General features: G+C 48.1%; 61 protein-coding genes and 1 riboswitch. Of the genes, 10 read left to right on the top strand and 51 right to left on the bottom strand.

The genetic code is table 11. The annotated features are described in order from the left end of the window. A partial coding sequence (locus C7R94_RS25450) for an alpha-helical endospore appendage domain-containing protein (protein WP_106785466.1) occupies positions 1–1859 on the bottom strand: 1859 nt, incomplete at its 3' end. Between the two features lie 304 nt (positions 1860–2163). After that, positions 2164–3252 (bottom strand): glycosyltransferase family 2 protein, encoded by a 1089-nt coding sequence (locus tag C7R94_RS25445; RefSeq protein ID WP_106785465.1) that lies wholly within the window; start codon positions 3250–3252, stop codon positions 2164–2166. Between the two features lie 149 nt (positions 3253–3401). On the opposite strand from C7R94_RS25445, the gene C7R94_RS25440 reads away from it, so the two are divergent. From C7R94_RS25440 to C7R94_RS25430, 3 genes are all read left to right on the top strand, one after another. Beyond that, a complete protein-coding gene (locus C7R94_RS25440) occupies positions 3402–4505 on the top strand; it encodes a glycosyltransferase family 2 protein (RefSeq protein WP_106785464.1) in 1104 nt (367 codons plus the stop codon). Beyond that, positions 4502–5386, top strand: coding sequence for a glycosyltransferase family 2 protein (locus C7R94_RS25435; protein ID WP_106785463.1), 885 nt, complete (start codon positions 4502–4504; stop codon positions 5384–5386). Before C7R94_RS25440 ends, C7R94_RS25435 begins: the two co-directional genes overlap by 4 nt. Positions 5387–5698: 312 nt before the next feature. Beyond that, positions 5699–6202: a S4 domain-containing protein gene (locus C7R94_RS25430; protein WP_106785462.1), complete on the top strand. Its 504-nt coding sequence runs from the start codon at positions 5699–5701 to the stop codon at positions 6200–6202. Positions 6203–6247: 45 nt separating this feature from the next. Here the strand turns inward: C7R94_RS25430 and C7R94_RS25425 are convergent, their stop codons facing one another. The 36 genes from C7R94_RS25425 to C7R94_RS25255 all read right to left on the bottom strand — a co-directional run bounded on the left by C7R94_RS25425 (position 6248) and on the right by C7R94_RS25255 (position 35799). Further along, positions 6248–7084 carry an N-acetylmuramoyl-L-alanine amidase gene (locus C7R94_RS25425; protein WP_106785461.1) on the bottom strand — a complete coding sequence of 279 codons (837 nt, stop codon included), beginning with the start codon at positions 7082–7084 and terminating at the stop codon, positions 6248–6250. Between the two features lie 6 nt (positions 7085–7090). After that, positions 7091–7546: a phage holin family protein gene (locus C7R94_RS25420; RefSeq protein ID WP_106785460.1), complete on the bottom strand. Its 456-nt coding sequence runs from the start codon at positions 7544–7546 to the stop codon at positions 7091–7093. A gap of 97 nt (positions 7547–7643) precedes the next feature. Continuing rightward, on the bottom strand, positions 7644–7790 hold the full coding sequence (locus tag C7R94_RS30115) for a hypothetical protein (protein WP_158264709.1): 147 nt from the start codon (positions 7788–7790) through the stop codon (positions 7644–7646). A gap of 13 nt (positions 7791–7803) precedes the next feature. Beyond that, positions 7804–8151 carry a hypothetical protein gene (locus tag C7R94_RS25415; protein WP_106785459.1) on the bottom strand — a complete coding sequence of 116 codons (348 nt, stop codon included), beginning with the start codon at positions 8149–8151 and terminating at the stop codon, positions 7804–7806. A gap of 13 nt (positions 8152–8164) precedes the next feature. Further along, on the bottom strand, positions 8165–10303 hold the full coding sequence (locus C7R94_RS25410; protein ID WP_106785458.1) for a hypothetical protein: 2139 nt from the start codon (positions 10301–10303) through the stop codon (positions 8165–8167). A gap of 1 nt (position 10304) precedes the next feature. Further along, a complete protein-coding gene (locus C7R94_RS25405) occupies positions 10305–10610 on the bottom strand; it encodes a hypothetical protein (protein WP_106785457.1) in 306 nt (101 codons plus the stop codon). 3 nt (positions 10611–10613) lie between these two features. Continuing rightward, entirely contained in the window at positions 10614–11258 is a 645-nt protein-coding gene (locus tag C7R94_RS25400) for a DUF2313 domain-containing protein (RefSeq protein WP_106785456.1), read from the bottom strand. Continuing rightward, positions 11255–12070, bottom strand: coding sequence for a baseplate J/gp47 family protein (locus tag C7R94_RS25395; RefSeq protein WP_106785455.1), 816 nt, complete (start codon positions 12068–12070; stop codon positions 11255–11257). The genes C7R94_RS25400 and C7R94_RS25395 overlap by 4 nt, the downstream gene beginning before the upstream one ends. Continuing rightward, entirely contained in the window at positions 12058–12492 is a 435-nt protein-coding gene (locus C7R94_RS25390; RefSeq protein ID WP_106785454.1) for a DUF2634 domain-containing protein, read from the bottom strand. Before C7R94_RS25390 ends, C7R94_RS25395 begins: the two co-directional genes overlap by 13 nt. Beyond that, positions 12492–12740 (bottom strand): hypothetical protein, encoded by a 249-nt coding sequence (locus C7R94_RS25385; protein ID WP_106785453.1) that lies wholly within the window; start codon positions 12738–12740, stop codon positions 12492–12494. The genes C7R94_RS25390 and C7R94_RS25385 overlap by 1 nt, the downstream gene beginning before the upstream one ends. Positions 12741–12743: 3 nt before the next feature. After that, a complete protein-coding gene (locus C7R94_RS25380) occupies positions 12744–13697 on the bottom strand; it encodes an XkdQ/YqbQ family protein (RefSeq protein WP_106785452.1) in 954 nt (317 codons plus the stop codon). Positions 13698–13712: 15 nt separating this feature from the next. Further along, a complete protein-coding gene (locus tag C7R94_RS25375) occupies positions 13713–14303 on the bottom strand; it encodes a hypothetical protein (protein WP_047069576.1) in 591 nt (196 codons plus the stop codon). Next, the gene (locus tag C7R94_RS25370; protein ID WP_106785451.1) at positions 14300–16717 is read right to left on the bottom strand and encodes a phage tail tape measure protein; all 2418 of its coding nucleotides are present in this window, start codon (positions 16715–16717) and stop codon (positions 14300–14302) included. Before C7R94_RS25370 ends, C7R94_RS25375 begins: the two co-directional genes overlap by 4 nt. Positions 16718–16948: 231 nt before the next feature. After that, positions 16949–17335 carry a phage tail assembly chaperone gene (locus C7R94_RS25365; RefSeq protein ID WP_106785450.1) on the bottom strand — a complete coding sequence of 129 codons (387 nt, stop codon included), beginning with the start codon at positions 17333–17335 and terminating at the stop codon, positions 16949–16951. Positions 17336–17349: 14 nt separating this feature from the next. After that, complete coding sequence (locus tag C7R94_RS25360; protein ID WP_106785449.1) at positions 17350–17802, bottom strand: hypothetical protein; 453 nt, start codon at positions 17800–17802, stop codon at positions 17350–17352. Continuing rightward, positions 17803–19140 (bottom strand): phage tail sheath subtilisin-like domain-containing protein, encoded by a 1338-nt coding sequence (locus C7R94_RS25355; RefSeq protein WP_106785448.1) that lies wholly within the window; start codon positions 19138–19140, stop codon positions 17803–17805. A gap of 2 nt (positions 19141–19142) precedes the next feature. Continuing rightward, on the bottom strand, positions 19143–19334 hold the full coding sequence (locus C7R94_RS25350) for a hypothetical protein (RefSeq protein WP_106785447.1): 192 nt from the start codon (positions 19332–19334) through the stop codon (positions 19143–19145). After that, positions 19334–19831, bottom strand: a complete 498-nt coding sequence (locus tag C7R94_RS25345) for a hypothetical protein (RefSeq protein WP_233220664.1) — start codon at positions 19829–19831, stop codon at positions 19334–19336. The genes C7R94_RS25350 and C7R94_RS25345 overlap by 1 nt, the downstream gene beginning before the upstream one ends. A 16-nt stretch (positions 19832–19847) precedes the next feature. Next, complete coding sequence (locus tag C7R94_RS30110) at positions 19848–19991, bottom strand: hypothetical protein (RefSeq protein ID WP_158264708.1); 144 nt, start codon at positions 19989–19991, stop codon at positions 19848–19850. Between the two features lie 213 nt (positions 19992–20204). Beyond that, positions 20205–20858, bottom strand: coding sequence for a hypothetical protein (locus tag C7R94_RS25340; protein WP_106785446.1), 654 nt, complete (start codon positions 20856–20858; stop codon positions 20205–20207). Between the two features lie 250 nt (positions 20859–21108). Further along, complete coding sequence (locus C7R94_RS25335) at positions 21109–21306, bottom strand: hypothetical protein (protein WP_017251814.1); 198 nt, start codon at positions 21304–21306, stop codon at positions 21109–21111. Then, positions 21303–21530 (bottom strand): hypothetical protein, encoded by a 228-nt coding sequence (locus C7R94_RS25330; protein WP_017251813.1) that lies wholly within the window; start codon positions 21528–21530, stop codon positions 21303–21305. The genes C7R94_RS25335 and C7R94_RS25330 overlap by 4 nt, the downstream gene beginning before the upstream one ends. Next, positions 21476–21823 carry an RNA polymerase sigma factor gene (locus tag C7R94_RS25325; protein WP_233220663.1) on the bottom strand — a complete coding sequence of 116 codons (348 nt, stop codon included), beginning with the start codon at positions 21821–21823 and terminating at the stop codon, positions 21476–21478. The genes C7R94_RS25330 and C7R94_RS25325 overlap by 55 nt, the downstream gene beginning before the upstream one ends. Positions 21824–22201: 378 nt before the next feature. Continuing rightward, complete coding sequence (locus C7R94_RS25320) at positions 22202–22678, bottom strand: DinB family protein (RefSeq protein WP_106785444.1); 477 nt, start codon at positions 22676–22678, stop codon at positions 22202–22204. A 28-nt stretch (positions 22679–22706) separates the two neighbouring features. Beyond that, positions 22707–23264, bottom strand: coding sequence for a DNA-3-methyladenine glycosylase I (locus C7R94_RS25315; RefSeq protein WP_106785443.1), 558 nt, complete (start codon positions 23262–23264; stop codon positions 22707–22709). A 122-nt stretch (positions 23265–23386) separates the two neighbouring features. Beyond that, on the bottom strand, positions 23387–24130 hold the full coding sequence (gene map, locus C7R94_RS25310; protein WP_106785442.1) for a type I methionyl aminopeptidase: 744 nt from the start codon (positions 24128–24130) through the stop codon (positions 23387–23389). Between the two features lie 167 nt (positions 24131–24297). Further along, positions 24298–24627, bottom strand: a complete 330-nt coding sequence (locus tag C7R94_RS25305; RefSeq protein ID WP_106785441.1) for a DUF2085 domain-containing protein — start codon at positions 24625–24627, stop codon at positions 24298–24300. A 336-nt stretch (positions 24628–24963) separates the two neighbouring features. Continuing rightward, positions 24964–26487 carry a YcdB/YcdC domain-containing protein gene (locus tag C7R94_RS25295; RefSeq protein ID WP_106785439.1) on the bottom strand — a complete coding sequence of 508 codons (1524 nt, stop codon included), beginning with the start codon at positions 26485–26487 and terminating at the stop codon, positions 24964–24966. A gap of 69 nt (positions 26488–26556) precedes the next feature. Beyond that, the gene (locus tag C7R94_RS25290; RefSeq protein ID WP_233220662.1) at positions 26557–27303 is read right to left on the bottom strand and encodes a PepSY domain-containing protein; all 747 of its coding nucleotides are present in this window, start codon (positions 27301–27303) and stop codon (positions 26557–26559) included. A 12-nt stretch (positions 27304–27315) separates the two neighbouring features. Beyond that, positions 27316–28680, bottom strand: coding sequence for a HAMP domain-containing sensor histidine kinase (locus C7R94_RS25285; RefSeq protein WP_106785438.1), 1365 nt, complete (start codon positions 28678–28680; stop codon positions 27316–27318). Between the two features lie 3 nt (positions 28681–28683). Beyond that, entirely contained in the window at positions 28684–29370 is a 687-nt protein-coding gene (locus C7R94_RS25280; RefSeq protein WP_106785437.1) for a response regulator transcription factor, read from the bottom strand. Positions 29371–29466: 96 nt separating this feature from the next. Further along, positions 29467–30807, bottom strand: a complete 1341-nt coding sequence (locus C7R94_RS25275; protein ID WP_327935324.1) for an SLC13 family permease — start codon at positions 30805–30807, stop codon at positions 29467–29469. Positions 30808–30863: 56 nt separating this feature from the next. Next, complete coding sequence (locus C7R94_RS25270) at positions 30864–32048, bottom strand: glycerate kinase family protein (RefSeq protein ID WP_106785435.1); 1185 nt, start codon at positions 32046–32048, stop codon at positions 30864–30866. A gap of 144 nt (positions 32049–32192) precedes the next feature. Continuing rightward, the gene (locus tag C7R94_RS25265) at positions 32193–33191 is read right to left on the bottom strand and encodes an ABC transporter permease (protein WP_016741326.1); all 999 of its coding nucleotides are present in this window, start codon (positions 33189–33191) and stop codon (positions 32193–32195) included. Position 33192: 1 nt separating this feature from the next. Beyond that, a complete protein-coding gene (locus C7R94_RS25260; protein WP_106785434.1) occupies positions 33193–34683 on the bottom strand; it encodes a sugar ABC transporter ATP-binding protein in 1491 nt (496 codons plus the stop codon). A 93-nt stretch (positions 34684–34776) separates the two neighbouring features. Beyond that, positions 34777–35799 (bottom strand): sugar ABC transporter substrate-binding protein, encoded by a 1023-nt coding sequence (locus C7R94_RS25255; protein ID WP_106785433.1) that lies wholly within the window; start codon positions 35797–35799, stop codon positions 34777–34779. A 202-nt stretch (positions 35800–36001) separates the two neighbouring features. After that, a riboswitch (SAM riboswitch) is annotated at positions 36002–36121 on the bottom strand. Between the two features lie 202 nt (positions 36122–36323). Between C7R94_RS25255 and C7R94_RS25250 the strand changes: the two genes are divergently transcribed. Next, positions 36324–37577: an ATP-binding protein gene (locus C7R94_RS25250; RefSeq protein WP_197240147.1), complete on the top strand. Its 1254-nt coding sequence runs from the start codon at positions 36324–36326 to the stop codon at positions 37575–37577. 158 nt (positions 37578–37735) lie between these two features. Here C7R94_RS25250 and C7R94_RS25245 read toward each other — a convergent pair whose 3' ends face one another. From C7R94_RS25245 to C7R94_RS25230, 4 genes are all read right to left on the bottom strand, one after another. Further along, positions 37736–39445: a hypothetical protein gene (locus C7R94_RS25245; protein WP_106785431.1), complete on the bottom strand. Its 1710-nt coding sequence runs from the start codon at positions 39443–39445 to the stop codon at positions 37736–37738. Further along, complete coding sequence (locus C7R94_RS25240; RefSeq protein WP_047069596.1) at positions 39429–39974, bottom strand: RNA polymerase sigma factor; 546 nt, start codon at positions 39972–39974, stop codon at positions 39429–39431. The genes C7R94_RS25245 and C7R94_RS25240 overlap by 17 nt, the downstream gene beginning before the upstream one ends. Before the next feature lie 21 nt (positions 39975–39995). Further along, entirely contained in the window at positions 39996–41525 is a 1530-nt protein-coding gene (locus C7R94_RS25235) for a hypothetical protein (protein ID WP_106785430.1), read from the bottom strand. 102 nt (positions 41526–41627) lie between these two features. Continuing rightward, positions 41628–42371, bottom strand: coding sequence for an IclR family transcriptional regulator (locus C7R94_RS25230; RefSeq protein WP_106785429.1), 744 nt, complete (start codon positions 42369–42371; stop codon positions 41628–41630). Between the two features lie 190 nt (positions 42372–42561). Here C7R94_RS25230 and C7R94_RS25225 point away from each other — a divergent pair, with 190 nt between their 5' ends. The 4 genes from C7R94_RS25225 to C7R94_RS25210 all read left to right on the top strand — a co-directional run bounded on the left by C7R94_RS25225 (position 42562) and on the right by C7R94_RS25210 (position 46020). After that, positions 42562–43437 carry a dimethylarginine dimethylaminohydrolase family protein gene (locus C7R94_RS25225; RefSeq protein ID WP_106785428.1) on the top strand — a complete coding sequence of 292 codons (876 nt, stop codon included), beginning with the start codon at positions 42562–42564 and terminating at the stop codon, positions 43435–43437. 216 nt (positions 43438–43653) lie between these two features. Continuing rightward, positions 43654–43908, top strand: a complete 255-nt coding sequence (locus C7R94_RS25220) for a FeoA family protein (protein ID WP_106785427.1) — start codon at positions 43654–43656, stop codon at positions 43906–43908. Then, entirely contained in the window at positions 43905–44636 is a 732-nt protein-coding gene (locus C7R94_RS25215) for a FeoB small GTPase domain-containing protein (RefSeq protein ID WP_106785426.1), read from the top strand. The genes C7R94_RS25220 and C7R94_RS25215 overlap by 4 nt, the downstream gene beginning before the upstream one ends. Next, positions 44614–46020, top strand: coding sequence for a nucleoside recognition domain-containing protein (locus C7R94_RS25210; protein WP_106785425.1), 1407 nt, complete (start codon positions 44614–44616; stop codon positions 46018–46020). Before C7R94_RS25215 ends, C7R94_RS25210 begins: the two co-directional genes overlap by 23 nt. Positions 46021–46103: 83 nt before the next feature. Here C7R94_RS25210 and C7R94_RS25205 read toward each other — a convergent pair whose 3' ends face one another. From C7R94_RS25205 to C7R94_RS25195, 3 genes are all read right to left on the bottom strand, one after another. Further along, positions 46104–47507, bottom strand: coding sequence for a hypothetical protein (locus C7R94_RS25205; RefSeq protein WP_106785424.1), 1404 nt, complete (start codon positions 47505–47507; stop codon positions 46104–46106). Next, complete coding sequence (locus tag C7R94_RS25200; RefSeq protein ID WP_233220665.1) at positions 47504–48070, bottom strand: sigma-70 family RNA polymerase sigma factor; 567 nt, start codon at positions 48068–48070, stop codon at positions 47504–47506. Before C7R94_RS25200 ends, C7R94_RS25205 begins: the two co-directional genes overlap by 4 nt. Positions 48071–48170: 100 nt before the next feature. Next, positions 48171–48911 (bottom strand): GNAT family N-acetyltransferase, encoded by a 741-nt coding sequence (locus C7R94_RS25195; RefSeq protein WP_106785423.1) that lies wholly within the window; start codon positions 48909–48911, stop codon positions 48171–48173. 143 nt (positions 48912–49054) lie between these two features. Here C7R94_RS25195 and C7R94_RS25190 point away from each other — a divergent pair, with 143 nt between their 5' ends. Together C7R94_RS25190 and C7R94_RS25185 are read left to right on the top strand one after the other, a co-directional pair. Next, positions 49055–50227, top strand: coding sequence for an NAD(P)/FAD-dependent oxidoreductase (locus C7R94_RS25190; protein WP_106785422.1), 1173 nt, complete (start codon positions 49055–49057; stop codon positions 50225–50227). 43 nt (positions 50228–50270) lie between these two features. Then, positions 50271–51137, top strand: a complete 867-nt coding sequence (locus C7R94_RS25185; protein WP_106785421.1) for an RNA polymerase sigma-70 factor — start codon at positions 50271–50273, stop codon at positions 51135–51137. A 65-nt stretch (positions 51138–51202) separates the two neighbouring features. Here C7R94_RS25185 and C7R94_RS25180 read toward each other — a convergent pair whose 3' ends face one another. The 6 genes from C7R94_RS25180 to C7R94_RS25160 all read right to left on the bottom strand — a co-directional run bounded on the left by C7R94_RS25180 (position 51203) and on the right by C7R94_RS25160 (position 54981). Then, a complete protein-coding gene (locus C7R94_RS25180) occupies positions 51203–51769 on the bottom strand; it encodes an SMI1/KNR4 family protein (RefSeq protein ID WP_106785420.1) in 567 nt (188 codons plus the stop codon). Positions 51770–51805: 36 nt separating this feature from the next. Continuing rightward, positions 51806–52378: a histidine phosphatase family protein gene (locus C7R94_RS25175; protein WP_106785419.1), complete on the bottom strand. Its 573-nt coding sequence runs from the start codon at positions 52376–52378 to the stop codon at positions 51806–51808. A gap of 101 nt (positions 52379–52479) precedes the next feature. Next, positions 52480–53196, bottom strand: coding sequence for a methyl-accepting chemotaxis protein (locus tag C7R94_RS25170; RefSeq protein ID WP_233220660.1), 717 nt, complete (start codon positions 53194–53196; stop codon positions 52480–52482). Continuing rightward, positions 53120–53392, bottom strand: coding sequence for an SMODS domain-containing nucleotidyltransferase (locus C7R94_RS30410; RefSeq protein ID WP_197240180.1), 273 nt, complete (start codon positions 53390–53392; stop codon positions 53120–53122). Before C7R94_RS30410 ends, C7R94_RS25170 begins: the two co-directional genes overlap by 77 nt. A 201-nt stretch (positions 53393–53593) precedes the next feature. Continuing rightward, positions 53594–54787 (bottom strand): winged helix-turn-helix domain-containing protein, encoded by a 1194-nt coding sequence (locus tag C7R94_RS25165; protein ID WP_106785418.1) that lies wholly within the window; start codon positions 54785–54787, stop codon positions 53594–53596. Next, positions 54784–54981, bottom strand: coding sequence for a hypothetical protein (locus C7R94_RS25160; RefSeq protein WP_106785417.1), 198 nt, complete (start codon positions 54979–54981; stop codon positions 54784–54786). The genes C7R94_RS25165 and C7R94_RS25160 overlap by 4 nt, the downstream gene beginning before the upstream one ends. Between the last annotated feature and the right edge of the window lie 401 nt (positions 54982–55382).

Raw genomic sequence — 55382 nt, 5'->3', positions numbered from 1 at the left:
CCCGTTACTCCGGTATCTCCAGTTGTTCCTGTTACTCCAGTCGCTCCAGCCTCTCCCGTTACTCCGGTTGCTCCTGTTGCTCCGGCTGCCCCAGTAACTCCCGTTGTTCCGGTTACTCCCGCTGTTCCAGTCTCTCCCGTTGCTCCAGTTGTTCCGGCTGCCCCAGTTGCTCCCGTTGTTCCGGTTGCTCCAGTCCCTCCCGTTGCTCCAGCGGTTCCCGTTACTCCAGTTGATCCGGTCTCTCCCGTTGTTCCGGTTGCTCCAGTTTCTCCGGTGGCTCCAGTGGCTCCAGTGGCTCCAGTGGCTCCGTTTGTTCCAGTCGCTCCGGTTGCTCCAGTCGCTCCGGTTGTTCCGGTTGCTCCTGTTGCTCCGGCTGCCCCAGTCGCTCCCGTTGTTCCGGTTGCTCCTGTTGTTCCAGTCTCTCCTGTTGCTCCAGTTGTTCCGGTTGCTCCAGTTTCTCCAGTTGCCCCAGTCGCTCCGGTCTCTCCCGTTGCTCCTGTTGTTCCAGTTGCCCCAGCCGCTCCGGTCTCTCCCGTTGCTCCAGTGACTCCGGCTGCTCCGGCTGCCCCAGTCGCTCCTGTTGCTCCTGTTGCTCCGGTCTCCCCTGTTGCTCCGGTCTCTCCGGTTGTTCCGGTTGTTCCGGTTGTTCCAGTCGCTCCGGTCTCTCCCGTTGTTCCTGTTACTCCAGTGGCTCCGGTCGTTCCGGTTGCTCCGGTTGCTCCGGTCTCTCCCGTCGCTCCGGTTGCTCCAGCCGCTCCGGTTGTTCCTGTTACTCCGGTTGCTCCAGCCGCTCCGGTCTCTCCGGTTGCTCCGGTTGCCCCAGTCGCTCCGGTCGCTCCTGTTGTTCCGGTTGCTCCGGTCTCTCCCGTTACTCCAGTGACTCCGGTTTCTCCTATTGCCCCAGTCGCTCCCGTTACTCCAGTGACTCCGGTTTCTCCTATTGCCCCAGTCGCTCCCGTTACTCCTGTTGTTCCTGTTGCTCCTGTTGCTCCAGTCTCTCCGGTCTCTCCCGTTGTTCCGGTTGTTCCGGTTGCTCCCGTTACTCCGGTGGTTCCAGTCGCCCCGGTCTCTCCCGTTGTTCCTGTTACCCCGGTTGCTCCTGTTGTTCCAGTCACTCCGGTCTCTCCAGTGGCTCCCGTTGTTCCTGTTGCTCCTGTTGCTCCAGTGGCTCCTGTTGCTCCTGTTGCTCCTGTTGCTCCAGTCTCTCCTGTTACTCCCGTTGCTCCCGCGGTTCCCGTTGCTCCAGTTGCTCCGGTCTCTCCTGTTGCCCCAGTCGCTCCCGTTACTCCGGTCGTTCCAGTCGCTCCGGTCTCTCCTGTTGTTCCTGTTGTTCCTGTTGCTCCAACCTCTCCCGTTACTCCGGTTGCTCCAGTCTCACCAGTCGCTCCCGTTGCTCCTCTCGCCCCGGTCGCTCCGCGTGGTCCCCTCGGTCCAGTTACTCCAGTTGCTCCCGTAGCCCCCGTAACACCCCTTGGTCCTCTTACTCCAGTTGCTCCGGTCGATCCAGTTGCTCCTGTAGGTCCAGTCGCCCCTGTTGGCCCTGTAATCCTCCTTACCGGATGTTTAGAAGCATCCAGCACAGCCTCCAATTTCTTTTGCAAAAGCATGTCTTGCTTTGTCGTTGCTTCGAGCATGTCCCGCACACTCTTGTTTAACTCAAGCAAATCCGCAATGGTGGCTCCTGGTCCAGATAGCCCAGGAATTGTCCCGAGTGCATACTGAATTTTTTCAGCTTCCGCATTTAAAATATGACTAAGCCCCAACTCTTCCATTGCTAAAGCAGACAACATTAAATTGAGCGCTTCATCACGCCCTATATGAATGGTCGGGGTGATATTCGGTATATTTGGAAATGACATGATTCCCCTCCTCTTTGAAAAGGATGTTTCCCCTCCCTCATGAGTTGTTACACAAGTTATCCAAGTGCATTACCAAACCGTAAACGGGTCTTAGTTTTCATCCATCCTCTTCCTCCAAAAAAGAAGCCATCCCCCTTAATCTAAAAAGGGATTCCAACAATCTGTCGTGCAGTTCTCACCAGTAACGGATGGAAAATCTCCTTCTTTAATCAACGAGGATCGATTCTATTTTTGTAGAGAATACCCGTGCGAAAATAACAACTACCCCCATACAATAAAGACAACCAAGAAGGAGTATAGCCATCTAGTGTTCTACAGAATCCAATTGCTCCAGTCCTGCAAAATAGGCTTCGTTGTACGCTACACTTGGATGTGTCGGGTAAAACAGCTTTGCCATGTCATGATGAATTTTCGCCTTTCGTTGATCCCCGATCCGATCGTAGCAGTAGCACAGCTGTATATGAGGAAGCCACGTCCATGCCGCTTCATCTACCTTCCCCATGGAATCTTGCGGCCGCTCCAATAATGTCGCTTGCCGGTACCAGTAAATGGCCTTCGGGAAATCCTGCTTCTCCACAAAAAAAGCCCCCATCCTGCAGCAAATCTCCGCACGCGGAAGGTCGATCGCGAGTGTCCTGGTCAATGATTGAATCTGTTTTTCAGGTTGCTTCAAGTGAGCGTAACACTCTGACTGCTTCTGACACGCCCATATTTCATCCTCGATCCAGCCCAAGCCTCCGTCCAAAAACAGCTGATACTGCTCAGCCGCCTCTTCGTACCTCGCATGATCGAACAATTCATTTGCAAAATAAAATTGGTCACGCGGTTCAAAAACCTCGCCTTTTTCCTTGCGCTTTACATAAATTTGCAAATTACGGTCTGTGTACGGCTTATTTTTTTGATGAGTAATGGCAATTTCACTATGCAAAATTTCCCCCGCAACGGCCAAATACTCGTGAACTGCCCCATGCCAAACAAAGTTACACTTCCTTTTGACGAGGCGATTTCTCCGCAAATAGTGAACAGGCTTCCCTCGCTCATCTACCGTTAAGTGATACAGCATCGAGACACTGTCGTAATCAAAATTGTCCAAGGCCTTCAGTGCAGCAAATCGTTCTCGATCTACCTCCAAAAGCACATCGTCCGCATCCAGCCAAAAAATGTACGTCATCTTGGCTTGCGCAAAAGCAAAGTTACGAGCTGCTGAGAAATCGTCCACCCAGGTAAAATCAAATAACCGAGCACCATAGGTCAATGCAATTTCTTTGGTCCGATCAGTCGACCCTGTATCGACAATGATGATTTCATCCACCAAATCGCAGACCGTCGACAAGCATCGACCGAGTGATTCTTCCTCATCCCGAACGATCATGCACAAGCTAACCGTGAACATGCAGATCGCCCCCTCCCCAGAAAATCATTTTCTCAACATCCTATTTCCTTCCATCCCCCTTTATGTATCCGTACTTTCATAACCATCTGCTCGCACGAATATGGTGTAACAATATGTTCTGACAACACCGAAAAGAAGGTGATCATCGAATGAGCCCGCCTCTCCTTTCACTATGCATGATTGTCAAAGACGAAGCAGACCAGATAGAAGCATGTCTGTCCAGCGTGCATATGGTGGTAGACGAGATCATTGTTGTCGATACAGGATCAACCGATGGTACACAGGATATTTGTCGGAAATACGGAGCAAAAGTTCTGGAGATTCCTTGGGAAAACAGCTTTGCGAAAGCGAGAAACGCCGGATTGCAGGTTGCCAAGGGCGAGTGGATTTTATGGCTGGATGCAGATGAAATTGTACAGGAAGAAAAACCGGGGGTGCTTCGTCAGGCTATAAGTGCCAGCAAAGGCGACGCCTTTTTTATGAAAATGATTCATTACACTGGTTTGCAAAAGGAGCAAGCTTCGCGCCACTGCGCCTACCGATCCGGGCAAATCCGCTTATTTCGCAACAAAAAAGGGTTCCGATTTGCGAGAAACATACACGAAGTGCTTCAATGGCCGACCACCGTTTCCAGGGATATCGCGGTCCCTTTGCTCCCTGTACATATCCACCATCTCGGATTTATGGACGATGCCGTTCAACGAAAGCAAAAAGCTTTGCGCAACTTGAGATTATTACGTCACGAAAGAAAAAAATCCAAACAAGACCCGTGGTGCGATTACCATCTCGCAAACGAATTTTTTCGCGCCAAACAATTAGAGCATGCATTTACACTGGTGAATCAAGCAATGAGAGGCTTTTTGACCACTAAACAGCCTCCCCCGTCTATTTGCTACAAGCTGAAATTCGATATTCTTTTCCAGCATGGCAGCATGCGCGGAGCATGGCCGGGGATTGCACGAGCTATTCAAATCTACCCCAATTACGTAGACCTTCATTTTTACAAAGGCGTTTTCCTGATGGAGCATGGTCTGTATGCCGAGGCTGTAAAAGCTTTTGAGTATTGCTTGGAGATCGGGGACAATCAATGGGAGCATTTTAGTGAGCAAGGAATGGGGAGCTTTTACGCTTTACACTTTTTGGGACGATGCATGGAGCGCATGGGCAAGACACATGAATCCCTTGTCTACGATTACACAGCGAGCTCCATACATGCTTCGCACTTCGGAAAAAAGCGGGAGGTGGTGCTATGAGTGTGAAAACAAGGGTGCTAATCGGAAGTCCAGTTTGTCAGGAACCAGATGTTCTCCGGATGTTTTTGTTTTCGCTAGAGAGGCTGTCGAGCTCAAATTTGACGTTGCACTATTTGTTCGTTGATGACAACACCGATCCGCTTTCGAGCAATATCCTTCAAAACTTTGCAGACAAACAAACGGGACAGGTTGACATTATCCCCGCTGCTGGCAACCTCCATCCTTACACATGCGATGAGAGGACCCATTACTGGAGCGAAGCACTCGTATGGAAGGTCGCTGGATTCAAAGACGAAATGATCGCCCGCGCCAAACACCAAGATTACGATGCCCTCTTCCTCATCGATTCGGATTTGCTTCTCCAGCCAGCCACTTTGGAAGTTTTGCTCGCCTCTGACAAAGAGATCATATCTGAAATCTTCTGGACGAGCTGGACACCAGATACCGTCCCCGTCCCTCAGGTGTGGCTCAAAGACGAATACACCCAATTCGAATGCGCACGCCATGAACAAATTTCCTTGGAAGAACAGTACCTGCGGAAATACGCTTTCTACGGACAACTTCGTGTCCCCGGCGTATATGAGGTAGGTGGTCTGGGAGCCTGCACCCTCATCCGCAGAAAAGCGCTGCAAGCTGGCGTCAGCTTTAGGCAAATTTCAAACCTGAGCTTCTGGGGAGAGGACCGTCATTTCTGCGTCCGGGCGCAGGCTTTGGGTTTGTCCCTTTTTGTGGATACACACCATCCCGCTTTTCATCTCTATCGGGAGAGTGACTTTGCGGAAGCGCGAACCTGGATGAAGCAAATCTATGGCTCCGCTCCTTTACGCGTGAAAACCACTCGTCCTCCTGTCGCCAACAATACGATCCCCCTTGGAAATTAACCCATTATATGGTATGCTGGCGACACGTCTATTTGGATGGAAAGGTACGGTAACTACTTATGCCAACAACTACTTTGTAATGGCCTAAAAAACTGGATAGCTTGCCCTTCGGAAAACAAACGGTTTTTCGCACAGGTGCAGTCTGCCCTTTTTTCCCATTACAAAGGAACGTAACGAAATCTGTAGGTGTATATCCTAACGGAGGTTCGCTATGGGGAATCTCCGTTTTTTTGTGTTCAAAAACAGGCCTGCCCTACAGGACATCCAAATAGCAGATGCGTTCCTTTCACTTTTTAGACGAGGTGAAGGACCATGCATACCATCGAGCATACGTGGGTATTACGTGAAAATCATAAGGATCAGCCGGTACGGAGATACTGCAGCAATTGCGGGCGAACCGTTCTCTTTTTCGATACCAACGTCCGCCGCCACAACGCCAACGGCAAAAACATCTATCGCTTCGCTATCTATAAATGCGAAAAAAATCATACGTGGAACGAAAAGCTGGCCATCTACAAAGCCTTTACAGATCATCGGGAGGTGCCAGACACGGAGTTCAGTGAAGAAATTGCCCCGCTCCCTATTCTCCCCTTGCATGAATACCAGGAAAAGGGCGTTCAGGAAGTGACGATTCGTATAGAGAGTGCAGAGGCACGCTTCCGCCTCGACAAGCTGCTGTCTGAACAGATAGAAGGCTGGAGTCGCAGCCAAATTGTCCGCAAGATCAAGGACGGGCATATTCGACTTAATAAGCAGGAGACGAAGCCAAGCGCTGTCTTGAGTGCAGCGGATATCATTCAGATTTTGATTGGGTAAAAGTATGTATGGGAAAAGTCGCAGACGGAATCTGCGGCTTTTCTTTTATTTCTTCAATACGACCGCTTTTCTCGGCTCGTCCCACTCCACTTGCAAGCCAAGTAAATCAGCCAGCTCTCTTGTTTTCGCATAAGCAGTTCCCTTGTCGTTTACATAGGAGACTTCCTGTCCGTTTACGGTCACTTTTTGCGTGGAAGGCTCCCATTCCACTGCTCCGCCCACTGCCTCCGCAATTATCCGGATGGGTACATAGGAAACATCATCGATTAGTTTTCCTGTGGAAGTAAGTGTCAGTTCAACTGCGCACTTATCCACATCAGCCTGTGGTTTTTGTGGATAAGCTGTGAGGAACCTGTGGACATCCTGTTGAAACTTTGCCCATGCGTCCTTCGCTGGCATTCCCGTATAGGTTTGGGCCGTCGTATTGACAACAAAAAAGGCTGGGCAGTTTTTCCCTGTAATGTCGTAATGACGCCACAGGCGCTCGACTCCCCAGCCACGTCGTTTCAAGATATCTGCGGTCAGTGCCACTGTTTGCTCGTACATTTTCGCAAAGCTTCCGTCTGCATTGACGCACATTTCAATCCCAATCGTGCAGTTGTTCGGGTAGTTGCTCAATTTGGTCAAGGCGGCCTGTGAATAAGTTTTCGCCCCGACGTGGTAGCCCATCTCGTCCTCGGGCAGGCAGCGAATGATTTGTTTGTCGTCCACGATGTAGTGAGCGCTAGCTACTGTCGTTGGTCTGTTGAAGTAGTTTCGGTTTGCGGCGGCATTTGCACCGCTGCGTTCGTTGGCCGTCCAGTGGATGACGACTCCTTTAGGGACGATCTTCTTTTTAGGACGGGAGTTTACGTTGGTGAGAAGCATCTCGGTGATATTCATTGTTTACTAGGACTCCTTTCGTTTGGCTCGTTCAGCCTTTGCCTTGATTTCGGCGCTGACTAATCTCTCAATGGATTTGGGCATCGGCCAGCCTGCGCGGTGGGCATTGGCGGTCAGGCTTGTCCACGTGTGGTAGATGAGGCCGAAAGTGACGCCGTAGAATAAGAAGCCCGGGGTGCCCATGACGCGGTCCAGGAGATTGGCTACGGCTGGTAGGGCCATGAGGAATAAGGTGCGCGGGATTCGGGACAGGCCGTAGTCGGAGGAGTAGGATTGGTCTTTTTTGGCGGCGGAGATGCCTGTGATCCAGTCGAGCACGATCATGAAGAAGAGGACGATGAGGATGTCTTGGCGGTTTGTGCCGTATAGATAGTGAAAGGCGGGCGACACGATGGCACCTGCTGTGGTCGCCCAGGCGTTTGCTGGGGTTGGTATGTTTTCCAAGCTTTGAATAAACTTCATCTGGTCATCCTCCTCACCCCCCTGGGGGCAAAAAATAGAGGAGCCGCGTTAGCAGCTCCCCATGTAAAAACGCCCTCTCCATTTCGGAAAAGGCGCTCTATGCGCTTTGGTGTGGTTGTGTCATGATCTGTGTTTTTTCTGGTTCAGTGATGTGCTTCTTAGTGACGGCAATGGTCAATTCTACCTCTGTCCAAGCTCCATCTTCCCAGCGCATCAGACAATAGTTGTACAGTTTGCTTGTCATCAAAATATCCTCCTTATTTCAGTAATAGCGCGTCAAGTGCATCTTGAGTAATTTTCAATTGCTCTCGTAAAGAAGCTACCGTTGCAGCATTCGCTAAGTGTCCATCAATGTCACGCATCAGTTCCTCGTACTTCTCAGCATCCGTCTTTATCCGAGGTTTGATCTCGTAAGTAAAGATTGTCCCATCATAGTATGTGTAGACCATTTCACCTTCGGATACCTCCGGCTGCGGCACATCGTCTACAATATACAAACGGTTTCCTTCTGGCTTCAAATGTTCTTCAATTTTAGCTGTGTCTGCAACAGGCAACCATGCTATTACCATGTTTGTTTCTTCCATTACATAAAGTAATTGTTTCATATTCATCCTCCTTTTATTTGATGAAATACCCTACTTCACCTGTGTATTTGTATAACGTAGTTCCAGCTATACATACAGCAGCTTCGTTATAATGTGGTTCTCCATTCGGGCCACTCACTATTTCCACAACATTTTGTTTAAATGACCAATGCTCTACATTTTTAACACTGGCATTTACAACAAGCCCATTATTTTTCAAAATAGTGTTTGGTGTACTACTTACGCCGATAGTATCGCCAATGTAGCCGTCATACAAATCACGTAAATATAGAGCAGGCCTTCCCCTGTATGCTTCTGCTGTAGACCTGCTCAAATAACGATAATTGACTAAAGACCCGCCTGTTTGGTCTACGTAAGTTTGTAAACCGTAATCCTCAGTGACTCCTGGCTCTATGACAAGGACGGAGTTACTCGTAAGGCTTGAGTAATATCTAGAAGGTACACCATAATAGCCATCAAACGTAGTGACATCACTGGCACCTGAGGTAATTCCAAAGTGTGTGCGTCTTCCTCTATTGTACTTTGTACCTGCAACTACTCCCATTTCACATGGTGCATACCAAATCGTAGATCCATATGTTGAGTCTGGATAGTCAGGGTTACTAAATACTGTGTCGTTCTCTATTACTCTCTTCAGTGATACGGTTGGCGTTGCTCCTAATTTACCCTTATCAAACGTCAGTGAAATATGAGGAAACTTTTCCGTTGTACTTTTTGTAGACCAGGTAGTCAGCCATAAATAAATGGCACTATTGTACCCAGTCACTCCAATGTAATCCCATCCACCATTGTCAATGTTTGAGTTAGTGTAAATAAGATGGATTTTGCCATTAGTCATGTCAACAACGTAAAGACGTCCCGTTCTTGTTGCTCTTTCGAAAGTTGAAAAATACACCCAGTCTACTTCCATGCTTGCCGAATCAGTAGCCATTTTGCAAGCTGTATATGACCCGGTGTATTTACCTGCGATATTTACACTACGTACAATTGCTCCCGATTGGTTCACTTCAACGAGTGTGTCATTCGCCAAGAAAACCACGATACGAAGTGTTGGATCATGAGTTCGCTTGCCTTCATCAACGATCCACATTCCACGGGCCGGAGAACCTAATGATAATAAGGGAGCGACCTCAGTCACTTGATATGTCGACACCTTTGATTTTTGAATTAATCCCCCTTTTGAATACCCCGCTTTCACTACCCCTGATCCATTATGGTATCCAGCAGGTATCGCTTGATCGGTTTCACTTGGCGTAATGGTAATGGCACCTTTGTTTGGCATGGTCCCAGTCCTCAGAGTACCATCAGAGTTGGAAAAGGTGACTCCCTGGAGTACCTGACTTTCAACTGCATTTCCTTGCCCCTTGATAATACTTTTGACACCATCTGCAAGCTGTTGAAACGTATGAGGAGAAGTTCCTGGCACCGTTCCCCCCTTGGCGGTAATGGCGGATTTAATCTGGTTTTTCCCATTACCGACAGACGTGAAAAGCTCGGCAAGTGCTCCCTCCACATTGGTAGCTGTGAAGTTGTTGGCTGCGTCTGCTATTTCGATGTTGGCTGCTGCTTTATAAAAGCTGCTTTCTTTACCGCCCAGTGTTCCTGCATCACCCGTGATGCTAAAAGCTCCTTTACCTTGGGCATCCAACCGAGGTATTTTGTTTGCTCCACTTCTAGCAACTTCTGTCTGTTTGACAAACATATCCTTTGATACGATGTTTCTACCGTCAATCGAAGTAATGATAGAACTCGCATCGGTGACAAAATACCACAGTTTGCATTTAGAATCGGCAGTCTCCTGAGAAGTTGTGTTTTTCACCACTCCATCAGAATCTAGATAAATGTATTGACCTTGTGTAGGATTAAGCTTGGTGCTACCCGCGTTTACTTCAAAGCGCACACCATTTACATAAGCCACACCAGATGTCCAATAAGCTGTTAGACCTGATTCACTTACGGTAAATTTTAATCCCGATATTACCGGACTGCCAATTACTGTTTGGGCCAAGACTTCGGTAAGTACATGAGCGTCAGCAATACCCTGCTCCATTTTATTCATCCGTGACGCCGTTACCTTTGTTCCCTGTTGTACAACTTCGCCTGTAACAGGGTCAACAATATGGTCAACCCATCCCGTCTTCTGATATGCCACCCTATACCACCTTCACTTCCAGAGAAAATTCAAAAGCGATCAACAGCCCACTGTCACCCTTTATCACTTGCATGTTTTTAATAGCTAGCGCATTACCCCCATTGTCCACTAAAACCGCCGACTGAATCTGGCCCTGTGCCTCCACATCATCTAAGTAGATATATTTGGTTACTTTGAAGCCATTTTTAATTGTTTTGTAGATCGGATAGGATCGTAGCGTACCGTCTACGTTAATCAATGCCCCTTTAATCTGATTACTTAAATCATCTCGTAACAATTCTAGTAACCGATTTTGGATGATAGCCAAGCTTTACACCTCCCCTTCTGGATACATCATGTTTGTTATTGGAAAGTTCACCGCATGAAAGCGAGTAGCCTCAGCAACCTGCACCGTTTCTCGGAAAATGCGTCCTTCCATATCGTCTTCAGGATAGAACATTCCACAGATTTGATATTCAACCTCAATAAACCGAGTTGGAGCTGAAATAAGGATATCCTCACCTCTGCTGATAACTGCCACCCTGCTACTATTGACATGCAAAGGCCGTATCCACTCAAAATCCTTGGACAACCTAACAGCATTAACTGGTTGTTCCGCTGAGAATTCGAAAACGATCTCCTTATTCGGGAAGTCCTCTGTTACTCTCTCTAGCTCTCCAGCAGCTTGCCCCATTGCTTCTAGTACAGGTAAAGTAAATGGTGACCTAGCCCAATGCTTTCTTTGAATGTTTTTACGTCGCTCTTCAATGGACTGCAATTGCTTACTGCCAAAGTAGATCCAATCCCAGACATCCAGCCCCCAAGTAGCTGACCATGGGCTAAACTGCTGTAGGATGTCCTCACGCTGCAAATCGAAAGCATCTACAACTGTCTCTGCACCTTCAAAGTGATATTCCGCCACTTCATTCTCGTACCATTGCGGCGGCAGCATCCGCCGATAGCGTTCTGGAATCATGTTGTCACCGCCATGGTTAGAGTCGATACAGAGTCAGCAGGAACCGTTAAATTCAATTCCGCGCCGTTTAAGGTGTAGCCCGTGAAATCTATTACTCCATCCACGAAAAAGAGCGCTCCGATCTGCTGGTACACAATCTGAGAACGCCCTTTTAGGTAGGTTTTGATTTGTGTAGTAATTTGGTCTTTGACCTTCTCGAATTCCGCATCTGGTTGCAAAGCAAGTTTTACAGCGATAGTCACCGGATACACTTTCGCGGGTAATACCTGCAAGTCATGCAAGGCCCTTCGTTTGTCTTCCAGTTTCGTCCGTACACTCGTTGCCAGTTCCTGCCCCGCAGGGTTGCCTATCAGGTCTGTGATATACACGTCGATAGATAGGTCATGCCGCGCCTTCTCAATAGCAACTGCTCCTCCTACCCCATCTACATTTCGCGCCCACCGCTCGTAATCTTGGCGTCTGCCGTCTCCTTCTTCTGTGCGGGCTCGATCAATGAGGCGTTGTCGGTAAGCATCGTCTGTCTCTCCCTCATTGCGAGATAAGCCGAAGAATACGCCCGTAGCATCCAGAAATTCCCCGTCTGCCCAGGGTAGAAACCGTTGGAGAAAGCCGTACTCAAATAACTGCTGCTGATCGCTGATTTCCTCTGCGATCGGATAGCCGAGGTCATAAAAGATTTCTCCCTCTTCCGTCGCTGGTGGCGTCTCTCCACGCTTTTGCGCTATCAGGGCCATCCGATTTGCCATCCGCTGATAAATCTGATCCGGGGTTTCCCTGAGAATCGGCATTTCTGGTTTGTCTAACGTTGCCATGTATTCACCTCCGTCCTAGTTGTCCCTCTCATGCCCTCAATTTCGAGCGAAAAAATGACCCCATTGTTCTCAAACCGAATGTCTACCACTTCCGCACGTTCTATCTCACTGTGAGCCTCTAGCGCCTCTTGTGCTTGCGTCTTAATTGCTGGCAATGAAATGCCCGAGCGCATCCTTCCAGCATCGTATAGAAAGTCTACGCCGTATCGTTCCGAGTAAATCTCATACCGGAAACGACGCGTATTCAGGATTTTCTTTGCTGTCTCTTCCAGGTACTCCGCATAGGTAGTCGTCCGCAAATAACGACCATCCAGCCCTTGCATGAATTGTTTTGTAGTCCAGTCGAATTTGTATGTCCATGGAATGGGATTATCTTGAGATTGAACCAGTTGTGTTTCGTCTCCGTTCAGCTCTGGAAACATCATTCCACCACCCCAAGCAGGAGGTATTGTTCGTTGTTGCAACGCAACAGAGCTACTTTTTTACCCACATCTTCCGGCAACAATCGGGCAGAACGCAGTACAGACAGCTCATACGGCTCCAAGGGTGTTGGGTCCTCGTCGAGCTTTACAGACAAGGGCGACAGCGACAAAAGCTTGCCAAACTCCCCTTGCGTATTCTCAATGCCGTCCTGCGCATGCCCGCGCAGTTTTGCGATAACCGAATGCATCTCTTACGTCCTCCTTTCCAATTGAAGATCCATTGTGTATTGTCCGCCCTGCCAGCGTGCTTGGCAGTTGGTGACGATCCAATCTGTGATGGTTTTATTGTCTTTTTCCATGATCTTGATGAGCCAGCCCGCACGTAGCCTCGCCGCATTCTCATCTTCGTGCCTGACCGAAATGGAGCGTGTCTTGGGGATTTTGGACAACTCTGCAAGCTGCTTGGCTGCCATTCCTGCTACGTTTTTGTCCTCGCCTGCGTCGATGACTTTTTGCATGCGTCCGATTTGTTTGACCAGGCTATCATTTGATTTCGTTGCACTGCTCACGACCCGATCATCTCGGTAGCGCTCTACTGTCACAACGGTGTAAACATCCTCGATACTTTCTCCCGTCGAACTGCTTGCGAGTAAACTAGCCTTGAACATCGGGATAATACTGTTTTTCCCCTCGGGCAGTACCGTCAGCTTATCGCGCTGATACTGCACGAAATAGCGGATGCCTGTCTTTTCGTAAGCTTGCTCTGTCAGCGAAGTAAAGAGAGACGTATATGATTGGGACGAGATTCTCTCTTTGACCGTAAAGCCGAACGCCGAGCAGCTAAAGTTGATACCTGCCGACTTGATAATTCGTGCAAGCTCTGTCCCTGCATCCCCGTCCAGCTTGAGTCTGGAGATTTCATTTTTTTGCAAATACCAGCCCAACTCGTATGCTGTTGCGGATAGATCGCCTGTCCGATCATCCCGGTCAAAACGAACGAGCGGGCCATGGAAAAGCTGCTGAGACTCTTTTAGCTCTGTCCCCGAAAAGAGCATCAAAAAACCCGCCGATTGCAGCGGCGGGCCTTCCTTGATTCTCACATCACAGTTTTGAGCAATTTGTCCCCTGGCCGAGGACCAGGAAAGCTCGGTAACGGCTGGGGTCAGGTCATAGCGGGTCTGTTCTTTTCCGTAAATGACTTTCATTTCGTCTGCCCTCCGTTACATTCTGTTTTCTCTTTCTAGCTTTTCGTGAATCTCTCTTTTCCTGTCTTCCAACTTTTTGCTGTCTATGCGTGGAGCCGCTTGCTGCTTCTTCGTCTTCTTTGCTACCTTCCCGCTCGTGTTCGGGCGAGCTGGCTGCTGTTTCGTAATGACCGCCCCTGGGGATAGAAGCTGTGTCTGATTGCTCCACGTAATAAATTCGTCTTTGACAAACAGCGGCAGCTCAATCGAGCCGTGAAAATCGACGTTTTTTCCTTGGAATTTTCCGTCGCATGGCCCGATGAGCACATTCCACGCCAGATCAAGCTCGTCTATAGTCAAAAGTGCTTCAGAGCCCGTTAAGCGATCCAATCCAGCAAGCCACTGTCTGGGTCCTTGATAGCCCTGTACCTCGACATAGGGAGCCGTACTGTCTCCGGGTAAGATGAAGTCAAAGGAGATGGACTTTGGACGTCTGGAAGAGATGCGGTTGCCGGACAATAATGTAATCGAAGTGGTGCTTTCGATGTCGTTGCCATAGCCGCGAAACTGGATTTCCGCAGGTGTAACCGGAAACGTCAGCCTGTATTTGCCTTGAAGGCGGATCATGTGGTTACCCCTCCCCTCGTCTCTAGTGCATCCAGCAGAGAACGTTCGATGATGTCTTTGATGCGTTGGGCAACAGACGGGTCATTAAGCATATTCAGCATGGTCGGGATATCCTGTAGTACGCCTTGAACGTGTAAAGGTATCGAAATTTGCGGAATCGTAATCGAAACTGGCTGGGGTTTTTCTTGTAAACTGCTAACTGGCGACTGATTTGGAATAGGAGGTCCCGCTTGAGGTGTTGGTTGAATAGTCGCAGACTCTGAAGAAGGCTTGTCCTGCCACCACGACTTGACTCCATCGTATAGGGCACCGCCCGCAAACGATCCTCCCATACCACCAATAAACCCGCCCACAATACCGCCGATTGCAGTACCAACGCCAGGTAAAATTGAACCAATCGCTGCTCCAGTGGCCGCTCCCGCTACAGCTCCGCCCCAGCCGCCAAGTGACTCTGCTCCAACTTTTGCTGCAGTATCCAGCTTGTTCTCTGATTCTGCAATTTCTTTAACACCTAGTAAACTTCCAAGAAGAGGTATCCTCTTGAATCCCCCTTTGAACATGCTTTTCCAGGCGCCTTTATTGGCAGCTTTCCCATTCTCTGCATGATTGCCGCCACTATCTGGTCCAGCTTGGTTACCTGCCGGAGACGTAGCTGGGGCGCTGTTCTTGCCTTTTTCTTCTGTTTTGGCTGTTTCCCGTTGGGAACCACCAATAAGAGTATCTGGTGTGTGCCCTGCTGCAGAAGCAGTTGGAGAAGCGTTTCGGCGCTTGCCGTTAGCTTTGGTCCCTTCTCTTAGTGCACCCCCAGTATCCGAACTAGGCTTATTGCCTCCTTGAGAGCTACCTGAAGCACCTTTTTTCTTAGATTTAAAAGAAGGTCTCAGTGTCGTCTTGCCATCACAACAGCAGCAGCCTTTGTTCCCACCAGCTCCCAAATTGCCTTTATTAGGGGCAAGCGATGAGTTCTCGCTAGAAGCAGCTTTCTCTTTTTTTCTGCCAAAAAAATCTCGTGTTGTGGTCAACAGACCTTTCATTGACGTAATTGTACTGGCAAGCATGACACCAAGCGTAGAAAATGCTGCAAAAGCACCGCCTACATAAACGGCAGCGAGTCTTGCCTCTGGGGACCAAGTGTTAAACCAGTTAAAGAATCCCGCAGTCACATCCGAAATCGTTACAGCTACTCCCGATAAATCACTAGCAATCTGCGTGACAGCTTCCATTGCTGCATTTTTCGCTGTATTTTGCGCTTGCATCATCTTCATGAACTCATTCTTATTGACAGCGGCATCATAAGCCAACTGCGCCTCGGATGCATTCACTTTCGAACCAGTTTCACCTGTAGCAATTTTCTTGATTTCTTCCAAGCTGGACGATAATTGCACCCCGCCACTACCTACTAAAGCCGTCATTATATCTTGTTGTTTAGTTGGATTTTTCGGATCGTTCTTCATCAAATATGTGGACATCAGTACCTTTGCCAAGGCGATGTTCTGGGCATCTTTATCTCCTGACTGAAGAACTGTAATTAACCTTTTCACTTCTTCAGACTGGAACTGGCTAGTCAATGCGCCGTTAGCGGTTAACTGTTTTAATGCCCCTTCACGCAGAATACTAAATGACTTTGTATCATTCAAAACCTTCCCCATGGCCTCAAAACTAGTCGCCATTTGTTCAGGTGTTTTGAGGAAATTGCCTTTTTGAGCATTCAGTTCCGCCATCGCCTCTACGAACTTGAGGTTGACACTCGCCCCACCATTATTGCTCATATGCTGAAGCGCATTCGCCAATTTTGTTGCATCTTGTGTTTGAGTAGATGCCCCCATCGCCGCCATCATCTTCACGGTGTCCTCTGGAGCAAATTTGGTCGTAACATTGAGCAGTGCTGCTTGCTTGGCGTATTGTGCACCATTGTCTGCATTAGCCAGCTCACCTTTGGAAATAAGATCCATTGCCTTTGAAAGGCTCATGTATGGATTGAGCGTGGTCATTTGTTTTGCAGTCTCTTCAAATTCCCTGATTTCATTTTCGGATTTCCCGCTGGCAGCATACAACGCACGCTCTCTTGCAACTAACTTCGCTTCGTCTGTTACTGACGCCATGCTAGCTCCCAAGGCTACCCCAGTAACCAAACCTCCAAGCCCGACAAGTTCCTTTTTCACTTCGCCCAGCTTGCTCATCATGTCCTTGAACTCGATTTTCGGCTTCGCCGTCACCTTGTCCAGCTTGCTTGTTTCCTCACGTAGCTTCCGTATGTCCTGCTGCATCTGGGACATACCATCGGAGAACTCTCTCGCCATCTTTTGCATCTCTTTACTGGTTTCGCCCATGGCCTTCGTGAGCTTTTCAGTCTCTTTGACCATATTGGTCATTTCCTGACGAGCTGCTTTTAATTTCGCTTTTTCAGTTGCCATTCTTTCACCCCCTGTCCTCCCCTGATGTCTCTCTCCACCTAGGAAAACCCGAAAAGAGCCGGGAGACCTACCCCCCAGCCCTTTCCTCGTCCTCTGCTTCAATCATCTGACAAGCAAAAATAAACAGCTTCTGCTTGTACAAATCGACTTCGTACTCGAGTAGATCCGACGGGCGGCCTCTGCCTTTTAGAAAAGCGCGGCAAATATGCCAGGCCTCTCCGTCAGATCGGATTAGTTTTTTGCTTCTTCAATGGCTTCTTCTTCCGTCTGGGTCGCGTTGACTTCACGGACCGCATTGAGCAGCTTGGTGTAGCCTTCCGGATTGTCGCGGAAAATTTTCTCGACGAGCTCGTACTTGGTGCCTACCTTGTACGCTTTTTTGAGCTCTTCCTGATTCCAAGGAAAATCGTGCTCGGTGGCTTTCACCAATCGCGCATCGTTGTACAAGAACCAATCCGTTTTCTCGCCTTTGTCAGCCATGCGTTCGCAATCTCGTAGCTCGGACAAATTCAGTTGGCGAACCTTCCACTCGTCACCATCGATGGTTACGGTGATTTCTCTTCGCGGAGCTTGTTCATTGGCTTTGGCCAAAAATTTCTCGAGTTTGTTTTTGTTCATTTTCAAGCACTCTCCTATTCGGTGTAGATTGGCAATTCATCGAGGTAATCCGGCTTTTCGATGGACATCCCTTTCAGGTCATATGTCGCGTGGTCGTTGCCGTCTGCTTTGGCTTCCCACAGCGTAATTTCTTCTGGATTCAGTACGATATTGGAAATGCGGACGCGCTCGGAGTTGCCCGCTTCCTTGTCCAGCGTCTCGCCGATCAGGAATGGGAGGACTGGGGTCTTGCCTTGCGTCAATTGCTCGACGCAGTAGTATTTCAGCGCAGCGTTGGTTGCGGTAATTTTCAATGTCACTTCTACATGCCAGTCGTTGACGGTCTGGATTTTTCCTTTTTGCAGGCGATTCGTGTCGCCGTACTCTACCTTGAGCACCATTTTTCCTTCCAAGGTACCGAAGATCGGGTCTCCGTTTTCATCGTAAATTTGGCAGTTCTTCAATTTAATATCACGTGCAATAGCCAATTACAGCACCTCCCAGTCAATGTCAAAGTATTCGATGGCATCAAGCGGCTTCGCAGACAAGAGGAAGCCACGGCGATCCCCCATGCCGTTCTTTTTATCCGTAAATGTCCAGCCCGTATCAATCGCGCCCTGCTGCTCGCGGACGGTCATGTACGCATTGACGGCAGAGACAAACACCGCGCCGCCCAAATCGTTGTTGGCGAGCTTGCCTTTGTATTTCTTGCCGACTTGGCTGATGTCGTTGACGATCTGATCCAGCGTCATGCTCACACGGATTTTTCCGTAGTCCTCGCGCTCATGCGTACCCAGAACAGCCAGCGTATTGACGGCGCTCTCGATGATGTACACATCTCCGTCGCGGGTTGCGATCAGCGTACCGGAGCCGAGCGCACTCAAAATATCAGTGTGGCCCCAATCCTTGAGCGCTTTTTTCAATGGAACAACGACGGCCGTCAGCGATTCATGCGCAGGTGTCGCGGCGATCATACCCGCTACCCATGCGGCCCACTCCAGGCTGCCGTATACTTTTCCGTTGTTGTGCTGACCAGCGATAGCACTGTTCACGACAAAACGGGCATTTTGCGCCACTGAGCGCTCGATGTGCTTCGCCATGTTCTCGTCGTCCGCCGCTTTGCCGCCAATTACCAGCGTGCTAAGCTTCTTGTTTTGTGTGCGACGATCGCTCATGAATTGCTTCGCTGCCGCTTGTACAGCCGCATCGTCAAAAGGCAGATACATCGTGTCAAAATCAGCACCGGACACGGCCATGAACAGCTTAGTCGAGTCGGCTGGGGTAAGCGCTACTGTGCCGCTTTTTGCTCCTGTCAGCGCTGTTTCTGGCACGATTGTAACGGCAGTCTCACCCAGCTTTTTCACACGCACATAGCTGGATTGGCTCGTTTTCGCTGTCAGCTCATTCGCATCCGCAAACGAAAACTTCTCGGTTTGCAGCGGGCCTGTTACCTGGAGTTCCTTCTTGCCTGGCTCGGACGTCGAGGCTGTGATCGCAACCTTTAGCTCGTTACCTACCAAACCTGGATACAGAGCCTCGACTCTGATTGCATCGGCTTGCTCGTACGCTGCTTTTGTCGCTGTGCCATTCGTCATGCGATACGCGAGAATCGTCGCGCCGCCTTCTGCTGCCAGCTCCACGGTATCTACCTTGCCAAACGTGTGGGCCATTCGCTCCTCAAAGCTCCCCAGCTTGACGAGCTCATCTGGCGCGCCCCACTCTGCTTGATACGGCACCAGTACGACACCGTTTTTCGGCACTACACGTTCTTTTGCTTTTGCGATCAGTTCGACCGTTACACCCGGACGTTCACGTTGAATGGTCATGCTTACACCCCGCCTTTGTATTTGGTCAGTCGGCTCTTCACTTGTCCTTCTGCCAGTAGTTGATCATCTGCTTCAGAAAAAAGAGCACCTGCTACCTCGAACCCTTCGGCTCCAAGGTAAGCGGCGCTCTTGATCCACTCTTGTTTGGTTTGCACAAGCTCTGGCGCATGTGCTTGTTGTTCTTTTCGTGCCACTATGATCGGGCCCCCTCTACATCAAATTCATTGATTTTTTCTGTGGCTGCTCTCTGCACCGCCACGTTGTAGGTGAACTGGAACGCGATTTCCGTCCGGTCCTTTTTATCCCGCCAAATACGCAAGGTGGAGCTGTCGATCTCGATAAACAATCCAGATGTCTTGCCTTGATAACTGAACTGCCTTTGGCGAAGAAGCTCACGCAGCGGCTCAGCTGAAAGCGGCTGATAGACACCTGCTACCTTTGGATAGTGGAGGACGATGGCTGCTTCTGAGACCACCTGATAGGAAGTGAGGCTTCTTCCTTCTTCACGGACCCCTTGCGTCAAAAGAAACGCGATAGGCGGCTGGAATCGCTGCGCCATCCAGTCGTCCACGTTCACAACAGTAGATAGCTCTGGATACGCTTCCTTCACCAGTTCACTGAGAACAGCTAGCTCACGATCCATCCAGCTTCCACCTCCCACACTTGCGGTATTCTCTTCTGTCTTCGTCACATGTCTCTTCCCCCCGCTATTTCACTTCATTTGGCAAGGTATCCACGGCAAATACCCGCCGAGCAGGGAGCGAGTAGTCTTTGGCTTTGAACTCGCAACATCGTGTGGCGCCAATCGCCGTTTTCCCCGCTCGCCGGACATTTGAGTCTTCGGCGTACATAAAAAGCCACCCGACAGCTTCATCGGATGGCTCGTATCTCTCTTACTTGTTTCGCTTGACTCAAGTATAACCGATTCGGAGGAAAAACCGGGAAAATGACCCGATGTGTCAGGAAGTGTCAACCTTTGTCAACCTCAAGCATGCTTGTGAAAATGAAAAGAAGCTGTCATCATCAGACAGCTTCTCATGTATTAAGCCGGGTTCTGTTTTTCATCATCCAGTCTGCTGAGCCTGATCGCCATACATCGCCCATGCCATCTTCATCACGGCGCTGCGCTTGATTTCATAATACCGCTGTCTGGACACACCGATTTCTTTGGCAATCAGGTTGTTCTTGTCGCCATCCAGCAAAGCTTCGACCACCAAGCGTTCCTGCTCACCCGGAATCGTCTCAACCGCTTTATTGATCCGCTCAATTTTATCCTGCAAATTTTGCAGCCTCTTCCATTTTCGCTCCCGGCGTGCAACCTCCGCATGTGTCCGATCACCCGTGGTTCCCTTTCCTTTTGGCATACCCGAATCCAATCCGTATTGTGCGACCATTCCTTCCCCCGCCTCACGCAAAAAACGCTGGATGCGCACAATCTCGATCTGCATGTAATTGTAGTCGCGGATTTCTTCCTCGGCTTTTTGTAAAAAATCTACAATGGGGGCTTGCTCACTCAACCGGACGAAGCCTTCTTTTCTAGCGGATACTGTCTTTTGCTGCCCCTTTGCCTCATGATCCTGCATGTACTTGTCCCACTCCGGGCAAGAATCGATTTTTCCCACGTGCTTATCATGAACCTGGCAATGTGCTTTCTTTCCCCAGCACGTTGCCGGACACACCTCGCAAACTGCTTCCATGAAAACATCTTTGCTGATCAAGGCACTATTCCCCCTCGGTCATATATATGAAGTCCGCAAAATAATTTAACGATTTTCGTTGACTCTTGCGTCTTTTCTTAATCTTTGAGACAAACCAATCTGTCCGATAATGACTCCGACCAATAAAACAGCTGCTCCGATTAATGCTGCTTCTATCATTTCGTACGTATCTCCTTTGCATCATCATTTTCTTGTATAATGAAAGGGGGCAAAGAGGATACTCACCAGTTGTATTCTTTGCCCCAAGCATTCAATGGGGATTCCGATCGTCAGTCGGAGTCTCCTTTTTTTGTTCCAGCTGCTCTTTCTTTTTCTCTTTGTTTGCTTTTAATTGCAGGTTGAACAGATTATTAATCCGAATCTGCAAATCTACCTGCTTAAACGTGACGATTAAAGCAAGGAAGCACACGACAACCGCGAGAACCTGAACGTAATCAATCGTCATCATAGCATCACTTCTCCACTGCGGATGGCTTCGAGCATCGCGGTTTTCATTTCTTGCATGCTCTCTTCGCGAGGTAGTTTGATAAAGGAAGCAAGGTACTCCATGTCAGGAAGCAGAAAGTCGAGGATCGTCAGTACCGCCCGATTATCCCCTGACTGTGCTTTTTGGAGGGTCAGGCTGAACGAGTCAGCTTCTCGGCCAATTGGCGCAAATATTTGTTTTTGCATTTACTCACTCCTTGTCTGGTCATATTCAGTTTTTGGGCTACCTGTTCTTCTGTCATTCCTTGAATAACGACATGCTTGATAATGATCCGAGCTTTTTCTGGGAGTTGCATTAACACCTCCTGAACATACAGGTCCGACAGTTTGTCCTCGATCGCTTCCGTTCCCCGCATCCCCTCTTTGATCACCGTCTCCCTGTACAAACGCTTCTTGGCGGCGTATTGCAATCGCCAAGCAATCCTCTTGAGCACTTTTCTGCAATGCTCTTTCAACTGCTCATCTGTCACTTGCTTCACCTTCTGTCTTTTTCATCCCAGATAGGAACATTCGTTCTCTTTGTAGTACAAGTATCTCATACTACACTGATAAGTTCAAGTTCTTTCTACCAGATTTTTGGAGATGATTTTTACCGGTTGAACCTCTACATACACTACAAAAAAGACATTAAAAAAGCACGATCCCAAATGGAAATCGTGCCTGTATAGAAGTACGGAAGCATCCTTTCACAACTGCTGTCCCTACTACATAAAAGTACATAATTCTCATACTTTTTTAAGTTTTATCTGCCCTTCACGCAAGAAATACCTTACATGAAGAAAAACCTATAAAAAAAGCAAGCCCCCTTCGCATTCCCAGCAGAAGAGCTAGCTTGCTTTTCTATTCTTCGCACCCTTTTAATCCCAAATATTCGGACGTTCAACCCCCATCGTTCTCATATAATCCAGCAGCTGGCCGGTATGTACCGACTCATGATAGGCGATTCGCAGCAGCATGTCTCCAAGTGTACGGACATATCCTACATCGGATCGATCGATGCGGACACTCTCCAAATCGCTCTTGGACAGCCCTCTGACGAAGCGGAGAAACTCTTCTCGATACGGCTTCGCAAAGGCCACATCTTCTTCTACGCTCGAAAACTCTTTAGTTTCATACGGATTGGGGATGTCAGACAAGGCGGAGCTTCCCCGCTGGATCAAAATCTGGTGATACAAAAACTCACCCTCAATGACATGGCGAATCATTTCTCCGCACGTAAACGCTCTATCGTCAGGCTTCCAGTTAAGCATTTCTGTAGGGATTGCCTTCCACACCTTGATGCTCCTACGTCTTACTTCCTCAAGGTTTAAGATTAAGAGATCATTTTCGTTCATGCCATTCTCCCCTCTCCGTAAGCTCGTCCTAGTTTTTTTGATAGAGATCACATGTCGCTACGTGATCATTGACCATGCCGACTGCTTGCATAAAGGCGTAGCAAATTGTTGAACCGACAAACGTAAAACCGCGCTTTTTCAGGTCCTTGCTCATTTTGTCGCTAATTTCGGTAGAAGCAGGCACATCCTTCATTTCCTGAAAATGATTATGGATCGGCTTCCCTCCTACAAACGACCAAAGATAGCTGCTAAAGGACCCAAACTCCTCCACAACCCGCAAATACGCGTGGGCATTCTTCACGACGCCGCGAATCTTCAGCCTGTTTCGAACGATGCCTTCGTCTGTCAGCAATTGCTCGATTTTGGTTTCATCGTATTGAACGATTTTCTCCGCTTCAAAGTTATCAAACGCTCTTCGATAATTTTCCCGCTTCTTCAGGATCGTGTACCAGCTCAGTCCAGCCTGTGCGCCTTCCAAATTCAAATATTCAAAGAGCAACCGATCTTCATAGACAGGAACTCCCCACTCGTGATCGTGATAATCCATATAAATAGGGTCCTGATTCACCCAACCGCACCGATTCATGAAAAAGAAACCTCCTCTACGAATACGAACATATATTCTTATATAAAGAATATACAATCATTGGGTATTCTGCAAGTTTTTCTTCACAAAAAAGACCTCATCCATCTGAGGTCTCCTTGCAATCAAGCTGTTAAAATAATTGGCTTCCCCTTCGTTACAACGATGGTATGCTCGTATTGAGCTACGTAACTCTTATCAGGCGTAATGAGCGCCCAACCATCCCTGCCATCATCCACATATTCCGTTCCCGTTGAAATGAATGTTTCAACTGCCAACACGAGACCTTCTGTGAGCAAGCGTCTATCCTTTTTGTCATAGTAATTCAAAATGTAAGCAGGCTCTTCATGCAGGCTTTTGCCGATGCCATGGCCCGTAAGGTTTTTGACCACTGTAAAGCCCTTTTTCCTAGCCTCCTGGTGAACAATGCGACCAATCTGACTCAGCTTCGATCCCGCCTTTGCCGCATCCAATGCCTTGTACAACGACTCCTCTGCGCATTCGCATAAGGATTGCTTCACAGGCTCGCCTTCCCCTACCACGATTGAAGCACCTGTATCGGCAAAATATCCATCCAGCTCCGCCGAGACATCAATATTGATGATATCGCCATTTTGCAAAACTGTATCATCAGGGATGCCGTGCGCAACAATGTGATTAACACTGATGCATGTATGCCCTGGAAAATCATACGTGATTTTCGGTGCAGAACGCGCTCCGTACTTCGCCAAGATCTCTCCGCCAATCCGGTCGAGTTCTTTTGTTGTCACGCCTGCCCGCACTGCTTTTATCATCGCCTCTCTTGCTTCTGCCACAATGCTACCGATCCGCTTCAAACAAATCAAATCATGTTCATTTTGAATCGACATATGTTCCCCTCCTGTCTACGAATGTAATTGTTCACCTTTTCGCTTCCTACATTGGAACATTTTTCATCGCCAATCGCAACCCGCAGAAAAACAAAGGACCCCAGAAGCACCCTCTGCGGCTCTTATCTTACGAAGCTAGGCGCTCATGGTCTTCGTCACCCGTCGCTTTACCCCAGCCTCTCTACCAAAAACCAAACGACATTGGAAATGAGTAAAGACTGTCCGATTCCAAAACTAAACCCTGTGAAAAATCGCAGCTTGTTATTGCTTGTTCGCCACTTCCATTGTTGGGTAAAGCCATCAATGAGCATGGGCAATAAAAGCAGTCCAATGAAATAGTAAGGGGTCACGATATGCATCCCTGCCAAAACAGGCGCCGGCAGGTATCCAGCTAGGATCGCAACGCATCTCGCACATAGCGGCATTTTCTTACCACCGATAGAAAAGGAACGATCTGCTCGTCTATGACAAGGAATCCACTGCGTAATGATCTTCATCCACTCCCTCAATGTGAGCAATCTGGCTTGCAATCGCAATCTGGCATATCGCAATCCGGACAATCAACGGGAAGATGGCTGCAATCTGGCGAGCAATTGTTACGCTTTTTCCTGTTTGTCGAATAATAGAGGATCATGCTAATCAAAACAAGAAGACCAAGTATGAGCAAGACTCCTCCTGTAACATAATCCCCTTGATACAGAAATACGCCTCCCGCTATCCATGCGATCATACAAAGCGTTAATCCAACAAAAAACAGATACACCCTCTCCCTTCCCTTCTTTCTACGCGAAAGAGTATCTGCAGTTTCACCGTGCGTTACGATCGGGGTAAAGTCATCGACCCGGCTGATTTGTTATGGCGTCCACATATTTATACCGCTCTGCACGTGCGTATGTAAGCCGATAAACGGGGATCGGAACAGGAGCTTTTTCCCTCCTATTTGTATCTCTGTCCTCAACCTGCACATACTCCAGTTCCACATCAAATAGGCGTAAGAAACTCTCCGCGGCTTCCCGAGCAGACACACAAGAAACTGGATCGGGAAGCTCCTTGTTTTTGCGTACATCATGCTTGTAAAAACCCGTTACCTGGCCTGTCCAAGGATTCACTTTTACGTTGTAGACTCGATTGGTGAGAACAATCCCTTGTCTTCGCTCATAGAAGTAATAGGTATTTCCGGTACCGCGCAAATAACAAAGCTCGTAATAGTGAAGCTCAGCAATTCCACGCTCCATGTATTTCTCCAAAAAGCGCATTGCGATTTGCAAAGCATCGTGGAATGAAAGGCGTGGCGTTTCATATTCCATTTTTTGATTAACCGTAAAGGCAAGTAACTCGTTGGTCGCTCGATTGAGTGTAACACATACAAAATCAGGATCGTAAATGGTTTCAGCGTCCTCATCTTCCGGTAAAGGCCAGTAATAATGGATAGTAGGAGGCCACTCAGGGTCTGACGCAGCGTCAACAAATCTGAAAGATCCACTCCTTGGATAGAAAGTTAATCCATCCTCATTGGGAGTCACGACTGTCGCTCTTTCAATCTCTGTGTGAGTTACATCTATTTGAAAATGTTCCTTCAACCACAGCTCGATCTCCTGAATGTCTGTGAAAAAAATAGATTCCCCTTTAGGAACTACGGGAATAACCTCGGAGTGGTTTTCTACAAGTCGTCTGCCCCCTATGACTGTCTTTGCTGGTTGTCCTGTCTCCGCATGAATGACTGCATAGTCTAGCGGTACCCCATCAGGAATGTACTTGAGCTGCCCTTCCTCCTGTTCATCGTATATGAGCATCATGTTGTTCTGAAATAAAGCTAGGTATGCTTGTTTCGCCTCATCCTTTGTTATGATTTGCGGCTTAGTCGGTTTATTTTTTCGATCAAAATCATGAAATCCGCGGTAATAGATGCCTACTAAATTTCCGAACTCGTCTAAAGCTATCCGTAAATATACTCCTGATAGCAGAATCCCATGAAAAAAATATCGATAGTACAGCTCCCATTGTTTTTTCCCACGATACTCTCTCAGATTCGCTGTATGATCGCTCACCATCTCTTTCAAATGAACCCCGTATAATTTTTCCGCCACTTCTTTTGCTCGCTTTGTTGCTGACTCGGCATCGACCCTCTCACCAAAAGCAATCGACTCTTGGTATGTTCTATCTAAGTCGAACTCCATCACATATCCCGTTTCTTTGTCTATTTCCAGTTCTGTATCATCATGACCTAATTTTATCTCCCAAGTTCTCCAGTTATCGCGCGTTTTAATTCGCTGCTGAGACAATTCAAGCATATCAGGAAACAAACCAAACCATCTCTCCATCGTCTCCCGAACTGCTTCTGTCGGATATATATTCATCACTTTCCCTCCCGAACGAAAAAACCGTCAATGCAGACACTGACGGCTTCTCTATTTGCATGCGAAATTCTAATCATCATCACCATCATCAAGGTCATCCTCGTCATCGTCATCATCATCGGTAGAGCTATTGTCGATCGTGGTCGTCGAAAGCACTTTTCCGGTAATAGCATGAATGCGTACGTCTACTGTTTGGGAGTCTTTTTCCGTGATCACCCGATAGACTGCTCCGCTCTTTGTCTCGATTAAATCAACATCATCGATCTTGCCGCCACTTGTTCTTTCCGTCGCAATTTGTTTCGCTTGCTGTTCGGTAATTTTAGTTTGTGGCTGCGCTGGTTGATTCGAGCTTTGATTCGGCTTAGGCTGTTGCTGTGTTTGGGGTTGTTTTGCAGCTGGGTTAGTTGCGTTGCCTGAAGCATCCTTCCCGCCATTATTCGGTTTCGGTGCTATGCTGGCTGTCGGATTTGAACCCGGCTGCGTTGGATTCGTTGCTGCTTCATTTGCCTTCGGCTGCGCAGTGGCTGCGGCCAAGGAGAGCTCTTTCAATTCAACAATTTCCCCCGTATGTGCATCCACCATCACACTATACGTTCCGCGTTCATTGAGGAGTTGGAGATTGTAAATGCTGTTTTCTCCTACATCTGTCATGGAAATCGATTCAATCTTCCCCGGGTAGCGGGCCGCCACGATCTGTTTGACTTCCTCCGCTGATAATGACTGCAAATTCATGCTCGCGAAGATCCGTTGCACACCAAATGACGTCGTGACCAACAGAAAGCTTGCCAGTAGCCCTATTTTCCATTTTTTATTCATACGTACCTCCTGCTATTTCTTAGCCAGCCCTGGTAAAAAAACGGTCACGAGCGTCCATTTCCCTTCCTCGCTATCCAGTGCAATATCGCCTTGATGGGCATCGACGATCTGTTTGGCAATGGAAAGACCGAGTCCTACTCCCCCTGTTTCGCGGCTGCGGGCTTTGTCTACACGGAAGAAACGATCAAAAACATGCTGCAAGTCTTCCTTGGGAATCCCCATTCCATAGTCCTTCACTGAGAAAAATGGACGGTCCTCTTGAATCCCCACCTCAAGCTCGATTTCATTTGAGCTGTATTTCATCGCATTGTCGAGTAAAACGACGAGCACTTGTTTTAGTTTTTGTTCATCGGCCATCACAGGAACCGATTCGTGGTTTGCACCCAGTTGGAGGGATCTGCCATACGCATTGGTCAATTGCGCAATGGTCGTTTGGCACATCGGGATCAAATCGATTTCTTTAACATCCAGATTCCATTCCGCGCTATTGTTTGCCAGAAGGAGCATTTGATTGGTCATATCCTTCATCCGCACGGCTTCCGAATAGATCGCTTCCACCGACTCTGCCAGAACCTCCGGCTTTTTCGTCCCCCAACGCTTCAATAGCCTCGCATAGCTTTCTACTACGGTCAGCGGCGTTTTCAATTCATGGGAAGCATCCGAGACGAACTGCTGCTGCTTCTCGAAGTTCTGCTGCAATAAATCCATCATCTTGTTAAAGGTACTTGCTAATGCGTGCAATTCATCCTTGGATGTGTGCTCAAGCGGTATTTTCTTAAAAATACTGCGCGCTTGAATGTCTTCCATCGTTTGTATCATTGAGTTGACTGGTCGCAAAATCAGATTGCTCAACATGCGTCCTGCAAAAAAAGCAGGAATCAGCACGAACAGCGAAGCAAATAACAGCACGTTTTGCAGCAGGCTCAAATTTTTTTGCAAACCCGCAATCCTTTCAATAACTTCTAGCGTGACAATTTTTCCATTCGTCCAAATGATTGGGACCTTGACGTACGCGTATTTCGCTCCGCTGACATCGAAGACACCGTCACTCGCACTTCTATCAAAGATCGGCTTCGGTGCCGGGATTGGCTGCGTGCTGTCTACTTCCTGCGTGACGATAGCCCGTGATTGCTGATCGATAATCCGGATCATCCCGTTTGCCGGCAAATACGGCTGCAAGAGCGTAGCAGGGTCAAAATTTTCCACACCGATCTGATTGAGTCCACTCTGAATGTGCAGAACCTCTCGTTGCAGACGATCCAGCTCTCCGTCTGTTGTCACTTTGTAGAACATGAAGTAAATGAAGCTGTTGACCATGAGCAACAGAAGCAAGAGTGCGACCGTGGAGAACAAATGAATTTTATTTTTGATTTTCATATTCTACCCCTTCAGCATATAACCAACGCCTCGTACTGTATGCAAAAGCGGGGTTTCATACCCTTGGTCCACCTTTTTACGCAAGTAACGGATATACACGTCAACGACATTTGTGTCTCCGAAATAATCAAATCCCCATACGTGTGTAAGAATCTGTTCACGATTCAGAACTTGGTTTTTATTCTGCATCAGATAAAGCAACAAATCGAATTCACGCGGCGTCAGCTCGATCTGACTGGAACCTCTCGTCACTTCCCGCGATTTTTCATCCAGGCTTAAATCTGCTACTTCTACTTTGGAGCTGGTTTCCACTTGCCTCGTCATTTGAGACAAGCGGAGGCAGGAACGGATGCGCGCCAACAGCTCTTCGATTTCAAAAGGCTTCGTGATGTAGTCGTTTGCGCCTTGATCGAGTCCATTTACTTTGTCCACGACAGCATTCCGGGCCGTCAACAAAATGACTGGTGTCGCGGAGTCCTTTACCCGAATCCGACGAAGCACCTCTATGCCTGACAAGCCTGGCAGCAGTACATCGAGCAAAATCAAGTTCCATCCGCCTTGATTGTACTGTTCCAGCGCCTCGAGCCCTGTTTTGGCGATCTCGCTTTCGTACCCTTCGTATTCCAGCTCTAATTGAATCACACGAGCAATTTTCTCTTCATCTTCCACAATTAATATTCGCTCCGACATGTAATCCTCCTAAGCCTTGCTCCATTATCCAGATGAGTTTAGCAAATATTGGCTGTGGTTCAAAGAGTAATCCGTACGAAAGATATAACTTTTTACTTATATCGATAACCCTACCCACTGCCAATACGCGTAATAAAAGACGATCATGAGGATCGCGTGGGCTGCCCCTGCATACAAGCTCAACCGCAGCAAATCCTTAGGCAAAAAGGTCTCTTTGCCGCTCTCCTGGAACATAAGCAATGCTTTGGAGCTGACAGGGAAGGTCAGGCAGTAATTCATGCCAACCATCCCTAAGAACAGCACAGTCACTTCATTTAAGTCAAGGCTGCTCGCAAAGTAGAGAAGCGGCGGAACAAGAATGACAGCTCTCGTTGTATGCGATGTAATGTACAGATGGGAGGTCAGCGTCAGCAAAGTAATAACCACAACGATCAGAAGGGATGATTCCCCTTCCAGCTGCTCGGTGATCGTGAACAGCTTCCCCATGATCCACTCTGCCGCGCCGCTCTCCGACAACGACTTTCCAATTGCAATGGCTGCCCCTACAAACAGAATCAGGTTCCACGAGACAGACTGAACGCCATCCTTCCATTTCATGACGCCCACATTGGGAAGTGTCAAAAGAAAGGCGCCGACAACTGTCGTAGTAGCAATCTCGATTCCGTGAAAACGCTCTGTCAGCCAGAAAATGACCATCGCCCCGATCACAGCAACCGTATATTTTTCGTTGCGGGACAAGGTCAGGGAGAGCTTTTTACTCGCGAGCGGGCGTTGCATCTCTTCTTTGGTGAGAAATAGCCCCAGAACAATCCGGCAAGTCACGATGCTGGCCACTATCCCAAACGGCAGTCCCCACAACAGCCACTCTGCGAAGCTAATCCCTTCCCCATTGAACTCCTTCAGCATATCGAGTGCGATAAAATGGGAGCCCGCTCCGATCATGGTGGAGCTCGTCGATACTAAAATAATCGTCGGAATCAGGATTGCCATGGCTTTCGTGATTTGCTTGTTCCCGATTTCGGAGGTCAGCGAGTGAAAAACAGGCAGCAGCACCGCTGCGCGTCCAGAAGTAGACGGTATAAAGAATGCGAGAAATTGAACGACGACCGTCAAGAGCCAAAACAAGCTTTTGACATTCTTTGCGCGGTTCACAATCAGATCTGTGAGTTTGCCTGCCAAGCCGGTCACTTGAAGAGCACCGCCCAGAATGAAAGAGCCAATCATTAACCAAATGACATCGGAGGCGAGCGAGTCGAACAAAATTTCCTGGTCAGCCGTTCCTGTCACGACGAGGAGCAATACGGAGCCAACGGCTACATAGGCGGAGTTCAGCGAGGTGGTCGTCCACAGGATCACAGCGACACAGAAGCAGAACAAGCTCCATTTGGCTTCCAATGTCAGGGAAGACGGCAGCATGAGCAGCAATTCAACGAACATAATCAGAACGATCGGAAGGACCCAGGCAGGTCTTTCCTTTGCGATAATCTGTGCAATCACGATACTTGCTCCTTCTCCATTAAACGATTTGCGAGCTGTAGGCCTACCATGATGGTCCTCATGGAGCTTTCCGAGCAATCGGTCAGCCACTTCTGCGCATGCATGAACGCTTCCTCCAACGTAGACGGCATTGGCAAAATACTCGTGTACGCATCAATTCCGTGCTCATAATTGAGTCGGGCACCTTTGCCAACAGTCCCCACCAAAGCCACTACAGGCAAGGCATGCTTCTTCGCCCGCTTCGCCACTTCCACTGGAATTTTTCCTCGCGGTGTTTGAAAATCAATGCTTCCTTCCGCCGTAAACACAAGGTCTGTCTCTTGAAGCATCCGATCCAAATCAATGTACTTCATGATAATGTCGTAGCGCGGATACAGATTCGCACCGGTCAGAGCATGCAGTCCGGCACCCAAGCCACCCGAAGCACCACTGCCCGGCATGTCTCTGACGTCGATCCCGAAATCCCGCTCGATGATAGACGCGAATTGTTCGAGTGCTTTTTCCAACTCAACGACCTGCTCGGGCGTCGCACCCTTTTGCGGGCCAAACACGCGAGCGACTCCGTTTTCCCCACACAGCTTGTTAAACCAGTTGCAAGCCACATCGATTTGCACCTGCTTGAGTCTTTTGTCCATGCCGGAAACGTCGATTTCCGTTACTTTTGCCAGCGAGATTCCGCCTTCAATACGGATTTCTTGACCGCTTGCATCCAAAAATTTCGCGCCCAGTGCTTGCGCCATGCCTGCCCCGCCATCGGAAGTACCGGAATCGCCGCAGCCTAGCAAAATACGATCTGCCCCCATGTCCAGCGCAGCTTTGATCAATTCACCGACGCCGTGTGTCGTCGTTTTGCGCGGGTCTCGCAAGCTTCTTGGAACCAGTCGCAGCCCGGCTGCTGCCGCCATCTCAATCACAGCCGTTTGACCTGTCGTCTCTGATCCGAACATCCCGAAATGGGAAGGAACCTTTTCTCCTACGGGGCCTGTTACTTCCTTATCGATAATCGAGCCATTCGAAATTTTCACAATCGCTTTTGTAAAGCCTTCTCCTCCGTCTACCATCGGCAGTGTCTGTACTTGGGAGAGCGGAAGTACGCGCAGAATTCCTTCTTTCATGCATTCAGCTGCTTGCTCGGCATCTAAGCTTTCCTTAAAGCCCGAAGGCACAACGAGTATACGCATAAAAACAACATCCCTTCTCTTTATTTGAAGTTGCTTTCGCATTTGTCTCACTTGAGTAAGACCAATACTAAGCTTCAAAAAAGAGAAGGGAATAATAGGAAGATGAGAAGTTGATGAGAGAAAAGCAAGAAGAACGTTACGATTCTAAGCGTTTCGTTTTCTGCGCAGTTGATAGTAGGTCACAGCTAGGGCAAGCGCCAAAACTGTCCCCTTAATAATATCGTAAGCGTAATACGGCAGATTGAGCATCGTCATGCCATTGAGCAGCACCCCGATCAGAATAGCTCCCACAAATGTACCAAATACGTTTGGCTTTCCTGCACCGAAAACGGAGAAGCCTACGAAAGCAGCCGCTACTGCATCCATCAGCATGGAGCCGCCACTGCTCACCTGCCCGGTACCGATTCGTGCTGCCAAAAGCATCCCGCCCAAGCCTGCAAAAAGAGCAGAAAGCACATAAGCCAGGGTACGATAGCGATTCACAGGAATCCCCGAAAGACGGGCTGCTTCCAGGTTGCCGCCTGTCATGTACAGCATCCGCCCCTGTCTCGTATAGGTCAAGTACACATGCGTGATCGCGACAAGTAAAAAGGTCAGGATAACGGGAACTGGTACGGAAAGAATTTCTCCTTGGCCCAGCCACAGGAACCATTCCTGGAATTTTCCCGGAGCCTGCGAGCCGTCCTGCATCGGCATGTTTGCGTAGATCGAGTAGCCTTGGGAATACGTCATATGAATGCCGTTTACGATGTAGAGCATCGCCAGAGTAGCCAGTAAATCAGGAATGCGGATTTTCACGACCAAGAAGGCGTTGACCAACCCAACGAGCAAGCTGAGTACAATCGGAACCACCAGTGTCGTGAAGACTCCTTGTTCGTACCAAACCATCATCGAAGCAGAAACGACCGTGGTTAATGAAACCGTCGATCCTACAGACAGGTCAAAGCCTCCGACAATCAGCGAGAACGTAACGCCAATCGCGACAAATGTCACAATCGAGATGGAGCGAAGAATGTCCGTCAAGTTGTCGTACGTGAAGAAATACGGGTTGGTCAAACTGAATAACAACATGACAATAACGATAACTGCAACCGTTCCGTATTTGTAAACAAAATCAAATAAGCTAAACTTTTTATCTGCCACGTTACTCACCTCCGCTTGCATAGTACATAATGAGCTCTTGTGTTGCTTCCCCGCGACTCAATTCCTTCACAATCTTGCCCTCGAACATAACGAGAATCCGGTCTGCGATTCCGATGACCTCCTGAAACTCACAGGAAAAATACAGGACGCCTTTTTTCTGCTCGGCAAGATTTCCGATCAGGCGGTAAATATCGCTTTTCGCGCCGATATCCACCCCTTTTGTCGGCTCATCAAACATAAAGAGATGAGCGTTCGTATCCAGCCATTTGCCGATCGCGACTTTTTGCTGGTTTCCTCCGCTGAGGAAACCGACCAGCTGCTTGATATCGGCTGTTTTTACACCAAGGCGCTGCACCAGCTCTCTTGCGTTAGCCGCTTCCGCCCCTCTTTTGATAAAACCGAGCCAGGATTTCTTTTTCAACGAGGCGACAGACAGATTGTTCTGCACGGACTCCTCTACGAAAATGCCTTCCTTGCGCCTTTCCTCTGGGACGAGCACGATTCCCGCATCTACGGCGTCCTTTGGAGAGCGCAGTTGGACATGTGTTCCATGCAATCGAACGGCTCCAGCCTTTGCCTCATCCGCACCGAAGAGCAATCGGGCGAGTTCAGTCTTCCCTGCCCCGACTAGACCGACGACACCCACGATTTCTCCCTCGCGAACCTTCAGGTCGACTCCCGTTACTTTGCCGCCAGCCACACCTGACGCCTCAAAAATCGTTTCGCCAATCGGCACTGCAAGCTTTGGGAACTCCTCGTCAAAGCTTTTGCCCAGCATGTTCGCAATCACTTCGTCCATATTGGTCTTTGCCGTCTCTGTGGTCACAACATGCTGTCCATCGCGCATGATGGTGATCCGATCACAGATTTCAAAGATTTCCGGCAGGCGGTGGGAGATATAAATGATCCCAACTCCAGCTTTTTTCAGCTGCGCAATGATTTGAAATAGCCGCTCGCTCTCCTTCGTGCTCAACGGCGCTGTCGGTTCGTCGAAAATGACGTACTTCGCCTTTTGAACAGTAGCCCGTGCAATCAAAATCAATTGCTTTTCCGACAGCGTACATTCTTCGACGAGCATCCGCACTGGAATGGAAAAGCCGAAGTTTTTTAATATCTGCTCCGTTTCGTTGTACAAGCTCTGCCAGTTGATCAGTCCCTTTGTTTTCGCCTGGACGAGCTGGTCCGCCAAAATGTTTTCGGCGACGCTCAAATACGGGATCAAGGCGGTGTCCACTTCCTGATATACACATTGAATGCCCTGTGCTTTGGCGTCCTGCGGAGATTGAATCGACACAGCCTGTCCATCGATGGTGATCGTACCGCCATCTGCCTGATACGCTCCCGTGAGGATTTTCATCAGGGTACTCTTTCCCGCGCCATTGGCTCCGAGCAATGCGTGAACCTCTCCTGCGCGCACCTCAAAATCGACGGATCGCAGGGCAGGAACCCCAGAAAACTGTTTCGTCATCCCTTTCATCTGCAATGTGGACATGTTTCACACCTCCTGTTTACCTGCGTGTTCCCACCTCTATAAGGAAAAATCCCGTTGATGGATACGAATCAACGGGAAAAGCCAATTTGGTTCTTACTTGCCCCACTCTTGTACGTATTGGGACAGGTCGCCCATCGTTACTTTTTTATCCTTCGGCAGGTCTTCCTGTTTCACCAGCACTGGGTTCAGCTTCACGTTGTCTGGCACTTGCTCGCCTTTGATTTTTTGGAACACAGTTTGGGCATGGATGCGTCCGATATTGGATGGGTCTACCGCTGCCGTCGCTGCCCACGGAGAGTTTTCCGCCTGGATCATTTGCAGATCCTCATCACTCAAATCGATGGAGTATACTTTGATTTCCGTACGTCCTGCTTGCTGGATGGCACGTGTTGCGCCTTTGGCAAATTCATCCCAAGCCGCCCATACCGCTGTGATGTCACCTTTGTTCGGATACTTTTTCAAGATCGCTTCCATCTGCGTCTGTGTATCGAGTGCCGTATTGTTGGTAGCAGAACCGAATGCCGCAATCTCTTTCAAGTCCGGGTATTTCTTCTGGAAAGCTTCATACGTCACTTGACGTTTTTCCATTGGCGCAAAGCCAGCTACCCAAATTTTCACAATATTGCCTTTGCCATTTGTATCCGCCGCCAGCTTCTCCAGGCTCAGCTCTGCCAACTTGTTGTCATCCTGCGCCACAACTGGCACACCTGGAATGTTGATGTCTGTATCAAACAAGACAACCGGGATTTTTTTATCCACGGCCTTTTGCGTGCCCTGCTGTAACGCTTCTGCCGTACCATGGTCGATTAGAATGCCATCAAACTTTTGGTTCACAGCTGCATCGAGGTTGGATGACATTTTTGCCAGATCGGTATCTGCGTTGAATACAGTCAACTCGCCGCCGTTTTTCTCTACCTCTGTCTTCACTCCATTGATATATTGGGCGGAGAACGTCCCTACGTTTTGACGCATGATCAGTGCGATTCTCTTCGCCTTCTCTCCCGAAGCACCGCCGTTTGTGCTGCCTGTTCCGGTTGTTGCCCCGCTGCCGCATGCCGTCACAAGAACAGATGCTGCCAAAACAAGTGATGTGATCAGACCGAGTTTCTTTTTCATTGAGATGTTCCCCCTTTTTCTTTTTACTTCCTGAACCTTCTGCGTTTGAAGCGCTCCCGCTATTTCTTCCGAAGCGAACAGTCTTCACTCACTGCGGGGCATATGCCGAAGAGTAGACTGGAAATGCGCTTCTTCCCCACGACACCTACGCAAAAAATCCTCTTTCACAGAGAAAGAGGACAAAAATCGACAAGATTCTCGCCTCTTATCTGTCAGGTAATCTACCTGTTGGAGTTAGCACCTTGGCTCGAAAGAACACATTCTCTCGTGCTAGGTTGCCGGGCTTCATAGGGCCATTCCCTCAGCCTTCTCTTGATAAGAGTAGTTTCTATTTTCAAAACGTTTGTATAAGTATATACAGAATATAATCTGGCAATTACCTATCTGTCAACTAGGTTTACCGAAAGAATTTTCTTGATAAATATTCCAGTTTCTTCTGTAGCATCGAGAGGGATTTTGTTGTGTCTTGTCGAATTATCGTAGATTGATACAAGCCTAGCAAATATTTGCGATGGGGATGCTACATGAGTCTATTAAAAGAAGTCATTCTTCAATGGTTTTTTGCCATTATCCCGTTTGTGTTTTTCAACATTTATTACCGTGACAAAATGAGGAACTACAGCCGTTCCTTTATTGCCATTACCAGCTCAGCCTGCATGTTTCTCGCGATGACCTTCGCCCCGAGTGTCATGAATGGCATGTTTTTTGATATCCGACATGTCATCATTCTTTTCGGACTGGTTTATGGCGGAATCGAGATTGCCATGCTCCTTCTGATTGAAGCCTTGGTTTATCGGTACTACCTAGGTGGAGAAGGGACATGGGTTGCCATGCTGATCCTTACAGTCAATTTTGTCATATCACTCTTTTTGTATCGACACTACAAAGCCAGTTATCGGAAAACACTGTATCTTTTTATGACGAGTGCGATTTTTTCTACGGTTGCTTTAGGGACTACTTATTACTTTTTTCCCACCTATGTAACTCAACACCTCGTTTACTACACCATAGCGATTCCTATTCAAAACTTTTTCGGCCTCTGGTTATTAATGTCGCTTTTCAGCAAATGCGTTTCGGATAAGGAGCTGTTTATCCGCCACGCGCAAAACGAAAAAATCCAGACGATGAGCCATGTTGCTGCATCGCTCGCACATGAGGTTCGCAATCCGCTGACAGCAGTCAAAGGCTTCTTGAAATTAATACAGGAATGCCCGGAAAATTTGGTAAAAGTCGATCAATACATTCGTATCAGTCTCGATGAAATTCAACGGACAGAAGCCATCTTGACCGAGTACCTTGCGATTTCCAAGCCGCTCAAGGAACGACATGAGATTATCAATGTGAGCGAGCATCTGCATGCTATCCGCGAAGTGATGCTCCCCTTTGCGAATATGCATAACGTGGAGCTTACACTGCAAGACTTTGAGAGACCTGTGACGATCAAGGCCAATCCAGACGAGTTCAAGCAAGTTCTTGTGAATTTCATCAAAAATGCCATCGAGGCGTGTTCAGATATTTCGGACGGAAAAGTCTCTCTGGACTTGCTCATCGAGCGAAACAAAGCCCTGTTAGTTATTAAGGATAACGGTGTCGGCATGGATGCAGGACAGATCAGCCGCCTCGGAACGATTTATTTTTCTACGAAAACAACTGGGACCGGTCTTGGATTGACATATTCCTATCATGTCATCCATGCGATTGGCGGAACGGTCAATGTAACCAGCAAACCACGAGTAGGAACCAAGTTCACCATTATGCTTCCGTATAAGGCACAGTAGCTGCATGCAGGTTTTGCAGAGGGACTGTGCCTTTTTCCATTCGATCGCTAATGATGCAAATGACGGGCGGTTGCCCTTCCCCTCACGCTTTACTATGCAATTTCTGGGAAGGCATTATGCAAAACGAAACACCAGGAGTCTCCCCCTGGTGTCTCTCTTTATTCGTATGGCAGCCATTCTCCTGTAATGGCATCTACATCCCCGTTGCTTTTCAATATCTCTGCCGAATAGACCAAGTTTGGTTGCTCTTGAATCCTATTGTTTTCAAGCGGGAATACATAACGGGGACTAAACGATTTATGTTGGAGATAAACCCGCACCGCCGCTTCCGCTGAAATCACCTTGGACGCATCCAGGAAGGTCTCCTGCTCATGAGGGAATGTCAAAGTGGCCCCGATAATTTCACCTGTCTGCCCGTCAAACGTGATCTTGTAAAACTGCTCCGGCACCATTACGCCGTTTACTTCTCGGACAAATTTCAATTCAACCTGTCTACCCATCACATAAATTTGCTCCTGCATCCGAACAGTCTTCACCCGTGAATCCAAATACGGCTCCAAAAACAAGATCGCTCGCTCCTGCAATTCTGTGATGGTAAGTGTCGGATCACCTTCTCGCAGCTCCGGATAAGATATCTTGAACGCTGCTGCCCGATTGTTGACAGTAGTCAGCTGCATGAATCGCTCGCCTTTTTTGGCCTGGTATTCCCGTTCGTTGTCTCCCATCATATAATCGGGCACATTACTCCCGGTAAATGTGAAGCCCTCCACCTTCTGACCGAAGAACTCCATGGCGGCCGCAGCCTCTTTTTCCGATGTAACCATTGTCTTCTTGCCTCCGGGCTTGACGGCAATACTGTCGCGAAACGACTCCCCGCGCCACAAGGTCGTTTTCACTTCCTTGCCAGTACGAGCGTCAAGATACCCGGAGAAGTTTTCCCTATAACGAAGAACGTAGTCCACATCCTTCTTCCCGACTCTCTGATACGTCAGTTGCATGACTTCCGCAAGTCCGCTCTCCGCTTTCTTCGGTGAAGGCAGCTCAGCTATTGGAGGAAACCGCCCAATGTCCAGGTTCATTCCCGTTGAATCCCCTGAATTGATGTAGCGAATATGCCCGGCATCGCTCATGCCGATCACATAATTGTCTCCTTCTACCTGCACGTCATTCACGTAGCGTTGCAATCGCACGGCTTCATGCGAAACGGTATCTGCTCCCTCTTGCCCATCTACTTGTTCGACCCGATACTGTTCCAGATTTTTGCCCAGAAACGGTTCCATAAATGCCTTCGCCTGTCGCTCTATTCTCTCCTTGGAAGGCTCTCCTTCGACTTTCTCTTGCCCTGGAATCTTTTCCAGGTCGAACCCGAGCAAGAGTCCGCTTTTGGCGTCCAATTTCGCTCTGGCATATAGAGACACTTCTGTTCGATCTTTGTTGCTGAACGTGCGAAAATCTATGTTGTACACCTCGCGAGGAGCTTTGGTTACGTAGACCCTCTTTTCCGCTTCCCGAAAAGGAGGATATTTCTCGTACAGCTTTTCCAACGTTCTAATCGCCGCTTGGCTTAGCTCTCTTTCTGTTATTTCTGTCGATGAGAAGGAGCGGGGTACCAGATGCGCTTGTGATTCAAACCGAGATTGCTTGAATATCTCCGGGGTCACCCCCATCATCCATACTGCTGCTGCCACCGTTGCAGCGGAAACTGTCCATGTCGCCAGCTTGAGAACGATTCTTTTCGGTCGATTCGTTTTGGTGCGCGCCCGTTGCACCAGCTTTGCTTCCAGCGCTTCTACGAATTCGCTCCTTGGTTCCGCATCCTTTGACCGAGAAAGAGCCGCGAAGAATTGCTCGTCATTTGGAGTATTCATTGGCCAACCCTCCTATCCAATCGACATGCAAAACTTTTTTGAGTTCTTTTGTTGCCCGATGAAAATCTACGCGGACCTTGGCTTCGCTTGTCCCGAGGATTTCTGCCGTTTCCCGAATACTATAGGCCTTGATGCCACGCAAAATCAGTACATTCCGATGATGCGGCTTCATTTTCTGCATCGCCTGCTCAATTTCCAGCTGTTCTTCCTTGGAAGCCAGCTCCGCTTCCGGCCTTCCCAGAAGAGAAGGCAGCCCTTTTAACAAATCCATGCCAAAAAGCGTTTGCACCCGCCTCTTCCGGTAATCATCGATGGCGACATGCTTGGCAATATGCAAAATCCATGTCTTCACACTGGAACGCTCTTCATATCTGGCCAAAGCGTCCAAGACCCGGATAAACACTTCCTGTGTCAAATCCTCCGCATGCTCACGCTTCCCCGTAAAGTAGTAGAGATATTGATAGACATCACGGTAATGCTCGCGATAGATCGCTTTAATCCGCGCTTCGTAATCGACTGTGTCCTGCACTGGATTTCCTCTCCCTGCTCCCTACTTGATAAATTGACCTGTAACCGCGTCAACCTTTCCGTTTCTTTCTTTCGGCTCATAAACAAGGACAGGTGTTCCCTGGTACCGTCCGTTAAGGGAAGGAAACACGTAGCGCAGTGTAAGCGGATTAGCTTTCAACAATGCTTGTACGGCTTGCTCGGGCCCTACGACATTTGAGGCATCATCATAGGATAATTTACCGGTAGTTACTGGTAAACTGGCAGATACAATGTCTCCCGTATGCATGTCAACTTTTACTGAATAGCCCTGTCCCTCAACCTTAATCCCTTGGTGTACAGGGGAAAATAGAAACGTTTGCTTGCCTGCTTCTCTGTTAATCGTTTGTGGTACCAGCTCCATTTGTGGTACCAGCTCCGTTACCTCTGCGTCTACAAACGGTTGCAGAAACACCACTGCTTTTTCCTCAGCAGCTGCCTCTGTAATCACTTTCTGCTTTGGTGGGTTTTCAAGTACATGGAAGTACGCAATCTGATCATCCACTGTCCTCACTGAGAACTTTTTGTTTCCAACCACGGCATCATACTCCTTTTCCCCTTCGAGAACTGGCGCACCTTTGGTTAGTTTAAACTCAATTCCTTCAGGCAATGGAATAAAAGTGGAGAGTGCGGTGGCTATCTCCTCATTTGTTTTGGCGAAGACCCGCTGGTTGCCAGGCGTTATCGGGATTGGTTTCCCGTACTTATTTTTCTTGGTCCATCCGGACTCTACCTCGGCTCCTGATCGTGCATCCAGATATCCGGAAAAATTCAGGCTGTAGACTGGGCGGAAGCCAGCACTTATGTCTCTTGCTTTTTGCTCATAGCTAAGGTGGAGCATGTCTTCTAATTGTTTGCCGAATTCGTCTGGATTCTTAACCCCTGACGGAGCGGCGAATTTACTTGCGTCCATCTGCAATCCTGTTGTGTTTCCTGCGTTTATATAGTCTAGCTCGCCTACTCCATTGATCCCTACTACGTAAAGATCGTCTTTTACCGGAATCTGATTCACAACCCGAACGAAACGCACATTTGCCACGGCTTCTGCACCCTCACCATCAACTGTTACCTCGTCTATTTGGTATTGCTTGATGGCGTCACCGATGAAATCCTTCAGAATACTCGGCGCTTTTTCTTTTCCCATCGCTTCCGTAGGACGTGCAGTCGGTTTCTTTTTGGGAATGTCGTGTGCAGAGAAGAATAACAGCATACCGTTGTTTGCATCGATTTTGGCATCCGCATACAGGGATACTTCCGTCCGCTCCTTGTTGCTGAAGATGCGGAATTGGATGTGGAAGACATCTCGCTCCTGAGTGTTACGCGAAATGGTTTTTTCCGCATTTTTTAATTCCGGGTAGTGTTTGTTCAGCCTATCTACGGTTTTTTGGGCTAATTTGCTCAATTGGGGTTGTGTCGATTTGACTGCCGCGGCTTGTACAGTTACTTGTGGTTGCGCAACCCACAATGGGCTTGAGAAGAGCAAAGCAGCAGCTCCTACTGTGATCATCAGCTTTTTGGTTGCGTATGGTTTCATTTTGAATTTCCTCCTGGCTTCCTCTTTTTTTTTACGTTCATAGCCCAATAGTCGAAAGCAAAAGGGAAATGTTACAAGGAAATCAAAATAAAAAAAGGCCAGTCAAGCCTTTGACAGGCCGCCTAGCCGTTGCGAGGTTTTGGAAGCGACATCCTTGACCCGTTCAATCAAATACTGGAGTCGCTCCTCCTTCAAATCATACGTGACAATTCCAATGCTTAACGCCCCGATTACCTTTTGATTGTAGTCTATCACCGGCGCTGCGACAGAGGCCGTGTTTTCCGTCCGCTCCGCAAAGCTGACCGCATGACCAGCAGCTCTGATCTCCTGGAGCTTCTCCATAAAAGCAGGCACCTGCTCTTCATCCACGAGCTGGACTACGGTTTGTCTCGCTTCTTCCACAGGCATATGGGCCAGCACGACTTTATTGGCCGCACCGATATGCATTGGAATCCGCAAGCCCAACTGATCATAGATGCGGATATTATGCTGACTGTCTACACGTTCGACGACAATGGATTCGAGTCCGCTAGGCTGACTGAAATAAACACTTTCGTTCACTTCTCTGGCGAGCTCCTCGATCATCGGCTTGATCACCTTCCGATAATCGATCCGATCGAGCACCCGCAAGCCGAACTCCATCCATTTAATCCCCAACGTATATTGCTTGGTCGCAGCATCCTGTTCTACCAGTCCATGCTTCATCAACGTGTACAACAGCCGATAAATGGTGCTGACCGGGAGCTGGCATTCCTTCGCTAAATCATTGATCGTCCACCATTTTCTATGTTCATCCGACGAAAGTGCCGTTGCAATCGCCATCGCTCGATCAAACGATTGAATCACGGTCATCCCCCCTTTTCTATCTATCTTCTCATATGAAACTATGTTAAACCATTTGCTTTAATTTTGTGAATCGCAAAAAAACTCCGGTGAGGAATCACAGATTGACAGTCAGAAAACAGAATGTGTAAACTAATGATGAACATTTCGAAATATGAATAATATTCTGCAATGTGGAAAAAGGGAGGCAACTATGTTCCAAGGCAGCCAATCCATGGTCAAAAAGATGAAAACCGTTATCATCAAGCATCCCCATCAAGCATTTATCAGTCAAGAACATCTCGATCAATCGTGGAAAACCTTCAACTATACAGACCGCCCTGACTGGGACCGCGCTCTGCATGAATACGCCAAATTCGAATCGATCTTGCGCCAGCATGTAGAAAACGTCCTGCACTTGCCACAATCCGATAAAACCGGACTGGATTCCATTTACGCCCATGACCCGGTGAAATTTACTTCCAAAGGGGCAATCATTCTCAAATCTGGCAAGGAGCTCCGTCAGGGAGAAGCCGAAGTATACAAAGCCTTTTTAGAAGAAAATAATATTCCGATCCTGGGACAGCTCACAGGCGATGCTTTGTCAGATGGCGGCGACCTCGTCTGGCTGGATGACAAAACGCTCGCGATCGGCCTTGGCTTCCGCACGAACAAAGCGGCTATCGCTCAAATTACGGAAATGGTCAAGGATTTCACGGATGAAATCATCGTGGTACAGCTCCCGTATGATCGCGGTCCTGCGGAATGTCTGCATCTGATGTCGATTATCAGCATGGTCGATCATGATTTGGCAGTCGTCTACTCCAAGCTGATGCCTGTATTTTTCCGTCAACTGCTTATTGACAGAGGCATTCAGTTAATCGAGGTACCGGATCATGAGTACGAGAATCTCGGCAGCAATGTTCTCGCCCTCGCGCCGCGTGTATGCATGGTCGTGGCAGGCAACCCGATTACGAAGCAACGCCTTCTCGACGCAGGTGCGACTGTGTACGAGTATGAGGGCGAGGAGATTTCTTATAAGGGAACAGGTGGCCCTACTTGCCTGACAAGCCCGGTGGAACGAATATAGCCGTTTAGATACTGTACCCCCATTGTTAGACCATGAACAATGGGAGGTGCAGTTTTTTATGACCAAAAAGTTTCCTTAAGCAAAAACTTTGTTGCCTAGGAAAGAATCTTACCTTAAACTAAAATCATGAAGATTTTGACTACGTGCACTTTTTTTACCTTCATTTTTGCCCTAGGCCAACAGTTTGTCCTTAACGAAAAAAGGAGAGTGAACATCATGTCATCTACCAGCGTTCCTTTGTCTGATGCCTTGATTGGTAGCCACATCTGTCTGGATCGGATTGACGTTCAGGGGATACTGCGCAGGCGATTACTGGATCTCGGCTTCGTCCCCGGCAACATCGTGGAAGTCATGCAAAAAAGTCCGCTAGGCGACCCCATTGCCTTTCGGGTAAATAACACGATCATCGCCCTGCGCAAAGAAGAGAGCTCTCTCATATTCGGGGAGTACGTGGGGAGTGAAGAAAGGTGAATTCCTACACGATTGCCTTGGCAGGAAATCCGAATACCGGTAAGAGTACATTATTCAACACATTGACGGGACTGCGCCAACATACAGGAAACTGGGCAGGAAAGACAGTTGTAATGGCTGAGGGAGAATTCTCTCGAGGAAATACGACTTTTCGGATCATCGATTTGCCAGGTACGTATTCCTTGTATTCCAACTCGGCGGATGAAGAAGTGGCGCGAGATTACATTATCTTCGAGCAGCCTGATGTCACCATTGTGGTACTGGATGCCACTTCATTGGAACGGAATCTCAATTTGGCCTTGCAGGTGTTGGAAATGACTCCCCGCGTTGTTGTATGCGTCAATTTGATCGATGAGGCGAAAAGGCTTGGCATTCGTATTGATCTGGAAAAAATCTCGCAAAGATTAGGTGTTCCCTGTATCGCCATTTCCGCCAGAAATCAAATCGGGATTGAGAATTTGCTCGATCAGGTGGAAAAGGTAGCGAACGGAACAATCGTACCCAATCCTGTACAGATAACCTACAGGGAACAGATTGAATCAAAGCTGGCACAGTTGGAGCCCTTAATCGAGAAAACCTTGGGTAGCCGTTTTCCGACAAGATGGATCGCTCTGCGGTTGCTGGATGGCGATGAGAGTTTGTTGAAAACCTTGCGGGAGCGAATGCAAGAGCCAGCTGAGTCTTTCGGGGAGGAGCGCTTGACCCATGGCCAAACCGTTTGCCACTAATCCGCCCGATCCACTGGATGCGCTTCTTTCCGTGGCCCGTGCCTCAGTGGAAGGAAGTGAGATTCGGGACACGATTGTGAGTGACATTTACCTCACCAGTCGGAGCATCTGTAAGGAAGCCGTGACCTACGAAAACAAGCAAAAGCTGTCTAGCGCATACAAGCTCGATAAAATTGTGACGTCAAAAATATGGGGCTACCCCATCATGCTGGCGATTTTAGGCGCGGTATTCTGGATCACGATCGCAGGTGCCAATGTTCCATCCGGAATGCTTGCCGACATGTTCGGTGTAGTCGAGGGTTATCTAACTGCTGGCTTTCAAGCTGTACACGCACCTAATTGGCTGCACGGGATTCTGGTTCTCGGGTTCTTTCGCGGTACCTCATGGGTTGTCAGCGTCATGCTGCCTCCGATGGCTATCTTTTTCCCAGTCTTTTCCTTGCTCGAGAACTTCGGATATTTGCCGCGTGTCGCGTTCAACATGGATCGTCTGTTTAAAAACGCTGGCGGGCACGGCAAACAGGCATTAACGATGTCGATGGGGTTTGGCTGTAATGCGGCAGCCATCCTTTCCACCCGGATTATCGAATCTCCCCGGGAGCGAATGCTGGCGATTCTGACCAACAATTTCGTCCCGTGCAATGGTCGCTGGCCCACATTGATTTTATTGTCTTCGCTATTTATGGCGACAAGCGCGACAAGTGGATGGCAATCTCTGACTACTGCTCTCATTGTAATGGGTATGGTTATTTTTGGAATCGCTATCACTCTTACGGTTTCCTGGATACTATCCAAAACAGCCTTGCGCGGGGTACCGACACACTATACGTTGGAACTGCCCCCTTATCGCCGTCCGCAGATTTGGAAAACGATCCTGATCGCAAGCAAAGACAAATCGTGGAGCGTGCTGAAAAGAGCCGTCATTGTGGCCGCCCCTGCCGGTATCATCACTTGGGTATTGGGCAATATCTATGTCGGTGGGGATAGCATCCTCGCCCATATGGCTGCCTTTTTTGATCCGTTTGCGCAAATCATTGGGCTCGATGGCTATATTCTCATGGCTTTTATTCTCGGTTTGCCCGCGAATGAAATTGTGCTGCCGATCCTTCTGATGGGGTACATGTCCTCCGGTGCTATGGTTGATGTGGAAGGCATCGACAACATCAAGGATGTCTTCTTGCAGCACGGGTGGACTTGGTTGACAGCACTCAATATGATGTTGTTCTCTCTGCTTCATTACCCTTGCGGCACAACCTTGTTCAATATTTACAAGGAAACGAAAAGTGTAAAATGGACGGTGCTTTCTGCACTCATTCCGCTAGCCATTGCGGTCGGAGTAACGTTCTTGACTGCCCAGGTGGCAAGAGCACTCGGTTGGGTGTAAAAAAACAGCAAAAAGCCTTTGCACAATACCAGACTTCCTGGTACGTACAAAGGCTTTTTTGTGACTGTTCCCGTTGATTCTATTTATTTCGTAATAGGTATTACCCCTTTTAGGGGGAATCTCTCAAACTCCAGACCGCTCATTTCCAGCTGATACGTATCCTGTTTGGGTACCTCGAAAGTAAGTGAAACGGTCTCCAGGTTCTCTGCGATAATAAAATCCTTGTAATACTGACCTTCTACACGCAGATTAATCTCCTCTGGTCCTTCGTTCGGGATGACGATGAAAAGCTTGCCTTTGTCGTAATACACCTTTTCGATGTTCAGCTTATTCTTTTTGCCAAATGGAATGCTTTGCGGGTATTTGGCATTCCGATCCAGCACGATGTTTTCTTTAATGGACTTATTCGCAGATACCTCGTTGAATCGAAGCTCAAGTTTTTCCGGTACGTCTTCAAAGAAGAGAGATGGGAAAAACTGCATGGTATACTTGTCGCTGCCCTGAACCCCGGTAGCATCGCCACCTCGAACCCGCTCCAGATTCTCATTGATTCGGTCATCTATTGCCGGATATTCCTTTCCCTTCCCATCTACCAGCTTCACATTCTCCAAGCGATACAGCTCGAATCCATCCTGCAAAGCAGCTTCCAGCTCCGCTTCCATCACCGTCGGAGAGGCTATGATCTGATTTACTTTCAGCCTCGTCAACAGGCTGTCTGATTCTAGCACAGCCTCTACTTCTGCATCCGGTCGGATTGCTTTTTCTGCTACAGTGACGGACCTTGGCAGAGGCAGCAACAGTTCGGCTACCACTTCATCAGCTTCTTTCTTGCGCATATCTACAATTTGCACAGGCAGAACGGGCTTCGTCTGATTCATGAACTCACGCATTTTTTTCTCGTCAATTCGGAAATTCGGTGTGATGATAAGATAATGCACACCATCGATTAATTGAAAATCCTTAGAAGCATGACCTCTTTCTGAAAGCTCCCCCAAATCTACACGAAGACTCCCATAAAGCATATCGCTTCTTTTCGATTCATCCGGAATTCGCGCAATCTCCTCCATTTTTTCACCGGAGATTAACAGCGTAAACGTAATCCGTCTATGATCGACCATGGCATCCCTGATCTGATAAACAAAACCGTCCTTCTCCAATTTCACCTCAGGCAGAATCGGATAGCCGTTCTTCAAAGCATGCATGAAACCTTCGTCGGGTGTGATCCATTCAAATACTTCCTGGCCTCGCTCTGCACCAGTCAGTCCCCACAAGCTTCCATCGAAGGGCTGAACAATCTGAAAGAAAAGGGTAGCAGCAACTGCCACTCCGGCTGCCCAAGAGGTTACCTGCCAGCGACGGCGACGCTTCTCACGCTGAATTTTTGTGAGTACCTCTTGCTCGAATTTTTCCAAATGAAACGGATATTTTTCACGAACGGATTGCTTTGCTGACTCGCTCCATTCCCTCCACATGCGATCGTCGCTCATCCTTTTACCTCCTTCGACATGGTCTCCTTCAATTGCTTTCTGGCTCGATGCAAACGCGTACGGACGACCTCCTGTGAAACCGATAGAATATCCGCCACTTCCGCAATCGACAGGTCTTCGTAATAATGTAGGAGGATAACCTGCCTGTACTTGGGTGCGAGGGATTGAATGTATGTGACGATCTCTTCCCGCTTCACCCGGTTCAATATCTCTTCCTCTACCTGATTGTTTGCCTGCCGATCCATCAGATTACCCAAATGATCATCCATCGTCGGAAAAATGTTGCGGAACGACCACGACCGAAAATGCTTTTTGCTCTCATTCATCGCGATCTTGAAGAGCCAATGCTTGATCTCTCCGTCCCCGCGGAACTGATCAAGATGTCGATACGCTTGGATAAACACGTTTTGGGTAATATCGTCCGCCAAAGCATGATTTTTTACCGTGAGGCTTACCAGATGAAAAATCTTCTCCCCGTATTGCTGCATCAGCCATTTCAGTCTGGCTTCCCGTGTAACCTCCAGACTTGCTGGCATTGTTTCTGCTTCGTTCAACCCGTTCACCTCATCCGTTGATTGCTTGCTATTGGGTATGATTCGTCTCACGGCAAAAAGGTGACAGAAAAAGAAAAAAAAAAACGCTGTGGCTTCCACAACGATTCCTTTATAAGGCATGCTGCATCCAAATATTCGGCTCGATATATACCACTTCGTCCTTTTCCACGTCAACCTGCACCGGAACTAATGCGTCTGGAACAATGTACGATCCAGACTCGGGAAATTTCATGCCTGTCCAGCTTTCCCAATCAGTCAGACTTCCTCTGATCAGCATGGATTCCGGCGCCACCTGCATGATCGTCGCTCCCAGCTTCCAATGCGTGCGCACCCACGGATCAAACGGAGCGTCATCGGTCGTTTTCCACTGAACATACTTGTCCATTGGCGTGAGCGGGTACTTGTGCTTGAGCGATGGACGTACAGGTGCCACCAAGTGCACCAAGCCATTTTCCTTGGCGATATCCTTCATCGCCGTAACCATCTGCTTGCTCAGACCGAGTCCACGATACTGGGGATCGATGGAGATGGAGAGTGCCGATAACGCGTTTGGCTGTTTTTCTTGGCGGTAGTCTTCAATCCCTTGCAGAAAGACATCATCCCAGCCTTTTGGCAACCCTTCCGCAGTGCCATCCCAATAAAATGGAATCGCATTTCCTACAGCCATCACCTTGTCGGTCTCGTCCGTCAGCATGAACTGATAAGGAGAGAACCAGTCATACAGATGACCGTAATATTCGTTAGCAACTTCATCATTCAGCATGAAGGCAGACCAGCTTGCTTCGATTAGTTCATCAGCCTGATCGTTTAGATCTAATCTTTGTGCGAAAGTGTAGATGTTGTATGACACGCTTGGAATCCTCCTTCGAACCCAGATGTCTATCTCTCCACTTATTCCCTATTCGATTTTCCTCGACATTTTCCTCTTGCGGTGTGTCACACAATCGCCCCCTCTCTCGTTATAGGGTCAAAACAAACGAGGAGCTGATTGGCATGAAAGAACAAACATGCGTGATTGTCGGAGGCGGGTACGCAGGTATCCACGCACTAAAAGCCGTTCGCGAGACGTGCAAAGGACATCCGATCCGCTTCATCTTAATCGATAAAGAGCCTCATCACCTGCGTAAAGTCCTGTTGTTCAAACCAGCTGCTACCAAAACAGACATCTCCATTCCGTTAAAAACTCTGTTTCCAGAGGGCGTTGAATTCGTGCAGGGTACAGTCACGTTGATCAAAGGGAAGGATAAAACTATCTTCTTCCTGAACAAAAACGGTCAAGAACAGGCGTTTCCCTACGACCTTCTCATCCTGGCAATAGGAAGCGTTATTCGCCAACCGGAGCCAGAACAAGGCGGCATCGCTTTGACGGGCGTCGAGGCGGCTGAGGCTGTTCGAGATAAGTGGCTTGCAAATATGCGCCAAGCTGTCCATGAAAAGCAGCCATCCGAACGAGAGCGATTGTTGACGATCGCCGTTGCGGGAGCAGGCATCAGCGGGATCGAGACCGCTGCGGAGCTGGCTTTTGCCATGCGAGCGGAAGCGAAGAACCTCGGCATTCATCCTGATGAAGTCCGGGTCTATCTCATCAACGCACAAAACCGTTTGTTTATGGAAGGTTCCGCCAAAATGGGGCGCAAGCTGGAGAGTGCACTCACGGATGGCGGCGTAACCATTCTGCATGGTCAAAAGGCCCTTCATGAGCGGGCCGGAATGCTGACGCTAGCCAGTGGTCGCAAGCTTGCTGTCGGGCTGTGCGTCTGGTCGCTTGGCTTGCAGCCCAATCCCGCATTGCGCAGCATGGGCTTGCCACTGACCACATACGGACAGGTGGTCGTCGATGAATCCTATCGTGTAGCGGGTACACCGGGGGTATACAGTATTGGCGATTGTGCACGCATCGTAGATCCAGCAAGCGGGCAAGCAGACACGATGACCTGCAAGGAAGCCTCTGGACAGGCGATACGCTTGGGCAAAATTGTTCTAGCCGATTTGGACGGTACACCTGCCCCCGCACACAAAAGCTACATGGACTTTTACTGCGTCGGACTCGGCCCAGAACGCGGAATGGTTTGGACGAGAAAATGGGGACTCGATATCATTTTGACAGGGAAATTAGGGTGGAAGCTTCGCCAGTTCACCTGGAACATTGCCAGCATGATAAAATAGGAAAAAATAAGGACGTAAGAAGACTAGAGGAAGTGACACAGCCATGGAAGCTCTGTACAAACAATATAAAGGGCTCATGTTCCGCCTCGCCTATCAGATGCTCGGCTCGGCCACGGATGCGGAGGATATCGTGCAGGACGTATTCGTGAAGGCCCATGATGTCTCGCTGGAACAGATGGCCGAACCGAAGGCCTACCTGTGTAAAATGACCACAAACCGCTGTCTCGATTTGTTAAAATCGGCCCGCAAAAAACGGGAGCTGTATACTGGCCCATGGCTGCCAGAGCCCATCTCTACCCCTGATGCAGACAGCTATGATTCTGTCATTACCAAAGATTTGCTCTCCTACGCCATGCTCGTTTTGTTGGAACGGCTGTCTCCTTCAGAACGAGCGGTGTTCGTCCTGCGAGAAGCTTTTAACTTCCAATATGACGAGATTGCCGAGTTGGTTGGAAAAACCGAAGCGAATTGCCGCAAGATTGTTAGTCGAGCCAAAAAGAAAATGGGGATTGACTCAGCGGAACCTCATCTCACCCCAGACAAAGAGCTCGGCGAGGAATGGGTCAACCGTTTTCTGTCTGCGCTGGAGCGCGGAAATGTCGAGAAATTGCTCACTCTGCTTGCTACAGATGCGGTATTGCTCTCCGACGGCGGCGGCAAGGTCACCGCAGCCCTGCATCCGATCTTATCTGGAGAACGCGTGGCTTCCTTCTTGCTCGGCTTGATGCGCAGCTTCTCGAAGCGATCAGATTTTTCTGTAGAGCTCGCACTTTTAAACAACCAGACCGGATTTGTGATTAGACTGGACGGCAGAATTGACACCGTTGTGTTTTTGCATATTGAACACGGAGTTATTCGTAACCTCTATTTTGTCAGAAATCCTGATAAATTAAGATTCATAGAGCCGTAGTCGGCTCCTAGCGTAGAACGCAAAACCCTCTTTCCTATTTTCGTGAAAGAGGGTTTGATTTCGCGTCATGAACATTCTAAAAAAGTGTGGTCAAAATAAGTTTTAAAATTCGGGTACAAAAAGACAAGTGACTCTTTCAGTTTGTTCCGATCCATATTTTCTTCATCTATTTCAAACAAAACTTCATGGTCAATTTCATAGATTCCACACTTCTCTTCATCCGGGCTTTCTTGTAAATCGATACATCGTAGTTTTCCGTACTCTGTATCCCATGAAAAAGGAAGGTAGCCTAATTTGCAAAGCAATGGGTTGTACATATCCTTAATACGATCAAAAGGCTCATCGATCCCTTGTTCAGGAATGAGGTCGAAATAATGATGGCAAGTAGAAATGAAGGCTTTATACCATTCCGGAAATTTCAGCCCAAATTCTTCCTCGAGCGCAGCCACATCCTCCTGACTCACGATAGAAGGAACCAGCTTCCATCTGGACCATTCTTCATCGACATCCGCTACCTTCATGGAATCAGGGACCTCTGGCCGCATCCATCTACAAAAACCTTCCTCTGTCACTTGATTATATCGCTCGTAGTAAGCTTCAAAACCATTCTTGATATACTCTTTTTTATCCATTTGTTTAGCCTCCTCTTCCCTTTCCCCTATAGGAAGTCAGTTCCTCCATAATCGCTTCGTTTCCACGAGTACTTCATCCTGAAATTCCATTTTGTAAATATCAGGCTTGGACGTCGTCAATAAAAAATCCAAGTCGTACTGGCTGTCAAAGTCCCCCATCATCAATGTCATAACGGCACCATGTGTTCCGATTGCAACTTTCTGCCCTCTGTATTGCTCTAAAATGTTTCGGAACGTTCTTACCACGCGATTCCGACAAGTTGTGATGGACTCTCCTTCAGGTAAAGAAAAGTCTGGCTCAGTAAACATCTTCTTTACTAATGGATACAATTCGCTATCGGCCACGATTTGATTGTTTCCGATAAAAACGAGTTCTCTCAGCTCTTCTAAAACGACGATCTCTTTCCCGGCGGACTGAGCTAATTTTTCTATTGTTGCCATTGCCCTTTTATACGGACTTGAAATGAACGCATCGATCCGCTCATCTTTCAACAATTGAGTAATGATACGGGCATCTGACCTACCTTTTTCAGTCAGTCCTCGTGTTCTTTCATCCCCCTCCGTTTTTGGTGATTCTCCGTGCCTGACCATGTAAATAAAGGTTTTCATACAACCCTCCGTGGAAACTTTTTATTTTCCGCCCTACATCCTTCCTGCAAATATATTACAACAAAACCCCCTTTCCGTTTTACCAGAAAAGGGGGACTCTCTTAGATTTTGAACCGATGCACGATCTCTTCCATCGTCTGCGTCAAGCCGACATTCCGCCCTGAAATAGCCGCGACCTGTTGGTTGTTATCCGCAATAATCCGAGATTGCTCTGTGATCGCCTCTACACTGTGTGCACTTTTCTCCATAGAGTTCGTCACTTGCTCCACGACAGAAACCACACTGCTGATTGTAGAATTCAACTCTTCAAAAGACGCATTGAATTCTGCCAGCAACGTATGGAAACGGTGTGCATCCAAATTGTACTTCTCTGATGTTTCCATCATGCTGTCATAGTCAGGACTGACCTGCGTGTCAATGAAGTCTAATGCGCTCGATGAGTTGGCTGCCAAATTGTCTACGGATTCGCCCGTGACCTGGATAATGCGTTGAATATCAATCACGACCTCAAAAGATTGCGTCGCCAGTCTGCGTATCTCATCCGCTACGACCGAAAACCCTCTACCACTATCTCCCGCACGTGCAGCTTCAATCGCCGCATTTAATGCCAACAGATTCGTTTGCTCAGAGATCGTGAGTATCGCCTCTGCCAACAGGTTGATTTTTTCCATCGATTCCTTCGAGTCAGTGATCGCTATTTCCGTTTGCGCCTTTACATTCATATAGAGCTCTGTCGTCATTTTATCCGCAGCCAATGCATGTTCCCGCAAAGCAGTTGCTCGCGAGCTGACATCCTGCGCGTGTAACGGCCTGTCCATTTCTGCTTATGTCAGGAGTCTTCGTGTATTCTTTACGCAAAACCCTCTTTACCATATCAAGCAAACTAGATTGGTCGTGCTTGTAATAGTAATCCGAATGCAACACTGCAAATATATCAATATCAGCCTCCTTTAAAGGTGCTATCATAGTACTTCTTTTATAAGAGCCTGAAAGAAACGAATTGACAACGTTCAATTCTCGTTCTTAAACAGATCGAACAGATTTTTGTCCTTTGTGATACACTTCCTTCTTGAAGATCTGTTATTTCTCAATTTGCTTTAAATTGGTTAAATGAGGCGACAATTGTCGTTGCGATTAATATGTATCCTCCCTCTATAGTCCCAATATTTTTATTATAACGGTACCGGACCGAATGGTACCAAAACACTGGAAATATCAGTTCATAGACTCTGTCGAAATCGTCTCGCATTCATTGAATAATGCAAAATTCTGAAAACAGTTGTTCAAAGCTGTTCGCAATTGCTTTGTTGGCTTTATGTGGTTCTCGTACCAGATGTTTTTAACAACGAGCGTCCCGGCTTTTCGTTCCACGATTACCTCAGCTCGTCCGATGAAGCTCTCTCCATACAATAGAGGCAGCACATAATAGCCGTATTTCCGTTTGATTGCAGGCGTGTAAATCTCCCAAGTATAATTGAAGCCAAACAATTCGTTGATCAGCTTTCTGTCCCATATCAAATTGTCCAGCGGAGCAATCAGCTCGCAGCGTAATTTCGGCGCCGGATTTTGCAGGACGGCTTCAATAAGGGGCAAATCCTCCGTGCGACAGTATAGCATATCCTTCATTTGTTCTACGGTAACAGCAACAATACGATCTTCGTGTAACAGTTGGCGGAAAACCTCGTTGCGCTGCTCCGCTTTCAATCCCCATATATTCAGCCAGGCATCGGATGCGCGATTCCATAAAAGGCCAACAGCGCCGATTCGACGTAGTACCCGCCACTTGTGATGCTCAAGCTCGTCCTCCAGCGGCTCCGGAGCATTCAGCAGTTTTGGCGGTATGTACTTCCCGGCAATATCGTAATATTTACGCGTTCCTTTTTTATGATGGATAATCAACTCGCCTGTCGAGTACATCTGCTCTAGCACCGATCGGGATATATTGTTTCCGCTGCTCCAGTGGATAGCCGATTGCCAAGTGAAATCTCCATCCAATTTTAGTTCATCCGAACTTAGCGTACCGTGATTTTGGATATGAGTCCGTACTTGCTCTGTCAAAACCTCCATTTCGGGATAGCGCTTGGCATGTTGTCGGGCGGCTTGCCTGTATCGCTCAAAATACGGCCAGTCCTCGACAGGGATAATAGCCAGATTCTTGTCGGGATAATCGATCAGGAATCTATCTTGATACAGCAACTCGTCGAGCATATTCTTGGTGAATCCTTTGATTCGCGACTGAAGAACCAGTTCGGCGTTTTTTCCACAAACATCGATGGGATCATATTGAATACAGCCGACCTGCCGCACAAAATCCATTACGCCCTGCTTTCCGGTAAATTGATATTCGCCCAACAGCCCGTGCTTCAATAACAGAAATTGCCGTGCTTGGCGATTCGTCAATTGGATCATGTACGCGTCGGCTCCTTAACGAAACAAACGGGAGCCCCTTGCACATGATGATGGATGGCGAGGTTGTTTATTACAATAAAATTATGATTTGCTTCTTGCCATAATGGCGGTATCCATTGGGGAGCTTCAGGAGCGAACCCCTTTCCTAATTTTCCAATAATCGAAAATTGCTCTTTTTCAACGATTTCAACCACGCCTATTCCCCCTATCTGTAGGAAAATACACAAAATACAAACGTATGTTCCTGTTATATTCTACCATTGTCGGAAGTATAAAAACAAGAACTACTGAAAAATAACTGCCCAAAAAGACTGGCCGCCAGTCTAACTCTTTATTTCTCAGTCTAGTACTTTATTTTTAGGTCTAATACTTTATTTTACAGTCTACAACTTATTTTTCGAGGGCTGCAAAATTTCCAATCGAAAAACCGCGTTAGATCAACAACTCCAGTCTAAAACATTATTTTCTCCTGACATAAGGCTTTCTTTTTCTCGAACATCTTTTCCTATCAAAAAAAGCCATTCCTCAAAGGAATGGCTTCTTCATTATTCATTCAAAACCGGATCTGCATGATTAGTTGCTAAGTGTGTGGATA

It is taken from the genome of Brevibacillus sp. NRRL NRS-603, assembly GCF_003013445.1.
GTDB classification, from domain to species: Bacteria; Bacillota; Bacilli; order Brevibacillales; family Brevibacillaceae; genus Brevibacillus; species Brevibacillus formosus.
This window is presented reverse-complemented; position numbering and strand designations above follow the sequence as displayed.

What these genes read in the sequence shown, in the direction of transcription:
- C7R94_RS25445 (WP_106785465.1), bottom strand. Translation starts at nt 3,252, where the DNA reads ATGTTCACGGTTAGCTTGTGCATGATCGTTCGGGATGAGGAAGAATCA.
- C7R94_RS25440 (WP_106785464.1), top strand. Translation starts at nt 3,402, where the DNA reads ATGAGCCCGCCTCTCCTTTCACTATGCATGATTGTCAAAGACGAAGCA.
- C7R94_RS25435 (WP_106785463.1), top strand. Translation starts at nt 4,502, where the DNA reads ATGAGTGTGAAAACAAGGGTGCTAATCGGAAGTCCAGTTTGTCAGGAA.
- C7R94_RS25430 (WP_106785462.1), top strand. Translation starts at nt 5,699, where the DNA reads ATGCATACCATCGAGCATACGTGGGTATTACGTGAAAATCATAAGGAT.
- C7R94_RS25425 (WP_106785461.1), bottom strand. Translation starts at nt 7,084, where the DNA reads ATGAATATCACCGAGATGCTTCTCACCAACGTAAACTCCCGTCCTAAA.
- C7R94_RS25420 (WP_106785460.1), bottom strand. Translation starts at nt 7,546, where the DNA reads ATGAAGTTTATTCAAAGCTTGGAAAACATACCAACCCCAGCAAACGCC.
- C7R94_RS30115 (WP_158264709.1), bottom strand. Translation starts at nt 7,790, where the DNA reads ATGACAAGCAAACTGTACAACTATTGTCTGATGCGCTGGGAAGATGGA.
- C7R94_RS25415 (WP_106785459.1), bottom strand. Translation starts at nt 8,151, where the DNA reads ATGAAACAATTACTTTATGTAATGGAAGAAACAAACATGGTAATAGCA.
- C7R94_RS25400 (WP_106785456.1), bottom strand. Translation starts at nt 11,258, where the DNA reads ATGATTCCAGAACGCTATCGGCGGATGCTGCCGCCGCAATGGTACGAG.
- C7R94_RS25395 (WP_106785455.1), bottom strand. Translation starts at nt 12,070, where the DNA reads ATGGCAACGTTAGACAAACCAGAAATGCCGATTCTCAGGGAAACCCCG.
- C7R94_RS25390 (WP_106785454.1), bottom strand. Translation starts at nt 12,492, where the DNA reads ATGTTTCCAGAGCTGAACGGAGACGAAACACAACTGGTTCAATCTCAA.
- C7R94_RS25385 (WP_106785453.1), bottom strand. Translation starts at nt 12,740, where the DNA reads ATGCATTCGGTTATCGCAAAACTGCGCGGGCATGCGCAGGACGGCATT.
- C7R94_RS25380 (WP_106785452.1), bottom strand. Translation starts at nt 13,697, where the DNA reads ATGAAAGTCATTTACGGAAAAGAACAGACCCGCTATGACCTGACCCCA.
- C7R94_RS25375 (WP_047069576.1), bottom strand. Translation starts at nt 14,303, where the DNA reads ATGATCCGCCTTCAAGGCAAATACAGGCTGACGTTTCCGGTTACACCT.
- C7R94_RS25370 (WP_106785451.1), bottom strand. Translation starts at nt 16,717, where the DNA reads ATGGCAACTGAAAAAGCGAAATTAAAAGCAGCTCGTCAGGAAATGACC.
- C7R94_RS25365 (WP_106785450.1), bottom strand. Translation starts at nt 17,335, where the DNA reads ATGAACAAAAACAAACTCGAGAAATTTTTGGCCAAAGCCAATGAACAA.
- C7R94_RS25355 (WP_106785448.1), bottom strand. Translation starts at nt 19,140, where the DNA reads ATGACCATTCAACGTGAACGTCCGGGTGTAACGGTCGAACTGATCGCA.
- C7R94_RS30110 (WP_158264708.1), bottom strand. Translation starts at nt 19,991, where the DNA reads ATGTACGCCGAAGACTCAAATGTCCGGCGAGCGGGGAAAACGGCGATT.
- C7R94_RS25335 (WP_017251814.1), bottom strand. Translation starts at nt 21,306, where the DNA reads ATGATGACGATTGATTACGTTCAGGTTCTCGCGGTTGTCGTGTGCTTC.
- C7R94_RS25330 (WP_017251813.1), bottom strand. Translation starts at nt 21,530, where the DNA reads ATGCAAAAACAAATATTTGCGCCAATTGGCCGAGAAGCTGACTCGTTC.
- C7R94_RS25320 (WP_106785444.1), bottom strand. Translation starts at nt 22,678, where the DNA reads ATGAACGAAAATGATCTCTTAATCTTAAACCTTGAGGAAGTAAGACGT.
- C7R94_RS25315 (WP_106785443.1), bottom strand. Translation starts at nt 23,264, where the DNA reads ATGAATCGGTGCGGTTGGGTGAATCAGGACCCTATTTATATGGATTAT.
- map (WP_106785442.1), bottom strand. Translation starts at nt 24,130, where the DNA reads ATGTCGATTCAAAATGAACATGATTTGATTTGTTTGAAGCGGATCGGT.
- C7R94_RS25305 (WP_106785441.1), bottom strand. Translation starts at nt 24,627, where the DNA reads ATGAAGATCATTACGCAGTGGATTCCTTGTCATAGACGAGCAGATCGT.
- C7R94_RS25295 (WP_106785439.1), bottom strand. Translation starts at nt 26,487, where the DNA reads ATGAATATATATCCGACAGAAGCAGTTCGGGAGACGATGGAGAGATGG.
- C7R94_RS25290 (WP_233220662.1), bottom strand. Translation starts at nt 27,303, where the DNA reads ATGAATAAAAAATGGAAAATAGGGCTACTGGCAAGCTTTCTGTTGGTC.
- C7R94_RS25285 (WP_106785438.1), bottom strand. Translation starts at nt 28,680, where the DNA reads ATGAAAATCAAAAATAAAATTCATTTGTTCTCCACGGTCGCACTCTTG.
- C7R94_RS25280 (WP_106785437.1), bottom strand. Translation starts at nt 29,370, where the DNA reads ATGTCGGAGCGAATATTAATTGTGGAAGATGAAGAGAAAATTGCTCGT.
- C7R94_RS25275 (WP_327935324.1), bottom strand. Translation starts at nt 30,807, where the DNA reads ATGTTCGTTGAATTGCTGCTCATGCTGCCGTCTTCCCTGACATTGGAA.
- C7R94_RS25270 (WP_106785435.1), bottom strand. Translation starts at nt 32,048, where the DNA reads ATGCGTATACTCGTTGTGCCTTCGGGCTTTAAGGAAAGCTTAGATGCC.
- C7R94_RS25260 (WP_106785434.1), bottom strand. Translation starts at nt 34,683, where the DNA reads ATGTCCACATTGCAGATGAAAGGGATGACGAAACAGTTTTCTGGGGTT.
- C7R94_RS25255 (WP_106785433.1), bottom strand. Translation starts at nt 35,799, where the DNA reads ATGAAAAAGAAACTCGGTCTGATCACATCACTTGTTTTGGCAGCATCT.
- C7R94_RS25250 (WP_197240147.1), top strand. Translation starts at nt 36,324, where the DNA reads ATGAGTCTATTAAAAGAAGTCATTCTTCAATGGTTTTTTGCCATTATC.
- C7R94_RS25245 (WP_106785431.1), bottom strand. Translation starts at nt 39,445, where the DNA reads ATGAATACTCCAAATGACGAGCAATTCTTCGCGGCTCTTTCTCGGTCA.
- C7R94_RS25235 (WP_106785430.1), bottom strand. Translation starts at nt 41,525, where the DNA reads ATGAAACCATACGCAACCAAAAAGCTGATGATCACAGTAGGAGCTGCT.
- C7R94_RS25225 (WP_106785428.1), top strand. Translation starts at nt 42,562, where the DNA reads ATGTTCCAAGGCAGCCAATCCATGGTCAAAAAGATGAAAACCGTTATC.
- C7R94_RS25220 (WP_106785427.1), top strand. Translation starts at nt 43,654, where the DNA reads ATGTCATCTACCAGCGTTCCTTTGTCTGATGCCTTGATTGGTAGCCAC.
- C7R94_RS25210 (WP_106785425.1), top strand. Translation starts at nt 44,614, where the DNA reads ATGGCCAAACCGTTTGCCACTAATCCGCCCGATCCACTGGATGCGCTT.
- C7R94_RS25205 (WP_106785424.1), bottom strand. Translation starts at nt 47,507, where the DNA reads ATGAGCGACGATCGCATGTGGAGGGAATGGAGCGAGTCAGCAAAGCAA.
- C7R94_RS25190 (WP_106785422.1), top strand. Translation starts at nt 49,055, where the DNA reads ATGAAAGAACAAACATGCGTGATTGTCGGAGGCGGGTACGCAGGTATC.
- C7R94_RS25185 (WP_106785421.1), top strand. Translation starts at nt 50,271, where the DNA reads ATGGAAGCTCTGTACAAACAATATAAAGGGCTCATGTTCCGCCTCGCC.
- C7R94_RS25180 (WP_106785420.1), bottom strand. Translation starts at nt 51,769, where the DNA reads ATGGATAAAAAAGAGTATATCAAGAATGGTTTTGAAGCTTACTACGAG.
- C7R94_RS25175 (WP_106785419.1), bottom strand. Translation starts at nt 52,378, where the DNA reads ATGAAAACCTTTATTTACATGGTCAGGCACGGAGAATCACCAAAAACG.
- C7R94_RS25170 (WP_233220660.1), bottom strand. Translation starts at nt 53,196, where the DNA reads ATGGACAGGCCGTTACACGCGCAGGATGTCAGCTCGCGAGCAACTGCT.
- C7R94_RS25165 (WP_106785418.1), bottom strand. Translation starts at nt 54,787, where the DNA reads ATGATCCAATTGACGAATCGCCAAGCACGGCAATTTCTGTTATTGAAG.